At 56.9% G+C, this 56,383-nt stretch carries 57 protein-coding genes and 1 tRNA gene (1 of these 58 cut by a window edge); 25 read left to right on the forward strand and 33 right to left on the reverse strand.

Going from position 1 to position 56,383, the window contains the following annotated elements; translation table 11 throughout:
• Positions 1-47: 47 nt before the first annotated feature.
• The gene (locus AZE99_RS01675) at positions 48-1,616 is read right to left on the reverse strand and encodes a M23 family metallopeptidase (RefSeq protein ID WP_231862668.1); all 1,569 of its coding nucleotides are present in this window, start codon (positions 1,614-1,616) and stop codon (positions 48-50) included.
• Positions 1,617-1,823: 207 nt separating this feature from the next.
• Here AZE99_RS01675 and AZE99_RS01680 point away from each other — a divergent pair, with 207 nt between their 5' ends.
• The 7 genes from AZE99_RS01680 to AZE99_RS01710 all read left to right on the forward strand — a co-directional run bounded on the left by AZE99_RS01680 (position 1,824) and on the right by AZE99_RS01710 (position 8,467).
• Entirely contained in the window at positions 1,824-4,595 is a 2,772-nt protein-coding gene (locus AZE99_RS01680) for a helicase-related protein (RefSeq protein ID WP_067197493.1), read from the forward strand.
• A 9-nt stretch (positions 4,596-4,604) separates the two neighbouring features.
• The gene (locus AZE99_RS01685) at positions 4,605-4,907 is read left to right on the forward strand and encodes an RNA-binding S4 domain-containing protein (RefSeq protein ID WP_443027783.1); all 303 of its coding nucleotides are present in this window, start codon (positions 4,605-4,607) and stop codon (positions 4,905-4,907) included.
• 104 nt (positions 4,908-5,011) lie between these two features.
• Positions 5,012-5,350, forward strand: a complete 339-nt coding sequence (fdxA, locus tag AZE99_RS01690) for a ferredoxin FdxA (protein WP_067197496.1) — start codon at positions 5,012-5,014, stop codon at positions 5,348-5,350.
• A gap of 298 nt (positions 5,351-5,648) precedes the next feature.
• The gene (locus tag AZE99_RS01695; protein WP_067197498.1) at positions 5,649-6,179 is read left to right on the forward strand and encodes a CarD family transcriptional regulator; all 531 of its coding nucleotides are present in this window, start codon (positions 5,649-5,651) and stop codon (positions 6,177-6,179) included.
• A 150-nt stretch (positions 6,180-6,329) separates the two neighbouring features.
• A complete protein-coding gene (locus AZE99_RS01700) occupies positions 6,330-7,076 on the forward strand; it encodes a head GIN domain-containing protein (protein ID WP_067197501.1) in 747 nt (248 codons plus the stop codon).
• Between the two features lie 63 nt (positions 7,077-7,139).
• Positions 7,140-7,763, forward strand: a complete 624-nt coding sequence (locus AZE99_RS01705; RefSeq protein WP_067197504.1) for a class I SAM-dependent methyltransferase — start codon at positions 7,140-7,142, stop codon at positions 7,761-7,763.
• Positions 7,760-8,467, forward strand: a complete 708-nt coding sequence (locus tag AZE99_RS01710) for a GIN domain-containing protein (RefSeq protein ID WP_067197507.1) — start codon at positions 7,760-7,762, stop codon at positions 8,465-8,467. Before AZE99_RS01705 ends, AZE99_RS01710 begins: the two co-directional genes overlap by 4 nt.
• A 1-nt stretch (position 8,468) precedes the next feature.
• Here the strand turns inward: AZE99_RS01710 and AZE99_RS01715 are convergent, their stop codons facing one another.
• Positions 8,469-8,678 (reverse strand): hypothetical protein, encoded by a 210-nt coding sequence (locus tag AZE99_RS01715; RefSeq protein WP_067197510.1) that lies wholly within the window; start codon positions 8,676-8,678, stop codon positions 8,469-8,471.
• Between the two features lie 163 nt (positions 8,679-8,841).
• On the opposite strand from AZE99_RS01715, the gene AZE99_RS01720 reads away from it, so the two are divergent.
• Both AZE99_RS01720 and AZE99_RS01725 read left to right on the forward strand, forming a co-directional pair.
• Complete coding sequence (locus AZE99_RS01720) at positions 8,842-9,045, forward strand: hypothetical protein (RefSeq protein WP_082788188.1); 204 nt, start codon at positions 8,842-8,844, stop codon at positions 9,043-9,045.
• Between the two features lie 51 nt (positions 9,046-9,096).
• The gene (locus tag AZE99_RS01725) at positions 9,097-10,455 is read left to right on the forward strand and encodes a PQQ-dependent sugar dehydrogenase (protein ID WP_067197513.1); all 1,359 of its coding nucleotides are present in this window, start codon (positions 9,097-9,099) and stop codon (positions 10,453-10,455) included.
• Positions 10,456-10,457: 2 nt separating this feature from the next.
• On the opposite strand, the gene AZE99_RS01730 is transcribed toward AZE99_RS01725, so the two are convergent.
• Entirely contained in the window at positions 10,458-11,288 is an 831-nt protein-coding gene (locus tag AZE99_RS01730) for an ATP-binding protein (protein WP_067197515.1), read from the reverse strand.
• A gap of 2 nt (positions 11,289-11,290) precedes the next feature.
• On the reverse strand, positions 11,291-13,042 hold the full coding sequence (locus tag AZE99_RS01735; RefSeq protein ID WP_067197518.1) for an acyl-CoA dehydrogenase: 1,752 nt from the start codon (positions 13,040-13,042) through the stop codon (positions 11,291-11,293).
• Between the two features lie 52 nt (positions 13,043-13,094).
• On the opposite strand from AZE99_RS01735, the gene AZE99_RS01740 reads away from it, so the two are divergent.
• From AZE99_RS01740 to AZE99_RS01770, 7 genes are all read left to right on the forward strand, one after another.
• Positions 13,095-14,054, forward strand: coding sequence for an L-threonylcarbamoyladenylate synthase (locus AZE99_RS01740; RefSeq protein ID WP_067197521.1), 960 nt, complete (start codon positions 13,095-13,097; stop codon positions 14,052-14,054).
• 163 nt (positions 14,055-14,217) lie between these two features.
• Positions 14,218-14,451: an aquaporin gene (locus AZE99_RS01745; protein WP_335339217.1), complete on the forward strand. Its 234-nt coding sequence runs from the start codon at positions 14,218-14,220 to the stop codon at positions 14,449-14,451.
• Between the two features lie 129 nt (positions 14,452-14,580).
• A complete protein-coding gene (locus AZE99_RS01750; RefSeq protein ID WP_067197527.1) occupies positions 14,581-15,633 on the forward strand; it encodes an efflux RND transporter periplasmic adaptor subunit in 1,053 nt (350 codons plus the stop codon).
• Positions 15,634-15,669: 36 nt separating this feature from the next.
• Complete coding sequence (locus tag AZE99_RS01755) at positions 15,670-18,747, forward strand: efflux RND transporter permease subunit (protein WP_067197529.1); 3,078 nt, start codon at positions 15,670-15,672, stop codon at positions 18,745-18,747.
• Positions 18,748-18,758: 11 nt separating this feature from the next.
• Positions 18,759-19,292: a peptide-methionine (S)-S-oxide reductase MsrA gene (gene msrA, locus AZE99_RS01760; RefSeq protein WP_067197531.1), complete on the forward strand. Its 534-nt coding sequence runs from the start codon at positions 18,759-18,761 to the stop codon at positions 19,290-19,292.
• A gap of 9 nt (positions 19,293-19,301) precedes the next feature.
• Positions 19,302-20,168 (forward strand): UTP--glucose-1-phosphate uridylyltransferase, encoded by an 867-nt coding sequence (locus tag AZE99_RS01765; protein WP_067197534.1) that lies wholly within the window; start codon positions 19,302-19,304, stop codon positions 20,166-20,168.
• 66 nt (positions 20,169-20,234) lie between these two features.
• On the forward strand, positions 20,235-20,507 hold the full coding sequence (locus AZE99_RS01770) for a DUF6726 family protein (RefSeq protein ID WP_156472053.1): 273 nt from the start codon (positions 20,235-20,237) through the stop codon (positions 20,505-20,507).
• 1 nt (position 20,508) lies between these two features.
• On the opposite strand, the gene AZE99_RS01775 is transcribed toward AZE99_RS01770, so the two are convergent.
• The 3 genes from AZE99_RS01775 to AZE99_RS01785 form a co-directional block, all read right to left on the reverse strand.
• On the reverse strand, positions 20,509-21,525 hold the full coding sequence (locus AZE99_RS01775) for a M48 family metallopeptidase (protein ID WP_197460224.1): 1,017 nt from the start codon (positions 21,523-21,525) through the stop codon (positions 20,509-20,511).
• 45 nt (positions 21,526-21,570) lie between these two features.
• On the reverse strand, positions 21,571-22,215 hold the full coding sequence (locus tag AZE99_RS01780) for a LysE family translocator (protein ID WP_067197541.1): 645 nt from the start codon (positions 22,213-22,215) through the stop codon (positions 21,571-21,573).
• A gap of 238 nt (positions 22,216-22,453) precedes the next feature.
• Positions 22,454-23,344 (reverse strand): LysR family transcriptional regulator, encoded by an 891-nt coding sequence (locus tag AZE99_RS01785; protein WP_067197544.1) that lies wholly within the window; start codon positions 23,342-23,344, stop codon positions 22,454-22,456.
• A 126-nt stretch (positions 23,345-23,470) separates the two neighbouring features.
• Between AZE99_RS01785 and AZE99_RS01790 the strand changes: the two genes are divergently transcribed.
• From AZE99_RS01790 to AZE99_RS16220, 3 genes are all read left to right on the forward strand, one after another.
• Positions 23,471-24,187, forward strand: coding sequence for a pirin family protein (locus tag AZE99_RS01790; protein WP_067197546.1), 717 nt, complete (start codon positions 23,471-23,473; stop codon positions 24,185-24,187).
• Between the two features lie 92 nt (positions 24,188-24,279).
• A complete protein-coding gene (locus AZE99_RS01795; RefSeq protein ID WP_067197548.1) occupies positions 24,280-24,861 on the forward strand; it encodes an FMN-dependent NADH-azoreductase in 582 nt (193 codons plus the stop codon).
• Between the two features lie 141 nt (positions 24,862-25,002).
• Positions 25,003-25,881 carry a mannan-binding lectin gene (locus AZE99_RS16220; protein ID WP_197460226.1) on the forward strand — a complete coding sequence of 293 codons (879 nt, stop codon included), beginning with the start codon at positions 25,003-25,005 and terminating at the stop codon, positions 25,879-25,881.
• A gap of 98 nt (positions 25,882-25,979) precedes the next feature.
• On the opposite strand, the gene rpoC is transcribed toward AZE99_RS16220, so the two are convergent.
• The 4 genes from rpoC to AZE99_RS16480 all read right to left on the reverse strand — a co-directional run bounded on the left by rpoC (position 25,980) and on the right by AZE99_RS16480 (position 37,801).
• Entirely contained in the window at positions 25,980-30,383 is a 4,404-nt protein-coding gene (gene rpoC, locus AZE99_RS01805) for a DNA-directed RNA polymerase subunit beta' (protein WP_067197553.1), read from the reverse strand.
• A 62-nt stretch (positions 30,384-30,445) separates the two neighbouring features.
• Complete coding sequence (gene rpoB / locus AZE99_RS01810; RefSeq protein ID WP_067197556.1) at positions 30,446-34,843, reverse strand: DNA-directed RNA polymerase subunit beta; 4,398 nt, start codon at positions 34,841-34,843, stop codon at positions 30,446-30,448.
• Between the two features lie 279 nt (positions 34,844-35,122).
• Positions 35,123-37,102, reverse strand: coding sequence for an LTA synthase family protein (locus AZE99_RS01815; RefSeq protein ID WP_067197558.1), 1,980 nt, complete (start codon positions 37,100-37,102; stop codon positions 35,123-35,125).
• Positions 37,103-37,189: 87 nt separating this feature from the next.
• On the reverse strand, positions 37,190-37,801 hold the full coding sequence (locus AZE99_RS16480; protein WP_335339219.1) for a TetR/AcrR family transcriptional regulator: 612 nt from the start codon (positions 37,799-37,801) through the stop codon (positions 37,190-37,192).
• Positions 37,802-37,906: 105 nt separating this feature from the next.
• On the opposite strand from AZE99_RS16480, the gene AZE99_RS01825 reads away from it, so the two are divergent.
• The gene (locus AZE99_RS01825; protein ID WP_067197564.1) at positions 37,907-38,275 is read left to right on the forward strand and encodes a hypothetical protein; all 369 of its coding nucleotides are present in this window, start codon (positions 37,907-37,909) and stop codon (positions 38,273-38,275) included.
• An 11-nt stretch (positions 38,276-38,286) separates the two neighbouring features.
• Positions 38,287-39,729 carry an 8'-apo-carotenoid 13,14-cleaving dioxygenase gene (locus AZE99_RS01830; protein ID WP_067197566.1) on the forward strand — a complete coding sequence of 481 codons (1,443 nt, stop codon included), beginning with the start codon at positions 38,287-38,289 and terminating at the stop codon, positions 39,727-39,729.
• Positions 39,730-39,734: 5 nt separating this feature from the next.
• Here AZE99_RS01830 and AZE99_RS01835 read toward each other — a convergent pair whose 3' ends face one another.
• From AZE99_RS01835 to AZE99_RS01910, 16 genes are all read right to left on the reverse strand, one after another.
• Positions 39,735-40,589: a fatty acid desaturase gene (locus tag AZE99_RS01835; RefSeq protein WP_067197569.1), complete on the reverse strand. Its 855-nt coding sequence runs from the start codon at positions 40,587-40,589 to the stop codon at positions 39,735-39,737.
• Positions 40,586-40,864 carry a hypothetical protein gene (locus tag AZE99_RS01840; protein ID WP_067197572.1) on the reverse strand — a complete coding sequence of 93 codons (279 nt, stop codon included), beginning with the start codon at positions 40,862-40,864 and terminating at the stop codon, positions 40,586-40,588. Before AZE99_RS01840 ends, AZE99_RS01835 begins: the two co-directional genes overlap by 4 nt.
• 6 nt (positions 40,865-40,870) lie before the next feature.
• The gene (locus AZE99_RS01845) at positions 40,871-41,557 is read right to left on the reverse strand and encodes a 5'-methylthioadenosine/S-adenosylhomocysteine nucleosidase family protein (protein ID WP_197460227.1); all 687 of its coding nucleotides are present in this window, start codon (positions 41,555-41,557) and stop codon (positions 40,871-40,873) included.
• Positions 41,550-42,089, reverse strand: a complete 540-nt coding sequence (locus tag AZE99_RS01850; RefSeq protein WP_067197577.1) for an adenine phosphoribosyltransferase — start codon at positions 42,087-42,089, stop codon at positions 41,550-41,552. The genes AZE99_RS01845 and AZE99_RS01850 overlap by 8 nt, the downstream gene beginning before the upstream one ends.
• A gap of 51 nt (positions 42,090-42,140) precedes the next feature.
• Entirely contained in the window at positions 42,141-42,671 is a 531-nt protein-coding gene (locus AZE99_RS01855) for a hypothetical protein (RefSeq protein ID WP_067197579.1), read from the reverse strand.
• A gap of 246 nt (positions 42,672-42,917) precedes the next feature.
• On the reverse strand, positions 42,918-43,289 hold the full coding sequence (rplL, locus tag AZE99_RS01860) for a 50S ribosomal protein L7/L12 (RefSeq protein ID WP_067197581.1): 372 nt from the start codon (positions 43,287-43,289) through the stop codon (positions 42,918-42,920).
• Between the two features lie 42 nt (positions 43,290-43,331).
• Positions 43,332-43,844, reverse strand: coding sequence for a 50S ribosomal protein L10 (gene rplJ, locus AZE99_RS01865; protein ID WP_067197584.1), 513 nt, complete (start codon positions 43,842-43,844; stop codon positions 43,332-43,334).
• 472 nt (positions 43,845-44,316) lie between these two features.
• Positions 44,317-45,096 (reverse strand): transglutaminase-like domain-containing protein, encoded by a 780-nt coding sequence (locus AZE99_RS01870; RefSeq protein ID WP_067197587.1) that lies wholly within the window; start codon positions 45,094-45,096, stop codon positions 44,317-44,319.
• A gap of 112 nt (positions 45,097-45,208) precedes the next feature.
• A complete protein-coding gene (gene rplA, locus AZE99_RS01875; protein ID WP_067197590.1) occupies positions 45,209-45,910 on the reverse strand; it encodes a 50S ribosomal protein L1 in 702 nt (233 codons plus the stop codon).
• 4 nt (positions 45,911-45,914) lie between these two features.
• A complete protein-coding gene (gene rplK / locus AZE99_RS01880) occupies positions 45,915-46,346 on the reverse strand; it encodes a 50S ribosomal protein L11 (protein ID WP_067197592.1) in 432 nt (143 codons plus the stop codon).
• Between the two features lie 181 nt (positions 46,347-46,527).
• Complete coding sequence (locus AZE99_RS01885; RefSeq protein ID WP_067197595.1) at positions 46,528-47,055, reverse strand: GNAT family N-acetyltransferase; 528 nt, start codon at positions 47,053-47,055, stop codon at positions 46,528-46,530.
• A gap of 15 nt (positions 47,056-47,070) precedes the next feature.
• Positions 47,071-47,607 carry a transcription termination/antitermination protein NusG gene (gene nusG / locus AZE99_RS01890; protein ID WP_067197598.1) on the reverse strand — a complete coding sequence of 179 codons (537 nt, stop codon included), beginning with the start codon at positions 47,605-47,607 and terminating at the stop codon, positions 47,071-47,073.
• Positions 47,608-47,638: 31 nt separating this feature from the next.
• Entirely contained in the window at positions 47,639-47,833 is a 195-nt protein-coding gene (gene secE / locus AZE99_RS01895; protein WP_067197601.1) for a preprotein translocase subunit SecE, read from the reverse strand.
• A 144-nt stretch (positions 47,834-47,977) separates the two neighbouring features.
• A complete protein-coding gene (locus AZE99_RS01900; RefSeq protein WP_067197604.1) occupies positions 47,978-48,553 on the reverse strand; it encodes a DsbA family protein in 576 nt (191 codons plus the stop codon).
• Positions 48,547-49,239 (reverse strand): DsbA family protein, encoded by a 693-nt coding sequence (locus AZE99_RS01905; RefSeq protein WP_067197606.1) that lies wholly within the window; start codon positions 49,237-49,239, stop codon positions 48,547-48,549. The genes AZE99_RS01900 and AZE99_RS01905 overlap by 7 nt, the downstream gene beginning before the upstream one ends.
• A gap of 23 nt (positions 49,240-49,262) precedes the next feature.
• Entirely contained in the window at positions 49,263-50,144 is an 882-nt protein-coding gene (locus AZE99_RS01910; protein ID WP_067197609.1) for a phytanoyl-CoA dioxygenase family protein, read from the reverse strand.
• Positions 50,145-50,300: 156 nt separating this feature from the next.
• On the opposite strand from AZE99_RS01910, the gene AZE99_RS01915 reads away from it, so the two are divergent.
• Positions 50,301-50,864, forward strand: a complete 564-nt coding sequence (locus tag AZE99_RS01915) for a TetR/AcrR family transcriptional regulator (RefSeq protein WP_067197612.1) — start codon at positions 50,301-50,303, stop codon at positions 50,862-50,864.
• Between the two features lie 3 nt (positions 50,865-50,867).
• Here AZE99_RS01915 and AZE99_RS01920 read toward each other — a convergent pair whose 3' ends face one another.
• Together AZE99_RS01920 and AZE99_RS01925 are read right to left on the reverse strand one after the other, a co-directional pair.
• Positions 50,868-51,257, reverse strand: coding sequence for a VOC family protein (locus tag AZE99_RS01920; protein ID WP_067197615.1), 390 nt, complete (start codon positions 51,255-51,257; stop codon positions 50,868-50,870).
• Positions 51,258-51,284: 27 nt separating this feature from the next.
• Positions 51,285-51,360 (reverse strand) — tRNA-Trp (locus tag AZE99_RS01925).
• Positions 51,361-51,603: 243 nt separating this feature from the next.
• Here AZE99_RS01925 and AZE99_RS01930 point away from each other — a divergent pair.
• Together AZE99_RS01930 and AZE99_RS01935 are read left to right on the forward strand one after the other, a co-directional pair.
• Complete coding sequence (locus tag AZE99_RS01930; RefSeq protein ID WP_067197618.1) at positions 51,604-51,972, forward strand: PilZ domain-containing protein; 369 nt, start codon at positions 51,604-51,606, stop codon at positions 51,970-51,972.
• Positions 51,973-52,054: 82 nt separating this feature from the next.
• Positions 52,055-52,603, forward strand: coding sequence for a cupin domain-containing protein (locus AZE99_RS01935; protein ID WP_067197621.1), 549 nt, complete (start codon positions 52,055-52,057; stop codon positions 52,601-52,603).
• A 30-nt stretch (positions 52,604-52,633) separates the two neighbouring features.
• Here the strand turns inward: AZE99_RS01935 and AZE99_RS01940 are convergent, their stop codons facing one another.
• The 4 genes from AZE99_RS01940 to AZE99_RS16040 all read right to left on the reverse strand — a co-directional run bounded on the left by AZE99_RS01940 (position 52,634) and on the right by AZE99_RS16040 (position 55,832).
• Positions 52,634-53,854, reverse strand: a complete 1,221-nt coding sequence (locus tag AZE99_RS01940; RefSeq protein ID WP_067197624.1) for an aromatic ring-hydroxylating oxygenase subunit alpha — start codon at positions 53,852-53,854, stop codon at positions 52,634-52,636.
• Positions 53,855-53,906: 52 nt separating this feature from the next.
• Entirely contained in the window at positions 53,907-54,302 is a 396-nt protein-coding gene (locus tag AZE99_RS01945) for a YbaN family protein (protein ID WP_067197626.1), read from the reverse strand.
• Positions 54,303-54,373: 71 nt separating this feature from the next.
• Positions 54,374-55,567, reverse strand: a complete 1,194-nt coding sequence (gene nhaA, locus AZE99_RS01950; RefSeq protein WP_067197629.1) for a Na+/H+ antiporter NhaA — start codon at positions 55,565-55,567, stop codon at positions 54,374-54,376.
• A gap of 85 nt (positions 55,568-55,652) precedes the next feature.
• Positions 55,653-55,832, reverse strand: coding sequence for a hypothetical protein (locus AZE99_RS16040; RefSeq protein WP_156472056.1), 180 nt, complete (start codon positions 55,830-55,832; stop codon positions 55,653-55,655).
• A 124-nt stretch (positions 55,833-55,956) separates the two neighbouring features.
• On the opposite strand from AZE99_RS16040, the gene AZE99_RS01960 reads away from it, so the two are divergent.
• Positions 55,957-56,383, forward strand: the start of a protein-coding gene (locus tag AZE99_RS01960; protein ID WP_067197633.1) for a hydrogen peroxide-inducible genes activator. The gene runs 479 nt beyond the window's last position; 427 of the gene's 906 nt are visible here — the first part of the coding sequence; the start codon lies at positions 55,957-55,959; its stop codon lies beyond the right edge, outside the window.

Here is a 56,383-nt window from a genome sequence, read left to right on the forward strand (position 1 = left end):
GAGCCGACAGCGGCGCTCAACTCTTTGTGTGAAACTGTTTGAAGTCGCTAACTTGCGAGCGGCTTGTTGAGCCGGTTGATCTCGCGTTCAGGCTCGGCCTGGGCCGATGCGCTTTTCAGCGTGGTCAGGGCTGCGCCCGGTTCTACGCGCTGCAATTTTTGCAGTTGGCCCTTGAAGTTGCGCAATTCCCGTCCGCCCAACTGGGCGCGCTCGACAAATTTGACCGACCGGGGGTTGATCGTGCGTCCTCCGCGATAGAGTTCATAGTGGAGATGCGGGCCGGTCGAGAGGCCGGTCGAGCCGATATAGCCGATGATCTGACCCTTGCGCACGCGTCGTCCGTTGCTCACCGCGATCCGGCTCATATGGCCGTAGCCGGAAGCGAGTCCACCGCCATGTTGCAGCCGGACATAATTGCCAAAGCCGCCCTTGCGACCGGCATGCACCACAGTGCCATCGGTGACGGCATAAATCGGCGCGCCATAACCGCCGCCGAAGTCCATGCCGCTGTGCATGCGCTTGTAGCGCAGGATCGGATGGCGGCGCATGCCATAGCTGGATGTGATCCGTCCGTTGGTTGGCCGGGCCAGTTCTCCGTTCGACTGACCGACACCCGATGCTTCGAACCAGTTGGTCCGGCCGCCACTCTGCCATTTCAGCATTTGTGCAGCCGGTTTGCCACCACGGTCGAGACCGGCATAGATCAGATCGCCGACTTCTACCTCGCCGGTTTCGGCGCGGCGATAGGACAGGATGATATCAAATTCGTCGGTGCTGCGAATGTCACGCGAGACCGACATTTTCGAACCGATAACCTGAAGATATTTTTGTACGGCATCCGATGGCGCGCCTGCAGCACGTGCAGAACGGTAAAGGCTGGAGCCAACCGTGCCCTTGATCCGCAGCGGCGTATCGTCGACCCGGATCGGCTTGCGGTTGAGCTTCAGCCGGTCGCCGTCGCGTAAAATTTCGAGATTGAGGTCAAAGCGCGCACGAAAGGCCAACTGGTCGAGCGGCCGTGCCTGATTTTTTGCCGGGCGGCGCCCGAGGATGACGTCGATCTTGGTGCCGGGCTTGATATCGCCGAGCGAAACGGCACCGCTGATCAGATCATTGGCTTGTGCAGCCTCATTGCTGGCGACCCCGGCGCGTTGCAGCACGCGGCGCAGGCTGTCGCCGCGACCAAGCGTAGCGACCAGTTCGATCGATGGTCGTTCGGGGCTTTCGGCCAGCGGACGCACCGCGTCGGTTGCCGCCATCCGGATGCCGGTGTCGGATCCATAAGCCAGCGGCGCGATCATTTGCGAACGGGCCTGGTCGGCGCGATATCCGCTCAGCGCGTCAGCGCGATGGCCGGCAATCGGACCAAAATCGGGAAGGCAACTAATCGCGAACCCGCTCAGCGCTACCAGGGTAACAAGGCCGCGGAACCATGCCGGGCTGCCGATATCCATACCAAGATCGGGAACCCAGTCGATTTCGGCCAGATATTCACGCCATTCGGCGATCTTTTCCTTGGTGACCATGGTTTCGGGAAGTGACGACGGAAGGGAGGGGGCTGCGACGGCGGCAGTCCCCTGAACTTGCATGTCGATATTGTCGATACTCTTGAACAAACCAACCCCTTGGCGATGCAAGTCTATAGCCTTGCATCCTATATATGGGCAACCTCTGTGCAGGAACTTGGTTAAAGTCAAATTAAGCCGCAACTCAGGGCGTTTCCGTGCGGCGAAACGTGTAAAATCACAGTTATCCGGTCTGCATCTGCGGTTTTTACTCCAAGCCCCTTGCAACTGTGCGCCTGATCGGCTGTTGTATAGCCAATGTCCCGGTTCTCCCAGTCGTCTCTTGTCGCCGTTCTCGGCCCGACCAACACCGGCAAAACCCATCTTGCCATCGACCGCATGTGTGCCCATTCGAGCGGCATGATCGGGTTCCCGCTGCGTCTGCTGGCGCGGGAGGTCTATGACCGCGTGGTTGCACTGAAAGGCGCGAACCGGGTGGCGCTGGTCACCGGTGAAGAAAAGATCATCCCGAAAGAAGCACAGTGGTTCCTGTGCACCGCCGAAGCCATGCCGATGGATCGCGAATTTGCTTTTGTCGCAATTGATGAAGCGCAAATCGGTATCGATCCCGAGCGCGGCCATATTTTTACCGATCGCATGCTCTACGCGCGCGGCCGGGAAGAAACCATGATTCTCGGGTCGGAAAGCCTGCGGCCGCTGATTGAAGCGCTGCTCCCCGAAGCAGAGATCGTCACCAGACCGCGATTTTCCACGCTGAGCTATGCCGGGCCGCGCAAGCTCTCCCGGCTGCCTCGGCGATCGGCCATCGTCGCCTTTTCGATCGAGGATGTCTACGCGATCGCCGAGATGCTTCGGCGCCAGCATGGTGGCGCGGCCATCGTCATGGGGTCTTTGTCGCCGCAGACCCGCAATGCCCAAGTCAAAATGTATCAGGATGGCGAGGTTGATTATCTGGTCGCTACAGATGCGATCGGCATGGGGCTCAATCTGGACGTTACCCATGTTGCCTTTGCCGCCCTGAAGAAATTTGACGGGCGGCGCAGACGCCGGCTGACCTTGGCCGAGATCGGCCAGATTGCCGGGCGAGCCGGTCGCCATCAGAAAGATGGCAGCTTTGGTGTGCTGACCGGGCTGGCTTCTTCGGACGCGCTGCAGCCCGAGGACATCGAAAATCTTGAATCGCATCATTTCCCGAAGCTGGAATGGCTCTACTGGCGCAATGCCGAACCGGATTTCGGTTCCGTCGACAAGCTGATCCGTTCGCTCGAGGAAAAGCCGCAAGTCCCGCGATTGCACGCTGCACCGGAAGCGGTCGATCTGGCAGTATTGAAAAGGCTGGCGCAGGATCCGGCATTATCCGGACTCGCCAACTCACCCGGAAAGGTGCGCTTGCTGTGGGAGGCGGCCTGTATTCCCGATTTTCGCAAGGTCGGAGCAGATCATCAGGCGCGCTTCGTTGCCTCGCTCTGGCCACATCTCGCTGGTGCTTCGGGCAGAATACCGCATGCCCGGATGGCGCAGGAAATATCCCGACTGGAAAATTTCCAGGGCGATATTGCCACATTGGCAGCCCGCATCGCCGCAGCGCGCAGCTGGAGCTATATCGCGCAAAAATCCCACTGGGTGGAGCAGCCCGAGGCGATGATTGATCGTACTCGCGCACTGGAATCACGGCTGAGCGACGCGATGCACAGCCAACTGACCCAGCGTTTCGTTGACAAGCGGACACGGGTGTTGATGCGCGGTTTGCTGAAAGATACATTGCCGCAGGATGTCGTTGTCGATGATGATGACGGCAAGGTCCTGGTCGAGGGACAGGAAATAGGAACACTCAAGGGCTTCCAATTTCTCGTACCTTCCGATAGCCGGAGAGAGGATCGCAAGATGCTGCTTGCCGCAGCAGAAAGATATTTGGGACGGATTATGACAGAAAATGCAGACGCTCTTGCCAAGGCACCGGACTCTGTTCTGGCGCTGGTCCCCGACACGGCTGGCCAGCCGACGATATTATGGGGCGATAGCCGGCTGGCGGTCCTGACCAAGGGCAAGAGTCTGTTGCAGCCCGAGATCAAGTTCGACCGCTCGATCAAGGATATGGCCCCTGAAGCCAGTCAGAAAGTCATGGACCGGGTGAAGCTCTGGGTGGATGCGATGAAAGCCAAGCATCTGCAAGGACTGGTGAAAATCGACACTCTGGCCAATGAACCAGAAACGCCGGCGGCGGTCCGAGCGCTATTTGCACAAATTGTCGATGCTGGCGGGATATTGTCGCGGCGCGAGATAGATCAGGCAATCCGGGCGCTCGACAATGACATGCGCGGCCATGCGCGCCGGGCAGGTCTGGTATTCGGAGCGCTTGATATTTTTCACCATGCATTGATGAAACCGGGCGCCGTCCTCTGGCGCACCGCTCTATTCGCTGCCTTTGATGCAGAGCCGATGATAGATCAGGCGCCGGACAATGCCGTGCATCTCAAACAAGGGACATTCGCGACCGCCGATCACGCTTCGCGACTAGGTTTTCGCAAGATTGCTGACGAATATGTCCGGGTTGACATGGTCGAGCGACTGATCAAGCAAGCCCATGAAGCGCGGCAGCAAGGGGCGATCTTTGCTATCGATCCTGCACTGGCCACATCGCTGGGCTTGACCAAGAACTGTCACGAAGCGCTGCTCGATCTTGCCGGTTTCGTCAAAACAAACGACAAGCCAGCGGCTCTTGTTTCGCCTGTTGCCGATAGCACTGAGCCTGCAGAGACGACTGCTGATGAGACAAAAGCGGTTGCCGAAGCGGTCGCCGCGCCAGATGCCGCGCCGGCGGTGGTAGGGGAGCCCGGTGACACGCCGAAAGAAAATATTCCACTATCGGAAGAGCCTGCGGCAGCTGAACAATATTGGCGCTGGAAGGGCATGGCGCGCAAAAAGAACCAGAGCCCGTTCAAATCCCGTGAAAAACATCAGAAAAAGGCCAAGGGTGCGCCCGTCAAGCGCAAGGCGGAACCTGTTCTCGCGACCGCAAGTGGAGCCTTTGCCGAGTTGGCAGCGCTCCGGGACAGCATGAAAAAATAGGATGCAGGCTTGAACGGCAGAGCAGCGGATCGCAACGTCGCAGCACAGCCCGTGCTGCGGATCGACAAGCTGCTCTGGTATCTGCGCTTTGCCCATAACCGGGTGATGGCGCGCAAGTTGGCGGAAAAGGGACATGTCCGGCTGAATGGCCGTCGGATCGAGCGGGGCCATGTCAGGGTTCGGCAAGGTGACATTCTCACCGTCCCGCAGGGCAATGAAGTGCATGTGGTGCGTATTATCATGCTGCCGGAACGCCGCAGCAGCGCTTTGCAGGCGCAATCCTGTTATGAGATATTACAGACTGGTAATTGAAATAGCCGCCAAACCAACTGTTGACGTGTCAGAAATTGCGCAATAGCTAGGACAAATTCTGCCGTCCTGAAATCGTGGGCCGGTATTGGGGAGTTTAAGACCAGATGACCTACGTTGTTACCGAAGACTGTATCAAATGCAAATATATGGACTGCGTAGAAGTTTGTCCGGTGGACTGCTTTTACGAAGGCGACAATATGCTGGTCATCAACCCCAGCGAATGTATCGATTGCGGCGTATGTGAACCCGAATGCCCGGCCGAAGCTATTTTGCCCGACACCGAAGACGGTCTCGAAAAATGGCTCGAGATAAACACCAAATATTCCGAAGAATGGCCGAATATCACGGTCAGCCGCGATCCACCGGCCGATGCCGAGGAGTTCAAGGGCATGGAAGGCAAGTTCGAAGCCTTCTTCTCCCCAAAGCCCGGCGCGGGGGACTAGCTGCCCGCCCAGGCTCACGGTAGAGTCGGCATTGCCGATATTACCAATGTGAAGCTGTGATTTCCTGTTCGACGAAAGCCAGCCTCCGGCATGTCCGGGTGCGATACGTTGTGCATTGCAACGAAAAATTGCTTTTTTGTTACGAATCTGTTAAACAAGCCCTGTAATCGGCTGGACACCCGAGGGAGCGGGAGGTGTTCGGTCGTTAAATACATGTACGAAAGGGTTTATTCGTCAACGTGTGACGAAGTTTGAACGTTACCAGCGTTCTTTTCCATTGATTCAAGAAAGGCTTTTTATGGCTGCGAATGTGCTGTCCTTTGATGTGGGCGATTATGTTGTTTACCCGAAACATGGCGTTGGCCGGGTTGTTGAGCTGCAAAATGAAGAAATTGCCGGCATGCAACTCGAACTATATGTTTTGCGTTTTGAAAAAGAGCGGATGACCTTGCGGGTTCCGACCAACAAGGCAGAAGGCGTTGGAATGCGCAAATTGTCCTCGGACAAGACGCTCCGCGAAGCGATGGAAACGCTGAAAGCCAAACCCAAGGTCAAGCGCTCCATGTGGTCCCGCCGGGCCCAGGAATATGAAGCGAAGATCAATTCGGGTGATCTGGTATCGATTGCCGAGGTGACCCGCGATCTGTTTCGCGCCGATGACCAGCCGGAACAAAGCTATTCCGAACGGCAGATTTTTGAAGCGGCGTCCAGCCGTCTCGCTCGCGAACTGGCGGCAATGGAAGAAACCGACGAGCCGACGGCTCTGACGAAAATTCTCGATATTCTCAATATTGCTGCACCGCAATATTATGAAGTGAAAGAAGATTAATCGATAGCCTTCGGGCGTTCATCGAAATTCCAGGGGGGCTGCTGCAGAGATGTGGCAGCCCCTTTTTCATGTCCGGAAGAGCTGCATTTTTCAGTTGATCTCTACCCGGCGGAGGCGTATTACTAGATTAATACAGCAACGGAGGCATGGATGAAGAAGATATTGTTTTTGGCACCACTATTGGCGCTCGCGGCCTGTGAAGGGTCGATTGTCGATGCCGTGGGTAATGCCGCATCCAGCGCTGGCAGCAGCTTTTCCGACGGTACGGCCATCGGGACCGGCGCCAGCAACCCGGGTGCGTTCGAAGGGGTAACCCTGGCCGGACCCGATGATGTCGTCTTCACCACCGCGGATGATTTCTCGATCCGGGCGGAAGGCGATTCCGATGCGGTCAAACAGCTGCGCTACCGAATATCTGGAGACGAGATCAAAATCGGCCGGGATGGCGATGACAAGTTCTGGGGTGATAGCGGCAAGGCCACGATCTATATCAGTGCCCCATCCCTGAAGAGCGCCAAGCTGGCTGGTTCGGGGGATATGGAAATCGATGCGATGACCACGGACTCGACCAAATTGAGCATTGCCGGCTCGGGCAATATCCGGGTGGCGCAAATCAAAACGGCGTCGCTGAGTTCCAAGATTGCCGGCTCGGGTAACCTGACGCTGGCGGGTACCGCCGAAGAGATCGACATATCAATTGCCGGTTCGGGCGATATCAGCGGCAAGGACCTGAAAGCCGCCACCGCCAGCATATCGGTTGCCGGCAGCGGTGATGTTGAACTTTCCTCGGATGGTTCGGTCGATGCCAAGGTCATGGGGTCCGGTGATATCCGGATCCACGGTGACGCGAAGTGCAAGTCACGGGCAATGGGTTCTGGCGACATTAGCTGCGGCTGATCGCGCGCCCAACATGCTGAAATCGCTTGGCGATCTGTCGCGCATGTGGCAGATTCGCCCGCGATGCCAAATCTATGGGAAAAATATGCGGTTCCGAAGCTGATCCGCGTCGCCTGTTCACAGCCGGCGGTGATGAAGGACCGCAGCGAGATCGTGCCGAAAGCCGATGGCGATGTGCTGGAACTCGGCTGCGGCGGCGGCATCAATCTGCAATTTTACGACCGGTCAAAGGTCAATAAACTGACTGGCCTCGATCCCTCCGCTGAATTGCTCGACTATACTCGCCGGGAAGCCAGCGAGCGCGGCTTCGACATGGAGATATGCGACGGCATTGGCGAATCCATGCCTTTTGCCGATGCCAGCTTCGATACGGTGCTGACCACGTTCACGCTCTGCTCGGTGCAGGACGGCAAACAGGTGCTTTCGGAAATGCGGCGGGTCTTGAAGCCCGGCGGCAAGATCCTGTTCCTCGAACATGGCCGGGCGCCGGACAAGGGCCCCGAGAAATGGCAGCGGCGAATCGAACCGGTGTGGAAACATATCGCCGGCGGCTGCCACCTGCATCGACCGGTTGCAAAATTATTTGAAGCCAATGGCTATGCACTAGTGGAGAATGACGGTCATTATGCACCCAGGACGCCACGCTGGCTTGGCTGGATGGAATTCGGGGAAGCGAGACCGGTATGAGATTTTTCTCGCTAATGCTGCTGACTGTAGTGCTGCTGCTGCCATCGATGGCCCAGGCCGCGGAACGCAAATTCTCGATTTTCGGATTTGAAGACATTCGGATCGGCAATGGGGTCGATGTGATGCTGACGTCCGGCAAAGGTGCGTCAGCCCGAGCGGAAGGGGAAACCCGCGAGCTCCTGGATCGGGTTTCCCTGCAGAAGAACGGCAAGCAGCTGATTGTCTCGGTCAGGCGCAAATCGCTTAATGGCGAAGATTATGACGCCGACGCGCCGGTAACCCTTTATCTGAGCAGCTATGCGATCAGCAATATCTCGCATCTCGGATCAGGTCAGGTGACACTTGATAAATTGTCAGGCCGGACACCGCGCGTGCGCCTTGGCGGCTTTGGTACGTTGCGGATCGATGCGGTCGATGCGGACCGGCTGGATGTGGCGATGACTGGCGGCGGGCAGTTGATCATGGTTGGCGAGGCACGCGCCGCCAGAGTGGAACTCCAGGGAGCCAGTATGTTTGAAAGCCCGAACCTTACGGTCGACAAGCTGACGCTGGTTCAGCGCGGCCCGGCAAGCAGTCTGGTGAAGGTGAAGCGGGAAGCTCTCATAACCAATAATGGCACCGGGCGAATCAATATCGTCGGCAAGCCCAATTGTATCGTGCGAACCGATGGTGCGGCCGAAATCATCTGCAATCCCGACCGCTAGATCAGTGGACCGTACCGATTGTCTCGTCGAGGGATAGCAAAACGCACAGCCGTTCCACTTGTTTCCATTTGCAATAATGGAGGTGATTGCCCAGCGACCGGCTCTTGTCAGCGCGATTGGCCGCTTCTAGTCCGGCTTCTTCACCAAAGTTGCTGATCAGCAGTTCGGCATCGTTATAATGGGTGGAGTCTATAAATATCGGTAATTGCATCAAAGGCTCCATTGTCGGGAAGCGACCCTGCCTCCAATCTCTGACCCAAGCCCTATAGTCGACCGGTGGAAATATCTTCAAAAGTCAAGGTTACCAATATGTTAAACATATGTTGGATGGGAAGTTCTGGTCATCTATTCCTTCCTCGTTTAGGGCTGCGAGCATGACTATTGAAAACCAGAAACATGCTTCCAATCCTTCCAGTGATGGCTCGAAAAATCGCAATGGTGGTGGCGTGTTCATCGCAATTGGCGCGATTGCCGGCGCTTTTGTTGGCGGCTATATGGGACAGCCTTCTGCCGGTTTGCTGGCCGGGCTGGCGCTTGGCACATTGGCGGCGCTGCTCATCTGGTGGAAAGGCCGGTAAGCATCTGAGAGCGCGCTTGTCAGGACGATTGCCGCCACCTATTATCGGTTCATGCTGAAACATATTAGAAATATCGCGATTCTGCTCATCGTCCTGGGGATCGGTGCAGGATATTATTTCACTCGTGGCGATACCGCTCGCTTGCCGCTCGAAGCGACTACCGGTGTGGAACCGGATCTGACCAATGTCCGCTCGGAAAAATTCCCGACCATCAATATCGCAAAAGCCAAGCCTTGGGGTGAAGGCGAGGGCCCGGTTGCAGCCGAAGGCCTTGTAGTCGAGCGCTTCGCCGAGGGACTGGACCACCCGCGCAGCATGTTCCGCCTGCCCAATGGTGACCTTCTGGTGGCGGAAACCAACAGCCCGCCGCGGACCAACAAGGGGATCGAAGGTTGGATCATGCGCAATCTGATGAGCAAGGCCGGGGCGGGAACCGAATCGGCTAACCGGATCAGCCTGCTGCGCGACAGCGACAAGGACGGCAAGGTGGACGAGACATTCGCTTTTCTGGAAAACCTCAACTCGCCGTTCGGCATGGCTTTGATTGATGGCACGCTCTACGTCGCCAACACCGATGCGGTCTATGCCTATCCCTATTCGGAAGGCGACACTAAAATCACTGCCGAGGGCCGCAAGGTCGCCAATCTGAATGCGAAGGCGCCGAATAACCACTGGACTCGCGATCTGCTGGCCAGCGATGACGGCAAATATCTCTACATTTCGGTCGGTTCGAACAGCAATATCGGCGAAAATGGCATGGATATTGAAAAACAGCGCGCTGCCATTTTGCAGGTTGAACTCGCGACCAACAAGAAGAGCATCTATGCTGATGGCATGCGCAATCCGGTTGGCATGGCCTATTTGCCGGGCACCGACAAATTTTATACCGTGGTCAACGAGCGCGACATGCTGGGCAGTGACATGGTGCCGGACTATCTTACCGAAGTGCGCTGGGGCGCGCATTACGGCTGGCCCTGGCATTTCTGGGGCGGCCATGTAGATCCGCGAGTCGATCCGAAAAATCTCGACCACCGCCAATATGAACGGCGGCCGGATTATGCTCTGGGCGCGCATGTCGCGCCGCTGGGTCTCGCCTTTTCTCATGGCCAGGCGCTGGGCAAACCCTTTGCCACGGGTGCGGTAGTCGCGCGCCACGGTTCGTGGAATCGTCAGCCCCTTTCCGGCTATGATGTGGTCTATGTTAATTTCAGCCAGCGCGGCGAACCCGAGGGCAAGCCGGTCACGATCCTGAGCGGATTCGTCGATGACGAGGATTCCGCACGCGGTCGTCCGACGATGGTCGCCTTTGACCAAACTGGTGCATTGCTGGTCAGCGACGATGTCGGCGGAATTATCTGGCGGGTCTCACGCAAGGATGCAGCCAAGCCGGCCGCGGCAACAGCGAAATAGGTCTAGGCCAGAAACTTGCCGGCGCGTCCGGCCATTTCGACGATATATTGCCACGCCACCCGGCCCGACCGGCTGCCACGCTGCTTCGCCCATAAAAGGGCACCCTCGCGTTTGAAATCCAGGTCATGGGCCTCGGCATAGCGGGCGATGATCGCCAGATAGTCGTCCTGTGATGCGGCGTGAAAGCCCAACCGCAAGCCGAAACGATCGGATAGTGCCAGCTGGTCATCGACCGCGTCGCGCGGGTTTACCGGATCATCCTGCTCGCTCATCTGACGCGGCACGATGTGGCGGCGGTTCGAGGTAACGTAAAGGCGGACATTTGCAGGCCGCTGGCTCGCGCCGCCTTCCAGCATCGAGCGCAGCGTACGCGGTTCGCTGCTGCCCTCGGCGAAGCCGATATCGTCGATGAAGATTATAAAGCGTCGCTTTGACCTAGCCAGTAGCTCGAACAGCGACGGTAGCGTTTCCAGATGGTCCGACGGTGCCTCGACCAGCGCGATATCTTCGCCCTCTACCTGCAACGCTCGGACCACCGTTTTGGCGAGCGCCGACTTGCCCATGCCGCGAGAACCCCAGAGCAGCACATCATGCGCGGCATGGCCCTGCGCGTGGCGGCTGCTGTTGTCGAGCAAGCGGGCCTTTTGCTGATCAATGCCAGTAAGCAGGCCGATATCGGTCGGCTGGAACGGCGTGATCATCTTGGGCGCGCGTCCGTCCCAGAGAAACGCGTCGCCCGATTTCAGATCAACCGGGCTGGCAGCTGGCGGGGCCAGACGTTCGAGCGCATCGGCAATGCGATCCAGAACATCCTTATGGCCCTCGTCAGCCACAATCAGCCTGCCAGCTCGGCGCTGCTCAGACTGTACAATATCTCGGCTCCGCCCATTGCAGCTGCCTTGAGGCCGAGCGCTTCCGGGACGATATGATCGAGATAATAGCGGGTGGTTACCAGCTTGGCCTTGAGGAACATATCATCGCCTCCGGCCAGTTCAGCGGATGCAGTCCGGTGCTGTTTCTTCATCAGCATGCCGCAGGTTGCAGTCGCCAGCATGGTCATGAACGCATAGCTTCCCGCCAGCCGGTCATCAATCGATGCCTCGCCGCTGGCCATCCACTGTCTGATATGCTCGCAGCTGTCGGCAAGAGCCAGCAGGCTCTCTTCTTCCTTCGCCTCAGTGCGGATTTCGGCAATAAGCGCAGTCATCGCATCGCCGCCATCCAGACCCAGTTTCCGGCCGACCAGATCGGCGGCCTGAATGCCATTGGTGCCTTCATAGATCGGCGCGATCCGGGCGTCGCGGAAATGCTGGCCGGCGCCGGTTTCCTCAATGAAGCCCATGCCGCCGTGGACCTGTACGCCAAGCGAGGCGACTTCATTGCCGATGTCGGTGCCATAGCCCTTGATCAGCGGGGTCAGGATTTCGGCGCGGGACTTGGCCCCTTCGATACCGACGGTAGCGCGGTCGACGCTCGACGTTGCATAATAGAGCAAGGCGCGGGCGGCCTGGGTGAGCGCCTTGGACCGCAAAAGCATCCGCCGTACATCGGGATGTTCGATGATTGCGACAGGTGTCTTGTCGCCGCTGCTGGCGCGGGCCGACTGGACCCGTTCCGTGGCATAGTGGCTGGCCTGCTGGGTTGCCCGCTCGGCGATCTGCACGCCCTGTGAACCGACATTGATGCGGGCATTGTTCATCATCGTGAACATCGCCTTCATGCCGCCAAATTCGCCGCCGATCATTTCGCCGATACATTCGCCCTGCTCGCCATAAGCCATGACGCATGTGGGTGAAGCGTGGATGCCGATCTTGTGCTCGATCGACACGCAGGTCACGTCATTGGGGGCATCGGGATTGCCGTCGGCGTCGAGGTGAAATTTGGGGACGATGAACAGGGAAATGCCGCGCGTTCCCTCGGGCGCTCCCGGGGTACGGGCGAGCACCAGATGGATGATATTGTCGGTCAGATCATGTTCGCCGAAGGTGATGTAGATTTTCTGGCCCTTGATCCGGTATTTGCCGGCATGTCCGCCCTCGGTGATCGGTTCGGCGGTGGAGCGCAGCGCGCCGACGTCGGAGCCAGCCTGCGGCTCGGTCAGGTTCATAGTGCCGGTCCAGGCGCCGGAAATAAGATTGGGCAGATATTGGGCTTTCTGCTCGTCGGATCCATGGACGTGGATGGCCTCGATCGCGCCGAAGCTGAGCATCGGGCACAGGGTGAAAGCGAAATTGGCAGCGCCGCAGGTTTCGAGGATCAGCGCCGAGAGCGAATAGGGCAGGCCCTGGCCGCCGAAATCTTCCGGGCCGTCAATCGATGCCCAGCCGCCTTCGACGAATTGTGCATAAGCGTCCTTGTAACCTTCTGGCATGGTCACGCTGCCATCCTTCCAGCGCGCACCGACCGTGTCGCCAATCCGATTGAGCGGTGCAAATTCTCCGGCCGCAAATTGTCCGATGCCTTCGACAATCGCTTCGACCATATCCTCGCTCGCACCGGCAAAACGGTCATGGCTCGCCAGTTCGCCGATATCGGCGATATGTTTGAGGACGAAATTCTGTTCGCGACCGGGGGCTGTAAAACTCATCTATTTGCTATCCGTTGTTGCCTGATTTTCCGCTGGGCTATAGCGCAGGGTCATGTCCGGCTCAAATGATCATATTGGCGGTGAAGCGCGCCGCTACGGCAATGCGACCATCGGCGAGGCCGCGGCCCGCTTGCGCGCGGGCGGACTGGTCGCGGTGCCGACTGAAACCGTCTATGGTCTGGCTGCCGATTCGACCAACGCAGCTGCGGTAGCGGAGATTTACCGGACAAAGGGGCGGCCGGATTTCAATCCGCTGATTGTCCATGTTCCGGATCTGGAAGCGGCCAAGCAACTCGGGCAATTTGACGAACTCGCAATTTGTTTCGCAGAGGCATTCTGGCCGGGGCCTTTGACGCTCGTGGTGCCAAAGAGCGGAAACTGTCCGGTCGCTGCCGCCGTTACCGCTGGTCTGGACACAATTGCACTGCGTTGTCCTGCGCATCCGGTGATGCGCGAATTGCTCCGGGAGTCAGGCCTGTTTCTAGCTGCACCATCGGCCAACCGCAGCGGCGGGATCAGCCCGACCACTGCCGATCATGTTGCGCGCAGTCTCGGCAGGGCGGCACCGATGATATTGGATGGTGGACCGTGTGAGCAGGGGATTGAGTCGACCATCGTAGCTATTGCTGACGATAACTACCGGATCTTGCGGCCTGGCCCGATAACGGCAGTGCAACTAGAAGCCATTGTTGGCAAACCACCGATATTGACAGTCACGGATCAAATCGAGGCTCCCGGACAGATGCTGTCCCACTATGCCCCGACGAAACCGCTTCGCCTCAATGCGAAAACTGCCGCTCCGGATGAATATCATATCGGCTTTGGACTGATATCGGGGGACCGAAACCTGTCGCCCCGGTCAGATCTTGCCGAAGCTGCGAGCTTTTTGTTCGCCGCGCTGCACGATGCGGACGCGAGCGAGATGCCGCGAATTGCCGTGGCACCGATTCCCGAGGACGGTATCGGTATTGCGCTGAATGATCGTCTGGGCCGGGCGGCAACCCCGGAATAACCCGCCTTTTACATAGTATTACAGGCCGCCTTACTTGAAGAGCATTCGCCCGGTGGCTTCGCCATGGGAGCCCGGAACGCGATCAAGGTCTTGCTCATCCTTGCTCTTTTTGCTGATCATTCGCGGCGCGGCCGATGGTCGGGCGCCAGCTGGCTTCGCATCTTTGGCGATCGGCCTGGGACTGACGCTGATCCACCTTATCAGCATCCCGGTAACCGACACTTCGGCTAATCCAGCCAGAAGTACCGGTCCCGCCCTGATCGGAGGCGGTATCGCATTTTCTCAGGTCTGGATTTTCCGGGTGGCACCAATCACTGGCGCAATTTTGGCGGAAATCGTCTATAAGATCATGGGTGGATCTGGCCAGGAGATCGTCGGCGCAAAAAATCAATACTGACTCTTTAATAACACATTTGGAGGGCCGGGATTAATAATCCGGCCCTTTTTTGTGTGATTTCGCAATTTTCTATTGGTCAGGGCCCGTTAGCGACTTAAGACAAATCCATTAGGGGTGGTAGTGCGCAATATGACGCTTGGCAGAACGATATTCTCGATTTTGATCGGTCTGGTTTGTTTGACCGGATGCAGCGTTAGCGAACCGGAAGCAAAACCCAAATCCACTGATCCGATTCCGGCGGCAGTGACCATTGTCCAGCCAGCCAGCGAGAGTGAAACCCTTAATGCCGCCGGGACGGTTCGCTTGCGCAGAGAAACATCACTGGGTTTTACCACCAGCGGCAAAGTTGCTTCGGTCCGTTACGAAGAAGGTGATAGAGTGAAGCGTGGTGCCGTTCTTGCGGCTCTGGACAACAGTACGGTTGCAGCGGACCTTAGCGCAGCACGCGCAGAACGAGATCGGGCTGAGTCCGAATATGCCAGAATCCAGAAATTGTTCAAAGATGGCTGGGTCACCAAATCGCGTCTCGAGCAGTCCGAGGCGGCGGCACGCGCTGCCCGGGCGCGAATCGAGTCTTCAGAATTTGCCAGCCGGACTTCTTATATCCGCGCACCCAGCAGTGGCATTATTCTGACACGCAATATCGATGCCGGGCAAATTGTAACGGCAGGCATGACCGGGTTGGTATTGGGAGAAATTGACAAAGGGTTTGTTCTGCGCGTGCCTATGACCGATTCCGATGCCGCCCGTTTGAGCGTCGGCATGCCCGCCAAGGTTCTGGTATCGGCTATTTCGGATGTGCCGTTCGATGCCGTCGTTAGCGAAAAAGACGGGCGGGCGGATGAGCGAACGGGAACATTCGAAGTGAGCTTCTCGCTTCCGGGCAGCGAACGGCTGCGTTCCGGTCAATTGGGCATGGTCTCAGTCCAGGTCGCTCGCGAGACATCGGCAACCTTTGCAATACCCGCCAACGCGATATTCGGTGTCCGTACCGGTGAAGGTCTGGTGTTCGTGGTCGATGACAAAAACCGGGTGAGGCAGCGCAATGTCGAGATTGGCAAATTGACCGACAAGAATCTTGAAATCCTGAGCGGGTTGGCGGCAGGCGAGATTATCGTGATTCGCGGTGTCGAGAAGCTGAGGAACGGCGATCTGATAAAGCCGATCCGGCCATCACGATGAGTGGTGTTTTGAATAACAAGGATTGTCGGGTCTGATATGCTTGCCCGCTTCGTCATTTCCCGCTGGCAGCTCAGTTCGGTCCTGTTCATCCTGCTCGCTTTGCTGGGAATAACCGCGCTCAGCGATATTCCCAAGGCAGTCGACCCCCATTTTCCTATCCCTGCGGTCAATATCATCGCAATTCAGCCTGGCGCTGATGCGCAGGAAATGGAAGAGACAGTCGCCAAGCCGATAGAAGATGTCGTCCAGAGTCTGGATGACATCGCGGAGGTGCGATCGACGAGTACGGATGGCGGAACGGTTATCCGGGTTGAATTCAGCCAGTGGTCGGGGGATGTCGACGGCTATTTCGATGACGTGGTGCGGGAAGTATCCGCGATCCGTGATCAAATGCCGGCAGAATTGCAGAAACTGGAATTCCGCAAGATCCGCACCACGGAGGCTGCCGTCATGCAAGTGGCTCTGGTCAGCGAAACGGCTTCGTGGCGGCGGATGGAAAAATATGCAGAAGATATGGTCGATGTATTCATGCGCAATCCTGGCGTCCGGGAATCCCGGATTTTTGGCCTGCCGCAGCCGGAAGTCAGCGTCGAGGTCATGCCGGACCGGTTGTCCGAACTCAGGGTTCCTGCCAGTGCGATTGCCGATGCCGTCCGCCAAGGAGGTGCAGACTTGCCAGGAGGCGCGGTGCAGAGCGGGGAGCGAAGGCTGAACGTCGAAGCTGGCGGGGCATTTCGGGATCTCGATGCCATTCGCGGATTGCCGCTCAGGGCGTCGAGTGGGTCACTTTTGACAGTGGGCGATGTCGCGGACGTTGGATGGGGTGCTGTGGAACAGCTCTACCGTACCCGCCACAATGGTCAGCGCGCGGTGTTTCTCAATGTTACGCAAAAAGATGCTGTTGATGTCACTCGCCTGAAAAAGGAACTGGATATCGTAATGGATCAGCAGCGACTGGTCTTGCCTCCGGATATAAAACTGGTCATGCAGTTCGACCAGAGTCGCGATGTGAAGCGGCGACTGAACGAACTGACTCGCGACTTCTCGATTGCCATCGCCTTGGTGATCTTCACGCTTTTGCCTCTGGGACTGCGGTCCTCGGGGATCGTCATGATATCGATCCCGCTCTCGCTCGCCTCGGGCTTGCTGGTCCTATATGCGATGGGATATAATCTCAGCCAGCTTTCCATCGCCGGATTTATTGTTTCCCTTGGTTTGCTGGTGGACGACAGCATTGTGGTCACAGAGAATATCGCCCGTCATCTACGAATGGGCAAGACAAGAGCCCAAGCCGCGATCGAGGCGAGCTTGGAAATTCGCGCAGCGGTGATTGGTTCGACGGCCGTTCTGGTGCTTGCTTTCGTGCCGTTGCTGTTTCTGCCCAGCGGTGCCGGATCCTATACCAGATCGTTCTTCATCGCCATTATCGCGACGGTGATTTCATCGCTGGTGATCTCCCTGTCTCTTATTCCGTTCCTCGCCAGTCGCATGCTTCGGCGGGATGAGAATCCCGAGGGGAATCGGGCGTTGCGCTGGGTAAATGACAAAATCCAGAGGTTCTATCGCCCTTTCCTGCACATCGCTTTGGGGGCACCGGTCAAGACCGTGGCACTGGCCATGGTTTTGTGCCTGTCCGCTTTTGCACTGATCCCGTCTTTGGGCTTTTCACTATTTCCCTTTGCTGACGCTCCCTATTTCCGGGTTTCGGTCGAAGCAGAGCAGGGCAGCAGCCTGGATCGTACTGACCGGATCGTGGCCGAAGTCACAAAAATTCTGGAAACCGAACCCAGTATAAAAGTGCGAGCGGAAAATATCGGAAACGGCAATCCACAAGTGTTTTACAATGTCGGACCGAAGGCCGAGCGCATCAACTATGGTGAAGTATTGGCGGTGCTGGACGAATGGGACACACGCGAAGGTCCGGAGATGATCGATAGATTGCGCAAGCAACTCGACCAGATTGCCGGCGCCCGGGTGAAGATCGAACTTTTTCAAAATGGTACGCCGGTGGAAGCGCCGATTGTTATCCGGGTCGCCGGCCCGGAATTGGACAAGCTCAAACAATTGTCCGGAACGATTGCCGATGTTTTGCGAAAAACGCCGGGCGCGCGCGATATTGTCAATCCGGTGGAAACCGACAAGATTGATCTGGACATCGGATTGAATGAAAAGAAAGCAGCGCTACTCAATATTCCATCCGGTGAACCGCGCCGTGCCATCCGGTTGGCAATCAGCGGCGAGCGCGCAGCATCTTTTCGCGACCAGGAGGGCGATAATTATCCCGTGACTGTTCGCTTCCCATTCGAGGACAATCTTCCAATATCGGTGCTAGAAAAAATCTATGTCGCCACGCGCACCGGCGATCCGGTGCCGCTAGCCCAGATAACAGATCCGAAGCTCACCAATGTGACCCCGCAAATCCAGCGTTACCAGTTGCAGCGAACGGTTCTGGTTACCGCTCAGGTCGACTTTGGTGAAATCCCTTCGACAGTCAACGACCGCGCTGTGGAGCAGCTGCAAGGGATTAAATTTCCAGAAGGCTATGAATGGTCGGTCGGCGGTGAAGCGGAGAAAATTGGTGAAACTTTTGGCAATTTCGGCCCCTTGATCCTTACCGCATTCATGCTCATGTTTGCGGTTCTGGTGGCTGAGTTCAGGCGGTTCCGTGAAACAATCGTGGTCGCCGGCGTCGTCCCTCTGGGCACTTTTGGCGGTATTCTCGCTCTTTTCTTTACCGGCAACTCGCTGAGCGTGATGGCCCTTATCGGGTTTATCGCGTTGATCGGAATTGAAATCAAGAACTCGATATTGCTGGTCGATTTTACCGCCCAGCTGCGGGATCAGGGCATGGAGTTGCGGGATGCGATTGAAAGGGCTGGCGAGGTCCGTTTCCTGCCGGTCCTGCTCACTTCGATCACCGCAATTGGCGGCTTGACCCCCCTCGCGCTCTGGGGTGGCGCGCTTTATGCACCGCTGGCTTCCATCATCATCGGGGGGTTGATCAGCTCGACCCTCTTGTCTCGCGTGGTAACACCCGCCATGTATCTTCTTGTCGCCAGGCGCGATGAAGAGAAGAAGAACGCAAATAGCGGGGGCGATGCAGTCACCGTGTAAGAGGAGTGTTTATGGCAAAGCAGGAAGCCATTGTTGCCGGTGGCTGTTTTTGGTGCACCGAAGCGGTGTTCAATGACATTGCCGGGGTGCAGTCGGTCGAAAGCGGCTACATCGGCGGCGAAAAGCTAGATCCTACTTATCGGGAGGTTTGTTCGGGTGCGACCGGCCATGCCGAAGCGATCAAGATCGGGTTTGATGACACGGTGGTGAGCTATTCCGACCTGCTCGACATTTTCTTCGCAACTCATGACCCGACCCAGCTCAATCGTCAGGGCAACGACATCGGCACTCAGTATCGTTCGGCGATTTTTCCGCTTGATGATGACCAGCGTGCCGAAGCGGAAGCGGCAATTGTCCGTGCTGGGGAGAGCCGGTCCGAACCGATTGTGACTACGATCGAAGGGCCTGCGCCCTGGTATGTTGCGGAAGATTATCATCAGCAATATTGGGCTGACGAGGGCCGCAGCAATCCTTATTGTGTCGCCACCATCCCGCCTAAGCTGCAAAAACTGCGCACCAGTTTTGCCGACAAGTTGAAGGATTAGGAGCAAGCCATGAAACCGATCAGAAAAGCCGTTTTCCCGGTCGCGGGCATGGGAACCCGGTTTCTGCCGGCGACCAAGGTGATGCCGAAGGAATTGTTCCCGATCGTCGACCGCCCGCTTCTGCAATATGCCGTGGATGAAGCACTGGAAGCCGGAATCGACCAGATGATTTTCATCAATGGTCGCGGCAAGGGGATGATCGAGGATCATTTCGATATGGCCTATGAACTGGAACGGACCATGGCCGACCGATCGAAAGATGGATCGGTGCTTGAGGGAACCCGTTTGCGGGCCGGCGACTGTGTCTTTGTCCGGCAGCAGGAGCCGCTCGGTCTCGGCCATGCCATCTGGTGCGCGCGGGACATTATCGGCGACGAGCCTTTTGCAATTTTTCTGCCCGACGAATTCATGGTCGGCTCTCCCGGCTGCATGAAGCAGATGGTAAGCGCCTATGAAAAGCTGGGCGGCAATATTGTTTGCGCGCTGGAAATCCCGATCGAGGATACCCCGTCTTACGGTGTCATTGACCCGGGTTACCGCGATGGTCCGATCACCGAGGTCAAAGGGCTCGTTGAAAAGCCGGCGGCGGGCACTGCGCCATCCAATCTGATCCTTCCGGGTCGCTATATCCTGCAACCCGAAGTGATGCGGATATTGGAAACGCAGGAAGCCGGTGCGGGGGGCGAAATCCAGCTGACCGATGCAATGGCGCAGATGATTGGCAAGCAGCCGTTCCACGGCATGACCTTTGACGGCAAACGCTATGATTGCGGATCGAAACAGGGCTATGTCGAAGCCAATCTGGCGATGGCACTGGCTCATCCGGAGATTGGCAGCGATATTCGGACCATGGCTGAGAAACTGCTGGCGCAATGACGGCCGGCTTCGCTATTCATGCGGAGCCGATCCCATTGGCCGCTCAAAGAATCTGAGGAATATTTCATGCGCATATCACCTATCTTATCGGCGGCTCTCATTCCTCTGCTATTGTCCGGCTGCGTCGCGAGCAAGATCATCACAGCGCCGTTCAAGGCTGCCGGAACGGTAGTTGAGACGGCCGTGGATGCGACCACACAGAGCCAGTCGGAGAAGGAAGAAGATCTGGGCCGTAAAGTGCTCGCTGACCGGAAGAACCAGCGGGATCTTTGTCTGGATGAAGCGCAGAACAAGGAAGAGCGCCGCAATTGCAAGGACGCTTACAACCGGTATGATTGAGTCAGTCTGTCTTGGCCAATAGTGGTGGCGGATATTTGCCCTCCACCGCCTTGGTAGCTGCCATTTTCGCCATTTCCTCTTCGAACAACTTCACCCGTTTTTTCCAGCGATAATGGGTTGAAGCGGAGAAAATGCCCTTACCATGCTCCTCTCCATAGCGGGTCCAGAAGCGCACTGCCGCTTGCGGGTCATAGCCGGCATTGGCCATCAACCATATCGATAAGCGATCCGCCTCGATTTCGGCGGCCTTGATCTCACCTGCACTTTTGCCAAATTGTCCGAAAAATCCCCGATTGACGTTTTTCGCATCAAGCTGTTCGCGGTGTTTCAGCAGATTATGAGCCAGTTCGTGGGCAACCACGGCAGCGAATTCATCGTCGTTCAGAAAATATTCCGCCAGACCTGATGAGACGCTGACCATTTTGCCATCGGCGCTAGCACTCCTGTCGGCACTGACCCGGATCTGGAACCGTCCCGGACATGTCATGACGCGCCCGACCGGAACAATCCGGCTGATGCCGCCGTGAGAGATCGTCAACTGGATATTATCCTCCGCAAGTGTATCTTCCAGTAGCTGATTGATAGCCGCGACCCTGCGATAGACCGGCTGTTCATTGGACAGTTCGGGATCGTCAATTGCAATGTCATCGACGGGTAGAGCGTTGATGGCAAACAGAGTGTCACCTGGTGACAATTTTGCGGTTTCGGCCGGACTGTGCGGAGCCACTGCAGTGATTCCTATCGAACCTTCAAAACCAAGGGCGAAGCGGGCGGTTGCCTGATCTGCATATTGTGCGACATCATTGAGCAACAGACCGGTTCTGGCGATTTTCTGATCGCAATAGGGTGCATTGGCATCGACCAGTCGATAACCGATGGCGTTCAACCGCTGGTCAAGCAGTTGCAGGCCCTTGATCGCCAAAATCATGTCGGCGCTGACCCCGTCATCAGCGGCTTCCTGTGCCGATAGTGGTCCGGCGAAGCTCAACGCCAGCAGAGAAATCCAGATTCTGATCATAAAGCCCATCTAGCCCGTTGCTCCTGTCGGCAGGTTGAACGCATTTTATATCGCATGATCGGTGAGGTTCCACCATCCCAATATCAACGCTGCACCGATCAGAACGATCGCGGCGATTTTCTGAAACAGCGGCTGTGCCTGATCGGCATTGCCCAGATTGCGAGCCTTGGAAGCGAGAGCGGAGTAGAAGGTCAGGCCGGTGGTTTCCGTTATGACGGTCAATCCAGCCAATATCGCAAATTGCAGCATCACATTGCCATCGGGATCGATGAATGGCGGGATGAACGCGGTGTAGAACAGGAGTGCCTTGGGATTGGACATATGCACCGCCAGACCATTGAGAAATCCTTTGCGGAAACCGGCGCTCTTCGCTGATTGTCTGGCAAGAGCGCTGGTGCTGCCCCTCAGCATCTGAAACGCCATCCAGGCCAGATAGGCGACACCGATCCAGCGAAGAATGGCATAAGCAGTCGGAACGGCATTGATCAGTGCAATCAGACCAAAAGCGGTCAGGCCATACCAGATGAAATTTCCGATATTCACGCCCACGATCGGTCCAAGCGCGCCGCGCATTCCCCCTGCCGGACCATGGGGCAGGGCATGGCTGACGGCGACCATTGTTGCCGGCCCCGGGGTGAGACAAAACATCAGGTCGGTGATCAAAAAAAGGAATATGGTTTCGAGCGGCATTAATTTTCGGACCTGTTTTCCTGATGAACTTTACAAACTTTACAGTGTAAGAGAAAAATATTCCTGACCTGCAAAATTTAGCTAAAAACGCGCCGGTCGGACCATCCAGATTGCCCATCGGGAAGAAGCTTGTTGCAATTGGGCCATATCTGCATTTCTTTGGTCATCAGGGAAAGATACAAAATCCCGATGATGTAGGACAGCGAAATGACGTGGTCTCAGTGCCGTTTGCTCTTGGCTAGCGCAAATTGTCCTTCAGAAAGTCCACCAGTGCATCGACCCGGGCCGGTCGCAAGGGGGAAGGGGGCATGACGATATTGAGGGCGATATCCCCGATGTGACAACCCGGAAGAATATCGACCAGCTCTCCTGCATCCAGTGCCTTTTGACACAGAAAATCGGGCAGATAGCCGATTCCGCGTCCGGCTATCAGCGCCGGGAGCATGACATCCCCATTATTGCTGCGGAACCGGCATTTGGGGCGTACGTTCGTCATCTGCTCATCCGGGCCCGTGATTTGCCATATCTCCGGGATCGGCGTGTTCGAATAGATGAAGCAATCATGGTCGTTCAGGTCAGCCGGAGTTGATGGCTGGCCCTTGCGCTCGACATAGCTCGGGGCGGCAATGAAATAGCCGTCCATCTTGCGCAACCGGATAGCCCGCAGGCTGCTGTCGGGGAGCGCGCCGATCCGGATGGCGCAATCAAAGCCTTCCTCGACCAGATCAACCCGCGCATCATTGAGCTGCAGGTCAACGGTGATCTCGGGATAGGCGCACATGAAGTCGGCGATCACCGGTGCGAGATGCGAGAGGCCGTAGCTGAGCGGCGCGGCCAGACGCACCTGTCCCTGCAACAAATGGGTGGTATCGCGCGCGGCCTCCATCGCCGCCTCGCCGTCACGGGCGATCTGCTGGGCATGATGGAGAAGCGACTTGCCTGCAGTGGACAGGGAAATCTTGCGCGATGTGCGGTGGAACAGGACGGTGCCGAGCGACTGTTCCAGCCGAGAGATCGCTTTCGAGATTGTCGGTTTGGAAAGCGCGAGTTCTTGTGCGGCGGCGGTGAAGCTGCCCAGCCGCGCAACCGCTGCAAATATCGCCCATGCTTCATAATCGGGTAGTGCCATGGCGACATATTAGATAACTATTGGAAACAATCAAATTCAATATTGGCTATTTTGGAAACATAGTCGGCGGCCTATCTCCATCTCAAGCAGAGTGGGAACACGAACCACTCGAACAGGAGAAACACAATGATCGAGAAACGAGAGTTCAAGGATCTTGCCCATGTTGATCATGAATGGCTGCAGGCCCGCCATCATTTTTCCTTTGGCAATTATTGGGACCCGGCCCGCATGGGTTTTGGACCGATCCGGGTGTGGAATGATGACGAAATCAAGCCGAAGACCGGATTTCCGATGCACGGCCACAAGGATATGGAAATCATCACCTATGTCCGCGAAGGGGCGATTACCCACCGCGACAATATGGGCAATGAAGGCCGTACCGAGGCCGGTGATGTCCAGGTGATGAGCGCCGGCACCGGCGTGATGCACAGCGAATATAATCTGGAGGACGAACAGACCCGCCTGTTCCAGATCTGGATCGAACCGCGCGCCGCGGGCGGTGCTCCCCGCTGGGATGCGAAAGCCTTCCCCAAGGGCGATCGCTCCGGTCAGCTGGAAATTCTGGCTAGCGGCTTCGAGGAGGACATCAAGCATGGTGCGCTGATGATAGGGGCGGATGCACGCCTCTATGGCGCCACGCTCAGCGCAGGCACGACGATCGCGCATCAGATTGCCGATGGCGCCCATGTCTATCTGGTCGGCTCCACCGGTCAGATCCGGGTCAATGGCGAGCTTGTTGGTCCGCGCGATTCTCTGGCGATCCGGGATGTCTCGTCACTACAGATTGAAGCGATTGACGAGGCCGAATTTGTCTTTGTCGAAGCGTGGGAGCCCTCAAACTAACTCCCCGCTCGCGGAGGGGCGCTCCCTATCCCCTGATCCCAGAGCGTCCCTCCATTTTTTTCGTCTTATTACACAGCAAAAGGAACAATTTCATGACCCAGTCCACAAACATCCTCCGTATCGACGCCAGTGCCCGCAAAGTCGGCTCATCGTCCCGCGCCCTGACCGATGCCCTTATGGAAAGGCTCGCTCCAGACAATATCGTCACCCGCGATCTTACCGAGGTCCTGCCCTTCGTGACGGAGGATTGGGTGCGCGCGAACTTCACCGACGAAAACGAAAGAACCGAAGCCCAAAAGGCGGAGCTGGCCTTGTCGGACTCCCTGGTCGATGAACTGATCGCAGCCGACACGCTGGTGATTGGAACGCCGATTTATAATTTCGCTGTACCGGCGGCGCTCAAGGCATGGATCGACCTGATCGCCCGTGCCCGCAAGACCTTCCACTATACTGCCAATGGCCCAGAAGGCTTGCTCAGCGGCAAGAAAGCTTATGTGCTGATCGCATCGGGCGGCACCGAAGTCGGCAGCGAGATTGACTTCGCATCCGGCTATTTGCGGCATGTGCTGAGCTTTGTAGGTATCACTGATGTAACGATCATCGCGGCGGACCAGCAGATGATGAAGGGTGAAGCAGCACTCGACCAGGCGCTGGAGAAAGTGGCAGCAGCCTGATCCGTATTGCGGTCGATAAGATCAGGGAGTCCGTCAGCGATCCACTGACGGACTTTTTTCCAATAACACAAAGAGTCTTGGAAACCATGCCCGCTTTGTGCCAACCCATTTACGGGTCGCGCCAACAAAAGTGGGGAATCCATGAAATTTCTAAACAGAGCGGCGGCAATGGGTCTGACCGTTGCCGCGCTGGGATCGACATCCCTGATCTTTTCCGAAGCAGCGCTGGCCCAGCGGCAGCAGCAGGGTGTGAACGGATATAATGTCTCGGAGGCGCGGTTCAACGGCGGGCTGTTTCGGGAAACCGGCAGGGGGCACTGGACCGAATATGGTACCGATGGCAGAGTGAAGTTCACATTCAACGAAACCGGGCGCGATGACTGGTCGGTCTATCTCAACGATCCTTCGCGCAATGTGCAGTTGCAGATCGATATTCACCGCAAATGGATCCGACTTGGCGACAATGGAGGTCCCAAGCGCGACTTCTATCCGATAGCCAGCGCTTTTCGCAACGAAGGCCGGATGCGACCACCGCGTTCAGCGCCAAGCGCCCTGACAGATGGCCGCAACGTCCAGCAGGTATTTTTTTCCGGCGGCAGTTTCAGGCAGACCGGCCCGGGGCGCTGGACAGAATATAATGTCCAGGGCCGGGCAATGTTTGAATTCGCCGAAACCGGGCGGGACCAGTGGTCGGTCTATCTGAATGACAGCTCACGCAATATACAGTTGCAACTGGACCTCCATCGCAAATGGGTCGGCTATGGCCAGAATGGCGGTGCCAAGTCCGATCTTTACCAAATTACATCGACTTCGCGGCAAAAGACGGCCTCTCGCCCGACGCCGCGTCCGGCTCCCCCTCCGGCCAGCAGGACCCGTAACGTGAATGCCGGGCCAATCTGGAGCCAGCAGGATGCGCGGACAAAATGTCCGGCGGTCGCGGCCTCGCAGGGTGGTGAGTGGACTGGCCAGTGGCGGACCACTGTGCAGGGCCGGATGTCGGTGTGCGAGATCAGATTCTAGCGGACAGTACTGCTCGCGCCTGTCTCACCAACATGAAAAAGGCCCTGCTGGATTGTCTCCAGCGGGGCCTTTTTTAATTCGGTTTCAGACGAGGAAGACTATTCTTCTTTATCTTCATCGCTCTGGGCGGCTTCGGTGTCGCTTGCCTCGATGCCTTCACCCATGGTTTTTGCCATGTGTGAATCGCCCGTTGCAGCTTCATCGCCTTGCGCCAGTTCGGCAGCATGCTGTTCTTCGGAGCTATCCGCAGCAATCAAGACTTCCTCGACCGGTGTTTCGCCGAACACGTCAGCAGCGGTTGGCTCTGCTTCGGCAGCCGGTGCAGCAGCCGCGGCATTTGCCACTTCTTCCGCCTTCAGATCAGCCGCAGCCTGCATCGCGTCGAGCATTTTCTGCTGTTGCGCCCGCAATGCCGCATCGCGGCTGGTTGCCGCGATCCGCGCACGGTTCATGCCCGCACCGGTACCGGCCGGGATCAGGCGACCAACGATCACATTTTCCTTGAGACCGATCAGTTGATCCTTCTTGCCCTCGACAGCCGCCTGGGTAAGCACCCGGGTGGTTTCCTGGAAAGAAGCCGCAGAGATGAAGCTGCGGGTCTGCAAGCTCGCCTTGGTGATACCGAGAAGAACGGGCTTGCCGGCAGCAGGTTCCTGCTTCTTGGTCAGCTTGGCGTTATATTCCAGCATCTCTTCAAGATCGACCTGTTCGCCCGGAAGAAGCGTCGTATCGCCGCCATTGGTGATTTCAACTTTCTGCAGCATCTGACGAACGATCGTCTCGATATGCTTGTCGTTGATTTTCACGCCCTGCAGACGATAGACTTCCTGAATTTCCGAAACGAGATATTCGGCCAGCGCCTCTACCCCGAGAACTTCAAGAATATCATGTGGATCCGGAGAACCGGAAACGAGGTTGTCGCCCTTCTTGACGAAATCGCCTTCCTGTACGTCGATGACTTTCGTCTTCGGCACCAGATATTCGACTGGTTCGCCCTCTTCCGGAACAATCGCGATCTTGCGTTTCGCTTTATAGTCCCGAACGAATTCAATCCGTCCGTCGATTTTCGCGATGATCGAATTGTCCTTCGGAATACGCGCTTCGAACAGTTCGGCCACACGTGGCAGACCACCCGTAATGTCGCGGGTTTTCGCAGCTTCGCGAGAAACACGCGCCAGCACGTCACCGGCAGCAACCTTGGCACCGTCTTCAACCGACAGGGTTGCGCCATTGGCGAGCATGTAGCGACCGGATTCACCGCTATTCTCATCCAGCAGGGTGAGGCGGGGACGAAGGTCTTCCTTGTTGGCTCCACGACCCGAAGCACGATATTCCGTGATCACACGCTGTGCGATACCGGTGGCTTCATCGGTCTGTTCGGTCATCGTCTTGCCTTCGATGACGTCCTGGAACTTGATGACACCCGGTTTCTCGGTGATCATCGGCATGGTGAACGGATCCCATTCGGCCAGACGATCGCCCAGTTTTACCTTGGCGCCGTCCTTGATCAGCACGCTGGTACCATAAGGCACCTTGTCGGCAGAGCGTTCGCGACCGTCATTGTCGATCACGGCGATGATACCGCTACGTGCCAGCGACAGGAAGCGTCCGTTCTTGTCTTCGATGACCGGCATGTCACGATATTCGACCACACCTTCTGCCACCGATTCCAGATTGGACTGCTCGTTGAGCTGTGCCGCGCCGCCGATGTGGAAGGTCCGCATCGTCAGCTGCGTGCCTGGCTCACCGATCGACTGGGCTGCGATAACGCCAACCGCTTCACCGATATTCACCGGTGTACCGCGAGCAAGATCACGACCGTAGCAGGTGCCGCAGACGCCCATTTTGGATTCGCAGACCAGCGGTGAACGAATGCGCGCGGACTGGATGCCGAGCTCCTCGATCACGACGATAGCCGCTTCGTCCAGCAACGTGCCGGATTTGATCACAACGCTGTCGTCTTTGCTGTCGACAATATCTTCGGCCATGGTGCGGCCCAGGATACGTTCGCCAAGCGATGCGATAACCGAACCGCCCTGGACGATGGCTTTCATCTCCAGCGCGTTTTCGGTGCCGCAATCTTCTTCGACGATCGTGCAATCCTGTGAAACGTCAACCAGACGACGGGTCAGATAACCCGAGTTGGCCGTTTTCAACGCCGTATCCGCAAGGCCCTTACGCGCCCCGTGAGTGGAGTTAAAATATTCCAGAACCGTCAGGCCTTCCTTAAAGTTCGAGATAATTGGTGTTTCAATAATCTCGCCGGAAGGTTTCGCCATCAGGCCGCGCATGCCGCCCAGCTGCTTCATCTGGGCTGGCGAACCACGGGCGCCGGAGTGGCTCATCATGTAGATTGCGTTGATCTCGCGCTCGCGGCCATGTTCGTCCTCTGGCGTCGCGGCCAGCTCGTCCATCATCGCGTTCGCAACCGTGTCACCACAGCGGGACCAGGCGTCGATCACCTTGTTGTATTTTTCCTGCTGGGTAATCAGACCATCCTGATATTGCTGTTCATAATCAGCCACCAGGGTACGGGTTTCTTCAACCGTCTTGTCCTTGGAATCCGGAATGATCATGTCATCCTTGCCGAAGGAGATGCCGGCACGACAAGCGTGGCGGAAGCCAAGACCCATGATCGCATCGGCGAACAGGACCGTGTCTTTCTGACCGGTATGACGATAGACTTGGTCAATCACGTCGCCGACTTCTTTCTTGGTCAGCAAGCGGTTGACGATGTCGAACGGCACCAGGTGCGATTTCGGCAGACATTCGGCGATCAGCAGACGGCCCGGGGTGGTTTCGAAACGCTTGAGAATCGGCTTGCCGTCCTCGTCGGTTTGCGGAACCCGGGTGGTGATCTTGGAGTGCAGGGTTACTGCGCCAATTTCCAGTGCCTGATGCACTTCGGCCATATCGGCCAGCAACATGCCTTCACCCGGCTCGCCTTTGCGATCCATTGTAAGATAATAGATGCCGAGAACCATATCCTGCGAAGGAACGATGATTGGCTTGCCGTTTGCAGGTGACAGGATGTTGTTGGTCGACATCATCAGGACACGTGCTTCCAGCTGCGCCTCGAGGCTCAGCGGAACGTGGACAGCCATTTGGTCACCGTCAAAGTCGGCGTTGAAGGCGGAGCAGACCAGCGGGTGAAGCTGGATGGCCTTGCCTTCGATCAATACCGGTTCGAATGCCTGGATGCCGAGACGGTGAAGCGTTGGTGCGCGGTTCAGCATCACCGGATGCTCGCGGATCACTTCTTCCAGAATGTCCCAGACTTCCTTGCGCTCTTTTTCGACCCATTTCTTGGCCTGCTTGAGCGTCATCGAAAGGCCCTTGGCGTCAAGGCGTGCGTAGATGAACGGCTTGAACAGCTCCAGAGCCATTTTCTTCGGCAGACCGCATTGATGCAATTTCAGCTCAGGACCGGTCACGATGACCGAACGACCGGAATAGTCGACGCGCTTGCCGAGAAGGTTCTGACGGAAACGACCCTGCTTGCCCTTGAGCATGTCGGACAGCGATTTCAGCGGGCGCTTGTTGGCACCGGTGATGGTCCGGCCACGACGGCCATTGTCGAACAATGCATCGACCGATTCCTGAAGCATGCGCTTCTCGTTACGGACGATGATATCCGGCGCGCGCAGTTCCATCAGGCGTTTCAAGCGGTTGTTCCGGTTGATGACGCGGCGATAGAGGTCGTTGAGATCGGAGGTCGCGAAACGGCCGCCATCCAGAGGCACCAGCGGGCGCAGCTCGGGTGGGATCACAGGAATGATTTCGAGGATCATCCATTCCGGCTTGTTGCCGGAATCGATGAAGCTTTCGACCACTTTCAGGCGTTTGATGATCTTCTTTGGTTTCAGCGTCGACTTGGTGGTCCGCAGATCTTCCATCAGATCGTCGCGTTCCTGCTTCAGGTCGAGGTCCTGCAACATGATCTTGACCGCTTCTGCACCGATACCGGCAGAGAAAGCGTCTTCGCCATATTCATCCTGCGCTTCGAGCATTTCGTCTTCGGTCAGCAGCTGGAATTTTTCCAGAGCCGTCAAACCGGGCTCGATAACCACATAGCTTTCGAAATAGAGCACGCGTTCCAGCTGCTTGAGCTGCATGTCGAGCAACAGGCCGATGCGCGATGGCAGCGATTTCAGGAACCAGATATGTGCAACCGGAGCAGCAAGGTCGATATGGCCCATGCGTTCGCGGCGAACCTTGGTTACCGTGACTTCGACACCGCATTTTTCGCAGACGATGCCTTTATATTTCATGCGCTTGTACTTGCCGCACAGGCATTCGTAATCCTTTACCGGACCAAAGATGCGCGCGCAGAACAGGCCGTCACGTTCTGGCTTGAACGTCCGGTAGTTGATGGTTTCCGGCTTCTTGATCTCACCGAATGACCAGCTGCGGATACGCTCTGGTGAAGCCAGGCCGATCTGGATCTGGTCAAATGTTTCCGGTTTTGCGATCGGATTTGCAAAATTTGTTACTTGGTTCATGTCTTAATTCCTCTTGGGCTTTCGCCCACATTTGAAATGCTGGGTGGTTTGAAGCTAGGGCTTCATTCCGCCGCTATCGCAATACCGTCATCATCCCCTTCTTCATCTTCGTCACCGAAGCTGGAGAGCTGGATGTTGAGGCCAAGCGACCGCATTTCCTTGACCAGAACGTTAAAGCTTTCCGGAACGCCGGCCTCGAACGTATCGTCTCCCTTGACGATTGCTTCGTAAACCTTGGTCCGGCCGATTACGTCATCGGACTTGACCGTCAGCATTTCCTGCAGCGTGTAAGCCGCGCCGTAAGCCTGCAGTGCCCAGACTTCCATTTCCCCGAAACGCTGTCCGCCAAACTGGGCTTTACCGCCGAGAGGCTGCTGCGTGACAAGGCTGTAGGGGCCAATCGAACGCGCATGGATCTTGTCGTCGACCAGATGGTGCAGTTTGAGCATGTAAATATAGCCCACTGTCACCTTGCGATCGAACTTGTCACCGGTCCGGCCATCATAAAGATTGACCTGACCGCTGCGATCCAGACCTGCTAGTTCCAGCATGTCGGAAATATCGCCTTCATGCGCACCGTCAAATACCGGGGTTCCCATCGGGACACCGTGACGCAAATGGCCAACCATTTCGACGATCTCGGCGGTATCGCGGCTATCGATATCTTCATGATATTGTTCGCCGTAGATAACCTTGAGCCGTTCCTTGACTGCGTCTGGTGGCGGTGCTGCCTGTGGATCGGGGTTAGCCAATTTCCACTCTTCGAGAGCTTCGGTAACCTGTTGGCCAAGACCACGTGCGGCCCAGCCCAAGTGGGTTTCGAAAATCTGTCCGACGTTCATTCGCGAAGGCACACCGAGAGGGTTGAGCACGATGTCAACCGGAGTACCATCTTCGAGGAACGGCATGTCTTCCTGCGGCAGAATCCGGGAGATAACCCCCTTGTTGCCGTGACGGCCAGCCATTTTGTCGCCTGGTTGCAGCTTGCGCTTCACCGCAACAAAGACCTTGACCATCTTCAGCACGCCCGGTGCGAGCTCGTCGCCACGTTCCAGCTTCTCACGACGGTCTTCGAACCGTTCGTTGATCAGCTTGATCGCTTCGTCATATTGTTGACGCGTGGCTTCGAAATCGGACTGAACCTGATCGTCCTTGACCGCAATCTTCCACCAGTCGACCTGTTCCAGTTCGGACAGGCTTTCTTCGGTGATCGATGCGCCCTTTTTCATAGGCTTCGGCGCGGAAGTCGCGGTCTGGCCGATCAGCATGTCTTTCAGCGTATTGAAAGTTGCGCGGTTCAGAATGGCGCGTTCGTCGTCGCGATCCTTCGTAAAACGTGCAATTTCTTCGCGTTCGATCGCCAGTGCGCGTTCGTCTTTGTCGATGCCGTGACGGTTGAACACACGAACCTCGACAACCGTACCGGCAACGCCGGGAGGCAGACGCAAGGAGGTATCGCGAACGTCAGATGCTTTTTCACCGAAGATGGCGCGGAGAAGTTTTTCTTCCGGCGTCATTGGCGATTCACCCTTGGGCGTGATCTTGCCGACGAGAATATCGCCCGGCTCGATTTCCGCACCAATATAGACAATGCCGGCTTCGTCGAGGTTGCGCAGGGCTTCCTCGCCGACGTTTGGAATGTCGCGGGTGATATCTTCAGGTCCGAGCTTGGTGTCGCGGGCCATGACTTCAAATTCTTCGATATGGATCGATGTGAAGACGTCGTCTTTCACGATCCGTTCGGAGATGAGAATACTATCCTCGTAGTTGTAGCCATTCCAGGGCATGAAGGCGACGAGGCTGTTCTTGCCCAGCGCCAATTCGCCCATATCGGTGGATGGACCGTCAGCAATCGTATCGCCCTGCTGAACAATTTCACCAACCTTCACCAGCGGACGCTGGTTGATGCAGGTATTCTGGTTGGACCGCTGGAATTTCTGCAGCGTGTAAATGTCCACACCGGACCGTCCGGCTTCGACAGCACCCGAAGCGCGGATGACGATGCGGGTGGCATCCACCTGATCGACGATACCGGCGCGTCGCGCAGCAATCGCAGCACCAGAGTCGCGGGCCACGGTTTCTTCCATGCCGGTGCCGACAAACGGTGCTTCGGCTTTCACCAGCGGCACAGCCTGACGTTGCATGTTCGATCCCATGAGCGCGCGGTTGGCGTCATCATTTTCCAGGAATGGAATGAGCGAGGCAGCAACCGACACCAGCTGTTTCGGGCTGACGTCCATCAGGGTAATGATGTCGCGTGGCGCCATCAGGAATTCGCCAGCCTGACGAGAGGAAACGATTTCCTCGACAAAGCTGCCGTCTTCGGTGAGGTCGGCGTTCGCCTGAGCGACAGTATGCTTCTGCTCTTCCATGGCGGAGAGATAGACCACATCGTCAGTCACTTTATTGTCCACGACTTTCCGATATGGCGTTTCGATGAAGCCATATTGATTGACGCGGCTGAAGGATGCCAGCGAGTTGATCAGACCGATGTTCGGGCCTTCAGGCGTTTCAATCGGGCAGATACGGCCATAATGGGTCGGGTGAACGTCGCGGACTTCAAAGCCGGCACGTTCACGGGTCAGACCACCGGGGCCCAATGCTGATACGCGACGTTTATGGGTGACTTCCGAAAGCGGGTTGGTCTGATCCATGAACTGCGACAGCTGCGAGGAGCCGAAGAATTCACGAACGGTCGCAACCGCAGGCTTCGCATTGATCAGGTCGTTCGGCATCACGGTGGATACGTCGACGCTGCTCATGCGCTCCTTGACGGCGCGCTCCATGCGGAGAAGGCCGACGCGATACTGGTTTTCCAGCAGCTCGCCAACAGAACGGACACGGCGGTTGCCGAGGTTGTCGATATCATCGACTTCGCCCTTGCCATCTTTCAGATCGACGAGGGTTTTGACAACAGCGAGAATGTCTTCCTTGCGCAGGATTGTGTAATCAGCCGGCGCATCCAGTTCGAGGCGCATGTTGAGTTTTACGCGGCCCACGGCGCTAAGGTCATAGCGTTCTGGGTCGAAGAACAGGCCTTCGAACAAGGCTTCTGCGGTTTCGCGCGTTGGTGGTTCACCAGGGCGCATGACACGGTAGATGTCGGAAAGCGCGCCATCACGGTCTTCGGCCTTGTCGACCTTCAGCGTGTTGCGGATCCAGGGACCGGTTGTGACATGGTCGATGTCGAGCAGTTCGAGCGCATCGATGCCCGCATTGTCAATCTTCTCGAGATTTTCTGCGGTCACTTCGTCACCGGCTTCGATGTAAATCTCGCCGGTTTTCTCGTTGATCAGGTCAAAGGCGCTGTAGCGACCAAAAATTTCCTCGGTCGGGATGACGATGTTTTGCATGCCATCGGATTCAGCCTTTTTCGCGGCGCGAGGCGTGATCTTGGTGGCTGCTTCAAAAACGACTTCGCCGCTCTGTGCGTCAACGATATCAAAAGTTGGCTTAATTCCGCGCCATTGCTCGGCTACGAAAGGAATGGTCCAGCCGTCTTTGGCGCGCTTGTAAACGATGCGTTCGTAGAACAGGTTGAGGATATCTTCTTCCGAATAGCCCTGCTTGACGATCTTGACGATTTCGGCGCTCTTGGTGCGCCCTTCGTCTTCGATCTTGCCGCCGTTAAACTCGATCGCGCCCATCGGTTCGCGGATGGTGATCAGATTGCCGTCGATTTCGAGAATTTCGGCAGGCTGCTTCATGCCGCCGACACGAACCATTTCACCGGCCTTGAAATCAGGCTTCTTTTCTTTGACTTCAAGAATGGCATCGCCGAGCGAACGCAGCAATGCGGTCACTGGCAGCTTGCGCTTGCGGTCAATACGGACGTTGACGATGTCTTTTGCGTCAAATTCAAAGTCGAGCCAGCTGCCGCGGTAAGGAATGACGCGGGCGGCGAAGAGGAATTTACCGGACGAGTGGGTCTTGCCGCGGTCATGGTCAAACAGGACACCGGGCGAACGGTGCATCTGGCTGACAATAACGCGCTCTGTGCCGTTGATGACGAACGTGCCGTTCTTGGTCATCAAGGGCATGTCGCCCATGTAAACGTCTTGCTCTTTAATATCGAGAACCGAGCGCGCTTCCGTTTCGGGGTCGACCTCGAACACGATCAGGCGAAGGGTAACCTTCATCGGCGCGGCATAGGTGATGCCCCGCTGACGGCATTCTTCAACATTATATTTGGGATCTTCGAGCTGATAGTTGACGAAGTCCATTTCGGCGGTGCCGGCAAAATCGCGGATCGGGAAAACGCTGCGCAGCGTTTTTTCGAGGCCGGAGACATATCCGATCGAGGGATCCGAGCGCAGAAACTGTTCATATGATTCGCGCTGAACCTCGATGAGATTCGGCATCTCGATGACTTCGTGAATATCGCCGAAGATCTTGCGAATGCGTTTCTTGCGGGTGGGGGTCGGAGCCGTCGTTTTGACCGAAGCTGCTTGGGTAGCCATATAATTTTGCCTTCTCGCCATCGCCGGAAAACCGGCGGAAAATCAATTTATGGAGGCGCTTCAAGACAACAAAAGCCGCATGTCTCCCAAAGTGGGAAACTGCAGCTTTTTAGCGTCCTGAAAACCGTGCAAATTTCATTTCTTCTGGCGCGCCGCGCGACTGCACGCCCTGTCTCGAAATCTGTGGTGAGAGCGGGATATAGGGATATGTTGGATTTCGGTCAAGAGCGCGTGTCGGAGATTGTCTCCGCCAATGGCGCCCTGATGCCTTGACGGCTTTCAATTCTGTTTCGAGTCTGCTCTGTTTTGCCATCTAGCTGATCCCCAAATGCGGATCAGGCGGTCTACACGTTCCCTGAAATCTCCAGTCAGACTGCGAGCATTGGCGCATTGCTTCTTCTCGACCATGCAGGCCTCGCCGGTGTCGAGCCGCAAAGACGTAATGTTCGATGCGCCTTCAGCAATGCCGATCTGCGTGGGGCGTTCGAGATCGCCGACCGTCATCAGCACCGGTTTTGCCGCGATATGCGGTTTTTCAGCTTTGAGCAGCGACAATATGATGGCGCGATAATCGCTCATGCCAATGGCGCCGTCGGTTGTTAAGCCTGGGCGGTTGGTAACCAGAAAAGTACCGTTCTGGCGGACATTGATATGATGGCCATGGCCCAGGAAGCCGTCTTCAAACAGGTCTTCGCCATGATCGCCGGTTATGACAACCACGCTATTGTCCCATATGCCATCCCGCTTCAGCCGGGAAACCAGTTCGCCCAGCTGCTGGTCCGAATAATGGACCGCGTTCCAGTAGGTCTGCTGCAGCCGGTCCCGATTGCCGGCGTTGATTTCGGACCGGGGCAAAGGCCGGTCGGTCAGGTTGAGCGGCATTCCCATGTGATAATAAGGGAAATGCGGTGACTGGAAATTGAAATAGAGAAATTGCGGCTGGGCCCATTTTGAGGGCCGCTGATAGTGGTCCGCAAAGGCGTTCAGAATATGCTTCTCGTCGACAAGGATCGAGCCTTGCGCGCCATTGCTGAAAGCGCGCTGATCTTTCAGCTTTTCTCCATCGATGAAAATATCGGCATTGTCGCGCATGCCAACGGTTTCTGAAATATCACCAAAATCTTCCGGCTGGCCGGAGAAAACGGCAATTTCATAGCCGCTGGATTTGAGCTCGCGGAACAGCGAGGGAGAGCCTTTTTCCGGTTGCAGGGCACCGCCAAACAGGGATTTGAGCGATGCGGTGGTAAAGCCGACATGGCTGAAGGTTGGCGAGATAATGCTGCCGGTTTTTGCAATGGCTTCGAGATTGGGCGCCACCGGCGTGCCGTTGATTCGCTTGCCGATCGCGTCATATCGGGCGCTTTCCATCACAATCAGGATGAGGTGAGGGCGTTTGCCCGATATCAGGGTGATGGGCGGTTGTGGGACCATCGGCACCAGTTGCAGATCGCCGCCATAGCCATCCTCGTCGATCCCGTTTCCCGGTATGTCCAGTGCCAGCGGATAGCGCGAGCTGTTGAACGGGTGCCGGTCCGGCATGCTGGAGATCCAGCCATAGCCGTCATTGTCGAAATCGGTAATCTTGTCGGCAGCCTCTGTGAACAGGCCCCAGGCGAGCGTGCGGTTCAGGCCATTTTGCGCGTCCGTCGAAGCTGCGGGAACCGCAATGGCAAGTGCCAGGGTCGAGACAGTTAGTCCGATGGCCAAGCGGCCATAAGCTGGCCATGTGACATGACTGGCGCGGACCGGGAATGTGCGGGCTAGCTTCCGGAAGACATGAATATAGGCGATCAGACCGAGAGCCAGTCCGGCAATACCGATGAAAATTTCGTTGGAGACAAATAATATGGCGTCGGTCAGGCTGCCGCCGCCTAGATTGGCCATCAGGGCAAAGCTCATCGTGTCACTGAAATATTGGTGCAGCTGAAATGTCACGGTGAGCAGCAACACATAGGTTGCGGCGACGATGGTCGCCAGAAAATACAGGGGCGGCCAGGACTTGGTGTTTCTGAAAAGCCGGACAATGACCCACCAGATAGCCAGGATCAGCAGCGCCATCGAACTAATATAGCCGAGCAGGAAAATGAACCGCTCGGTAAGCGTGTCAACCGCCTGCGACTGGCCAAAACCGCCGGTAAATAATCCATATTTACGGTCTGTAAGGGCGAGTTCCAGCACGCCAAGAACGCCCATAAGAGCGAGGATCACGCCGCAGGGCAATTTCCGCAGCATGGCGCTTTTGGTGAAAAAGTCTTTCATCCGCTTGTGTCTTGAATCCCGCCTGTCATCCGAGCTGGAGAGCTAGCAGAAGCGGGTAAAAGGCAGGTTAAGCACAATTCATCCTGTTTATGCTGACTGTGCCGAAGCCTGGCCCTCGCCGAAATCCGTCATCAAGATTACGTTTCTGACCTTATCGAGCTCATATTCGATCTGGCCGTCCAGGATCAGCATCGCCAGCCCGTGGACCAGCGACCAGGCGTGGAGTGCGGCGGTGGCTCGTTTCTCTAATGACATGTCCTCGGGCATCATCGCTGTGATCCCGGCACGGAGCTGGAAGAAGGCTTCGCCCATCGCGCTAGGGTCGTCGGCGGCGAGATCGACCTTGCCGACACGATTGTAGATCAACCGCAGCAAGGCGGGGTTTTCTACCGCCCATTTGACATAGGTAACGCCGACCTCGCCGAAGCCGTCGCGGCCGCCGCCCGCCGCTTTGGCGGCTTCCGCCTGGTTCCGGCCCAGCCGGTTGAGGCCTTCCAGCGCCAGAGCGTCGAGCAGGGCATCCTTGTTCGGGAAATGGCGGTAAAGTGCGGTTGCCGAGACTCCGAGATCGCGGGCAAGCGCACGCAATCCTAGATCCGGCTGTTCCTGACTCGCCAGCCGTTCCATCCCCATTTGCAGCGCCGCCGCGCGCAAGTCACCATGGTGATAAGGTGCGTTCATTGGAAGAATTGGAAGCATGTTCCACCTTCCGGAAGACTCATGTTGACACTGTTAGCATTGTTTGACATGTTAACAGCATAAACATCGCGAGTCGATTTGCCAAGCCGGAAGGGACCGCCACCAATGTTAATTTACGCGATCATCGTTGCCGTGTTGGGAGTGATTGTTGCAATCGCCCACTCGGTGCTCGGCGAGCGGGTGATACTCGGCCCGCTTTATCGCGAGCCGACAAATGGTCTGCTGGCCGCGCGAGCGATGCGAGACATTATTCGGGCGGTCTTTCATATTCCGTCGGTCGCGTGGGCGCTGCTCGGCATTGCGGTGCTACTCAACCGCATGCAGGCCGGCAGCGATCTGCTGCCGATCAGCGCGGCGATTATTTTCGCGCTGTCCGGCATCGGCAATCTCGCTGCGCTGCGTCGGCCCCATCCCGGCGGTCTCATATTGATGGCAATGGCAACTGCCACAATCGCCGATATCCGTTTCAACTAGAGGAAAATGCCATGGCTTCTGTAATCGAAAAAACCATCCGCGCCGCCGTTACGCCCGTCATGGGCGCGGTATCGAATTTCAACCGCAAGCGGCTGGAGGCTCCCGAGGGCGGCCATCCCTATCTGACCGGTGTCCACAAACCGATGACCGAGGAACTGACGCTGGCCGATCTGCAGGTCGACGGAGAAATTCCGGTGCAGCTTGACGGGCGCTATCTTCGTATCGGTCCCAATCCGGTCGATAGCCCGGACGAGGCCAGCTATCACTGGTTCTCCGGCGACGGCATGGCCCATGGGGTGCGGATTGCCGAGGGCAAGGCCGAATGGTATCGCAACCGCTGGGTCCGCTCGAACAAGGTCAGCGATGCACTGGGAGAAGAGCGCAAGCCCGGCACCCGCAAGCCGCGTTCGGACAATGCCAATACCAATATTGTCGGCATCAACGGCCGGACGTTCGCGATTGTCGAAGCCGGTGCTTTTCCGGTCGAAATGTCTGCAGAACTGGACACTATTGCGCATAATCCGTTCGATAATACGCTAAATCATTCCTTTTCCGCCCATCCCCATCTCGATCCGGCGACCGGAGAGATCCATGCGATCTGCTATGATGCGCCGGTGATGGACACGGTCTGGCACGTGGTGCTCGACAAGGATGGCAAGGTCCGGCGCGAGGAACGGATACCGGTGCGGCAGGGCCCGTCGATCCACGACTGCCAGATCACCGAAAATCATGTGCTGGTCTTTGACCTGCCAGCGACTTTCTCGATGAAGCGCCTGCTGGCCGGCTATGCCTTTCCCTATGACTGGAATCCTGAACATGGTGCCCGCGTCGGCCTTTGCCCGCGCGAGGGTTCGGGCAAGGAGACGATCTGGTGCGATCTCGATGAGCCTTGCTATGTCTATCACCCCGCCAATGCGTTCGAGACCGAAGATGGCAAGGTCATTGTCGATGTTGTGGTCCACGAAAGCACTTATGCACGCTCCACTTTCGGCCCCGGCGGCAAATGGTCGCGGCTGGAACGCTGGACCGTCGATCCGGTAGCCAAGAAAGTCGACCGCAAGATTCTCGATGACCGGGCGCAGGAGTTCCCGCGCTATGACGAGCGGCTGACGAGCAAGCCCTATCGCTATATTTATGACATCGCGACGGCAGACCGTCCCGATGCGCTCGATATGGCGGGAACCGAATTGTTCAAGCATGATCTGCAAGGCGGCGACAAGCTGGTGCGCGATTTTGGTGCAGACCGTCACCCGGGAGAATTTGTCTTCGTACCCCGGTCGCCGGATTCGGCTGAAGATGGAGGCTGGTTGATCGGTCTGGTGATCGACATGAACAAGGAAACCACCGAGTTGCACATCCTCAACGCCGATGATTTTCTCGGGGCGCCACAGGCGGTCATTCATCTGCCCCATCGCATTCCGCCGGGATTCCACGGCAACTGGGTGGCGGGTTAAGCCGCCTAGCGCAAATCCCCTTCAAACCGGCAACCGCGCGCCTCCAATATCGGTCGCAATTCGCGAAAGGCCTTGGGCGTGTCGGTTAGCGGGATGAACGGGTGGAGGTGGTGGATCAGGTGATATTGCATGCCCATGGATGCGATATTACCGACCCGGCTTTTGAAAAACTTGGCATTGTCATAGCGCCCCTGTTTGACCGCTGGGTGATGCGGGGCCCAGCTAAAGAAAAACTGGATATAGGCAATGCCGATATGGCGCGGTGCCCACCACAGCAGCGCAGCCTCTATCGCATAGCCGTTCCATGCGAGCGCGAATAAGGCAGCGAAGAAGCTGAGCTGATAGAGCGCGCCGTCGACCAGCACATCGGATCGACCGATTTTCTCCAATATATAGCCATAGCCGCGCAGCACGCCGCCCTTGCCGCGCTGCCTCTGGACAAAGCTTTGCCAGATCGCGTCCCACGGGCCTTTCGACTGGGTAGTGATGTCGGGGTCATGCTGCGGATGATTGACATGTTTGTGATGTTCGAAATGGGTGAGTTTCTGGATGCGATAGGGCATGGCCATGGGCAACAGGCTCAGATGGCCAACCAGTTCATTCAGCCAGCGCAGCCTCTGACCGGGTCTGGCAATCATGCCGTGGACCGCTTCATGCGCGGGCAGGAAACAGGCCATCACGTTGACGCAGGCAATCGGGAAAGCAATCCACAGCGGCAATATGTCGAGAAAAACCAGCGGCCAGAGCGACAGCCAGATGAGCAAATTGCCCAAGCCCCAGACCACCACTTCCCACGGAAAGCGATCGGCATATTTGCGGGCGATCAGACGTTCCTGTTTGCGCAGTTCCGCTTCCGTCATGGTCTGGCCCAAATCCAGCTACCCCTGAAAAACGCGATCAGGCCCCAGGTGCCGCCAACGATCAAGCCTAAAGTCAGGGTTGAGAGGCCGAGCGGTTCTCGCCAACCCATTTTGTCCATGATCTGCGCAAAAAGCGGCCCAAAGAACAAAAAACCGAACAAAATCGGCATAAAATGCAGGATTTTCTTTACGACAAATTCAAGTGCTGGCACGCGGATGGCCCCCGAATATTGAGCGACCGGCTGTTTGTGGAGAAGTTCGCGACGGCTTGTCAATTATAATCATAGCAATTCGATAAACCGCGCAGCTTCAGTGGCGGCTCGATTTGCCGCCCGTTCCAGATTGGCATGGAAGTCTCCCGAACTGTCGCTGTTGGCGCCGTCGGTCACTGCCTTGATCCCGGCCCAGGGGATGTCGAGCAGCGCTGCAATCTGGGCTACCGCCGCAGTCTCCATATCCACCAGATCGGCTTTGAGCGTGTCGCGCAGATAGCCGGATCGCTCGGGGCATTTCACAAAACAGTCGGCGGTCGCGATCCGCGCCTGCGGCAGAGCAAGGGCTTCCGGCATCGGATGGGACAGGAAAGGTTGCCAGTCAGACGGGCCGATGGGCCAGGCGCCGGCGTTATAATGGGTGAATCCGTCATGCTCTCCGAATTTCTCCAGCGTGCCATAGTCGGCCTGCAAGGACTCGTTGAGATAGAAACAGTCCGCCTGATTGCTGCTGACATGGCCGGCGGTGCCGATCACCAGCAGCAGGTCCGGGCGGAAATGGCTGTGCATATAGAGGGCCGCTGCTCCGGCGTGGACCTTGCCGATGCCGGAGCAGAGGATTGAAACCTGCTTTCCGCCATGTTCGAGCTGGCGAATTTCGCCCAGCGGGCTGGCGACCCGCGTTACCGGATGGTCGCGCCGGAAGGCATCGGCCTCGTCCTGCACACCGGTGATGATGGTGACATGTTCAATCACCGGCAAAGGCCATCAATGCCATCGGTTTCACCCCGGCTGCGGCGAGCTTCTGCGCGCCGCCGAGATCGGGCAGATCGACGATGAACAGCGCCCGGTCCACGACCGCGCCCTGTCCCCGTAACAGCTTGATTGCCGCCATCGCGGTGCCGCCGGTGGCGAGCAGGTCATCGACCAGCAACACCCGCTGCCCCGGCCGGATCGCGTCGACATGCATTTCGATCCGGTCGGTGCCATATTCCAGCGCATAGTCGATATATACTGATTTCCCGGGCAACTTCCCCGGCTTGCGCAGCATGACCTTGCCCTTTTCCAGCGCATAGGACATCGCCGCCGACACGATGAAACCGCGTGCCTCGATGCCCGCGATCAGGTCGAAACTGTCCGGATCGACCAGTGCAATCATCCGGTCGATGGTCCGGCGAAAGGCCGGTCCATCGAGCAGCAGAGTCGATACGTCGCGAAACTGGATGCCCGGTTTTGGATAGTCGGGGATGGTGCGCACGTGCGCGGCTAGATCATCATTGTCGGTCATGCGCGGGGTTCTATAGCGGCGTGGAGCCGCTGCAAGGAAAAAGGCTCTTGATCACATTTTCATGGCGTAGCGACGACGGGGATCGCCTTTGGCCAAATAGCGCGACACGAAAAACATCGCGACCGCCAGGATCGCCAGATTGGTGCCGATGAAGCTCAGCCAGAATTGCGATGGTGTCAGCGCGCTCACGAGCCCGAAGCGGGGATTGGTCGAAAGCTGGCTGAAGCCGGCCATCAGCAGCCCTGCATAAGAGAAAGCGAAGCGGATCTGGTGATTGCGCAGCCATGCCGGATCGCGCGTCTTGCGCCATTTGAACAGGGCGAATATCCCCACAAAAGCACTGACTCCGCCGACCAGGATGAACAGGTGGAAAAAGCCCCAGCCGCTTTCGCCAAATTCCAGGACGGTCGCCGGCACGAATATGACTATGCTGGTGGTGATCATCATCGCTGCGACATAAATGCAGGCCCAGAGCCGGTGGCGGATGTCACCCTTGGGCAGCGAGAAGACGACCATCCCGGTGACAATCGCGACGACAGCAGCGATCACATGAATTTGAATGAGTAGCGGAAATATGAACATCCGGTGCCTCCGATACAGGTCGCGATCAATAGGACGCAGAATATACCGGAAAATAATTTAGTCAAAGTGGGCAGATGAAAGATCCCGGAAATGCGGAGGGTTGCCGGCAAAAGCGCGGGCTGGGTGGCTAAGGGTCAACCCTGAATCAAATATGTGCGCTGAACATCAGGCAATCTCGAAAACCATAAAAAAGGGGCGGCTTCCGAACCGGAAACCACCCCAAATTTTTGCAATAAACCGTCAGGCTTATTTGAGTTCGACGGTACCGCCGGCTGCTTCGATCTTCGCTTTGATGTCTTCAGCTTCGGCTTTGTTAACGCCTTCCTTGATCGCCTTAGGCGCGCCTTCGACGAGGGCTTTGGCATCGGTGAGGCCAAGAGCCGTGATCGCACGGACTTCTTTAATCACCTGGATTTTCTTGCCGCCGTCGCCGGTCAGGATTACGTCAAATTCGGTCTGCTCTTCAGCAGCTTCGCCAGCGGCAGCCGCTGGACCAGCAACTGCAACAGCAGCAGCAGCAGAAACGCCCCACTCTTCTTCAAGTGCCTTGGACAGTTCAGCCGCTTCCATGACGGTGAGTTTCGAAAGTTCTTCGACCAGTTTTGCAATATCAGCCATTTTAAATACGCTCCAATTTTCTAAATATTTGAAAAGTTAAATTCATTCACCCGTAGCAGCATAAGCGCTGGTTACGCGTGCAACACTGGTCGCCGGCTCGACGAGAACCCGTGCGATTTTGGTTGCTGGTGCCTGAAGCAGTCCAACAATCGTTCCGCGCAGTTCGTCAAGCGAAGGCATGGATGCCAGTGATTTAATGCCAGCTTCGTCAAGAAGGGTATCGCCCATTGCGCCGCCAACGATTTCCAAACGTTCGTTGGTTTTTGCAAATTCCACTGCGATTTTTGCAGCGGCCACCGGATCATCCGATGTGGCAAGCGCGACCGGACCCGTCAGCATATCTGCTATCGGGGCATAGTCGGTTCCTTCCAGAGCCAGCTTGGCAAGGCGGTTTTTAGAGACTTTGAAGCTTGCGCCTTCGTCCCGCATTTTCGTCCGCAGCGCCGTTGATTGCGCAACAGTCAGACCCAGGTTGCGTGTTACCACGACCACCCCGGCCTGCTTGAAAATAGCGTTCAGAGCGACAACCGCTTCGGTCTTTTGACCACGATCCATATTTTGCTCCTTCACGTGGATGAGGGCCGAAACCCACATCCGATTCTAGTTATCGTCATCCTGAACTTGTTTCAGGACCCCCCGGAGGCAACGTGCTTCCGTGAGAGATGCTGAAACAAGTTCAGCATGACGAGCGAAAGGACTGATCGAAACCAATCCTGTATAATCCGAAGGGGGGTTTTGGTCGCTCTGCCGCGTTGGAAAACGCTGGCTGCGTGCCCGTGTGTCTCCACACGAAAAAACTGATCCCCGTCTAGGCTGGAAATTAAGAGGGCCAAATTACCCTCACCCGCTGTCTCGGACGGAAATTGTGATTCTTTTGACGGAAGCACAATTTGTAGGGGAGCCATTAACGGGTGGGGCGGGGATGTCAAGGGGTGAGGCCTTATCTCGCTATGATCAACTGGTCGCCAATATTGTCAGAGTCGACTGCAGCCAGCACGTCGTCAGCAATGGGGTCGAATGGACAATTTCAAACCCGCGCCACCTGCACCCGCTGCTTGACCATATTCAGGCTGCCGAAGGCGGTGAGGAAGGAGACATCGGTGGCGTCGCGGCCGATGCCGATGACCGCCATGTCCGATGCTCGCGCCATGCCGGTGGGGTCGATCAGGTGCCAGCGGCCATCGAGGAAGACTTCCGGCACGGCGTGGAAATCCTGCGGCTGGACATCGGGGGCATAGGTGCTGGCAAAGCGGGCCGGGATATTGGCGGCGCGGGTCATGCTGATCATGATATGGGCATAATCGCGGCAGACGCCCTTGCGCGCGGCAAAGCTTTGTTCGGCATTGCGGTTGGCATTGTCGACATCGGATCCATAGGTCATGGTCCGGCCGATATAGGCGGAAATCGCTGCCACAAGCGGCCCGCCGCACAGACCGGCAAATTCGCTGCTGACCACCTGGTCGAAAGCGTGGACGGAGCAATAGAGCGAGTTGAACAGATAGGGCACGGCTTCACCCGGCAGGTCAGGCAGGGCGGTTGCGGGCAGGGTGGTGAAATCCGGATCGCTGCGATTGATTGCGACCTGTGCGCTATAGGCGAGGGTCAGCTGCTCCTGCTGCGTGGTCCATAGCCTGGTGCCGATGCCATCATGGGCGGGGACGATAGTCTTGCTGCCAGACGGACCGATGTCAATATTCGTGTCGGTGAGGATCTGGTCGGACGTCGCTGCCGCCTCGACCTGGACCAATATCGTGCAGGGCGCGGCGAGGCGGTAGGTCAGGTCCGCGCTGATCTGCAAGTGGGTCATATCGGTCCTTATAGAAAATATGGCGCATGAAAAAAGGCCGGGATTGCGCCCGGCCTTTTTCTAATAGCTTTGCATGTCATCCCCAGCTTTTGCCGGGGCGACGGGAGGCGAATCAGGCGCCTTCAATCTCGCCGAGATCAACCTTGAGGCCTGGGCCCATGGTTGTGCTCAGACCGACTTTGCGGACATATTTGCCCTTGGCACCGGCTGGTTTCGCCTTGACGACAGCGTTTACGAGCGCGTCGAAATTCTTGCGCAGATCGGCTTCGGAGAAGCTGGTCTTGCCAATGCCATTGTGGATGATACCGGCTTTTTCAACGCGATATTCAACCTGGCCGCCCTTGGCGTCCTTGACCGCTTGGCCGACATTCGGGGTAACCGTGCCGAGCTTCGGGTTAGGCATCAGGCCTTTTGGACCAAGTACCTTGCCGAGACGACCGACGAGGCCCATCATGTCCGGTGTTGCAATGATGCGATCATAGTTGAGATCGCCGCCCTGCATGGCTTCCATCAGATCTTCAGCACCAACCGTATCGGCGCCCGCTGCCTTTGCTTCGTCTGCTTTCGCATCCTTGGCAAAAACCGCGACGCGGGTTTCCTTGCCCGTGCCGGCAGGAAGCGAGATCACGCCGCGGACCATCTGGTCAGCATGGCGAGGATCAACACCAAGGTTGATCACGACATCCAGAGTTTCGTCAAATTTGGAAGTGGAAGCGAGGCCTTTCAGCGTCTTGATTGCTTCATCGATGCTGTACAGTTTTTCACGATCGACTTTTTCGTTGATCGCCTGCATTTTTTTGGAGAGTTTCGCCATGTTCTTATCCCTCCACCACATCTACGCCCATCGAGCGTGCGGTGCCTGAAATGATTTTCATGGCTTGTTCAATGCTGTTGGCATTGAGGTCGGCCATTTTCGTTTCGGCGATTTCCTTGATCTGCGAAGACTTGATCGATCCGCCAGAGACTTTGCCTGGTTCGCTGGAACCTTTTTTCAGCTTGGCGACCTTCTTGATCAGGTAGCTGGCTGGTGGTGTCTTGGTTTCAAAGGTAAAGCTGCGATCGCCATAGACCGTAATCTTGGTCGGGATCGGCGTGCCTTTTTCAAGCTTGTCCGTAGCCGCGTTAAACGCCTTACAGAATTCCATGATGTTAACGCCGCGCTGACCCAATGCTGGGCCGATTGGCGGGGATGGATTTGCAATACCGGCAGGTACTTGCAAATTGATGTAGCCATCAATTTTCTTAGCCATTTGGCTGTCCTTTTCTTTCTGTTTCCGTCGTTGCCAAAAGCTTGGACGGATCAAATTAAGTGGTCAGACAGAGACGGATGTCTCTTCCCACGATGGAATTATCGCTTTTTTCGCGATAACGCGGGCCGCATAAGCGAAGTGCGGCGGATTGGCAAGCGATTCGAAAAACGGACCGAAACTCTCAATCGCGGAGAATCAGCCGATACAGAAGTTCCGGATCACAATGATCACCGACCATGAAAATTGTATCGGCAATATGCTCAAAGCCATAGCGGTGATAAAAGGACTGTGCGCGGAAATTTTCGGCATAGACGCTAAGGATGATCTCCCCGCAGTGGCGCTCGCGGGCCTGCGAGATGACCCAGTCCATAAACTGCCCGGCCAGACCTGTTCCAAACTGGCTGTTATCGAGATAGAGTTGCGACAATTCGATCGCGCTGGCCTTGCCCGGATCATAGTCCAGGCCGATTTTGGTGGAAATCTTGCAATAGCCGACCAAGGCGCCGCTGGCCTCATCTTCAGCCAGACGATAAATGGTGTCGGCGTCGGCTATGTTGGCAGTGATGCGGGCTTCCGAGTGCGTCTGCTCCAGAAAACTGGCCAGATCGTTGCTCGAATAAAGATTTCCGAAAGCACTGGTGAACGTGGCTTTACCCAGCTTCGCAAGCGCCTCAACATCTTGAGGACAAGCAGGGCGGAGCCGGATCAACTGTGAGAGCCAGTGCTAGCTGATCAGGTCGACTTCGCCAAAGTCCAGTTCGACCGGGGTTGCGCGGCCGAAGATGGAGACGGAAACCTTGACCTTGTTCTTGTCGAAATCCAGTTCCTCGACAATGCCGTTGAAGCTGTTGAACGGGCCGGATTTGACCTTGACCTCGTCGCCAATTTCATAAGCAACCGTGATCCGTTCCTTCGGAGCGTTGGCCGCTTCTTCCTTGGTGTTGAGAATGCGGGCCGCTTCGGCTTCGCTGATTGCCTGGGGCTTGCCGCTGCTGCCGAGGAAGCCGGTTACCTTGGGCTGGTTCTTGACCAGGTGATAAACATCATCGGTCATTTCCAGCTTGGCCAGAACATAGCCGGGGAAGAATTTCCGCTCCGACTGGATCTTCTTGCCGCGCTTGACTTCGGTGATGGTTTCGGTCGGGACTTCGATATCCTCGACCAGTTCGGTCAGGCCGAGACGCTTGGCGTCCGCCTCAATGGCTTCCTTGACCTTGTGTTCAAAGCCCGAATAAGCGTGAATGATGTACCAGCGTGCCATGCGAATAACCTAAAAAATCTGAGTGGGGCGTTTATGCAAGGCTGAGAAGCCAGGCTACAATCCCGTTAAAAACCGAATCAACGCCGAGAAAAAACAGGCCGAGTATCGTGGTCATGATCAGCACGAGGATCGCCGTACGGACGGTCTCCGGCCATGTAGGCCAGACGACCTTATTGGTCTCGGCCTTGACCTGATTCATGAATTCGCCTGGATTGACTTTCGCCATGCTTGATTCCCTAAACTTTCTCGCCGGTTTCCACATAAACTCCGGGTGTCAGTCATTTGACTGTGTTCGGATATATGCATGGTTTCGGAAAGAACCAGCCCTTTATACCCAGATTCCCGGATTCGCAAGAAAAAGAACGGGATTTTACCGGACAGTCGCCGCTTCGATCAGCGAGCCTATCCACGGGAGATGCTCGCGGCCGACAAAAAGCTGGTCTGCAATGACATAAGAAGGCGATTCGAAAATTCCGGATTCTTCTGCTTTGGCGCGGATGGATAGCAGCTTTTCACGGGCCGATACCATGTCGGGCGGAGCCAAGCCGAGAGAGGAAAGCAGCGACGCGACCACCGCTTCGTCATCCAGATCTGCCTGCTCGGTCCAGTAAGCGTCAAAAGCAGCGCGGAGGAACGGGACCGGGTCGCCGTCCATGTCAGCCAAGGCGGCGAGGGCGGTTTCGCTACCTGCCGCTGTTACGGCAAATCGCATCGTCCGTCCCTGAACCGCCGCATAATGCAAATGCATGTCTCTCTGGGCGATCGCACGGACGCGGCGGTGTCGTTCGCCGACCGTCTCGTCTGCTTGTTCTTCGGGAATGGAAAAGGGGCGGACCGAGAAGGGTAGCCATTCTATCTGCACGCCGGTTTTGCTGGCCAGAGCCAATGTCGGTTCGAGCGCAAGGAAGGATCCGGGTGACTTGAAATCGATGAAGATGCTCAGCATGGCTGTGCCTCCATGGCGTCAAATTCGTACGCGATATCGGGTGCCGGACCTTTCCGCCCTTCCAGATGCCAGCGGACATAAGGCAGAAGCTCGCGGCCGAACAGGATCGTGCCGTCAAGAACATAGGTCGGTACGCCGTAGATGCCGCTCGGGTGGAGCTGCGACTGCAGGGCGTCATGCGCGGCGCGGCCTTCGCCTTGCTGGAAGGCGGCAAAGCCGGTCGAGTCGATGCCTGCCTGCTCCAGACAGGTTTCGACTATGGCGACATCTTCTATATCCAGCTCCCGCCGCCAGAAAGGCGGATAGACCGCTTCGAGATAATCCCCGAGCCGGTCGCGGGCGGTCTGCATGGCCCAGGATATCCCGATATTGGCGATCGAGGAATCCCAGATCTTCTCGGTGCCCTTGAGCATCAGTCCCTGACGCTCGGCATAGCGGCGCGCATCGCGATAGGCATATTTGATCCCGACCCACTGGCTGGCACTGCGGTTGCTTTCAACGACCTTGCCCTTGCTCTTGCGTGCTGAACCGAGATAGCTCGGGATATCGAGCGTCAGGGGCCGCCAGTCAAAACGCATAGCCAGAGATTTTTCCAGCGCCAGCGTCGGCCGGATGGCGGCAAAGGCATAAGGGCTCTTGATGTCGACATAGACGATCAACGGTGCGTCACTCTCCAAGGCTTTCATAATGGTCTCCCTTGGATGATGGCTCAATCTTTCGACAAAATTCTGCTCGGGTGCATGCCATCGACATAGCCCATGAAGGGCGGGTGGATATTGTAGCCCAGCAATTCCTGCACCCGTTTCGGGAAGCGCGCCACTTTTTCAGGCGATACCGCGAGCAATTGCTGTTCCAGCGGACGGCACCAGCCCTTGCAGAATTGCGGTGTCACGATCAGGCGGGGAACATCGGAACTGTTGCCGCCACCGCGATGCCATAAAGTCCCCTTGGCGATCATCAGTGAACCGGCCGGCATGGTCGCCTTGATCATGTCGGGATGGTCATCCTTGCTGCCGGCTTTTTTGTCTGTGACGCCCGTCTTGAAATCGGAACCGCGATTGGCGCCGACCGGCTGTTCGTTGCCCCATTTGTGGCTGCCGGGGATGATTTCGGTGGCGCCATTGGTCTCGGTCGTGTCGCTGATCGACCAGAAAGTCGACAGGCTGAGCGGGTCGCGCGGCCGGGCCAGCCCGCAATGGCTGTCATCGAAATGCCAAGGCTGAACGGTTTCGCCGGGATGCAGGTTGATCGCCAGGCAGGCATAGAGCAGGCAGCTTTCGCCCAGCTCCCGTTCGGCAAAGGCCAGTTGCAGCGGATGGGAAATCAGGTCGGCAAAGACCGGGTCCTTGTCGAGCATCCCGTAAATGCGATTGGACTGGTCGCCTTCAAAATTGTTGCGGCCGCGGATGTCGGCATCGATCCATGGCTTGAGCGCTGCGCGCTGTTGTTCCAGCTGCCCGGAGCTCAGGACATCGGTGAAGATGACATAGCCATCCTCCTGATACTGTTCCCAGGCATCATCAAAACTGCGGTCATTGAAATAGCGGCTAAGGTCAGTCGCAGGTGATTCAATCTTGCTTGCTACATTCATCGGTTCGCTCCTTGATTCGCTATCCGGATTATCTCTAACTGCCATTTGAATTGAATTCAATTCAAATGGCAGTTAGAGGGGGGTGGACAGGACGAACCAAGGAGACTGGAAATCGCCGGGGACAACAGGACAGCCCATGGCTCTGACCGCAAAGTTTTGCGTGCCGCCAAGATATTGGCCGCTGCAGAAATGTTGTTGCGCGAAGGGGGCGGGGAACTTGAAATGGGGCAGGTTGCCGAGAAGGCCGGCGTGTCGGTCGGGCTCGCCTACCATTATTTCGGCTCCAAATCCGGCATGCTGGGCGCGATAATCCACGCGTTTTACGATCGCTATAATCAGGTGGCGAACCAGTATATCGATCCGGATATCAAATGGGGTGTACGCGAGAAAAGCCGCTTAATGGCCGTGGTCGAATTTCTCTACAATGACCCGATGGCTCCGGTCATTCTCGGCAAGATGGCCCGGACCAACCAGGTCGCGGCGGTTGAATCCGCTCGTCATGAAGAAATGATCGAAATGGCAATCCGCAACATCCGATCGGGCATCAAGCGGGGTGATATCGGTTCCCATATTGATCCGACCATCGCTGGCGCAGCCATTACCGGTGCGATACGCAGCGGAATCATGCACGCCATGGGCATGCATCCGCGGCCGGATCCGGCCAAGCTGACGCACCAGATATGGGGGATGATTGCCGGGGCGCTCGATATCGAGCGATAGTCGTCAATAGCGTTCGATCAGATCCCACTTGTTGCCGAATGGATCGCGCCACTTCACAACCATGCCATACGGCTCCTCGCGCGGTTCCTCGAGGAAAGCGATGCCGGAGCGCTGCATGATCGCAAAATCCGTTTCGAAATCATAGGTTTCCAGAAACAGGAACACCCGGTCCCCGGCCTGTTCGCCGATCACTTCTTCCTGGGCCTCGTTGGAGGCGCGGGCGAGCAGCAGTCGGGTTTCGGTGCTGCCCGGAGGCGCCACCAGAACCCAGCGCTTGTCTTCGGACAGCTCGGTATCTTCGATCAGTTCGAATCCCATCAGCCCGACATAAAATTCGATAGCCTGATCATAGTCAGGAACGATCAGGCTGATGGCGGCAATGAACTGGGGCATGAAGATTTCAATTATTGATGGGAAAAATGGCAGGAGTGCACGGACTCGAACCGTGGGCCCTCGGTTTTGGAGACCGATGCTCTACCAACTGAGCTACACTCCTGCACGGGCCGTATCACCCTTGCGAAACAGCCGGTTCGCGCGCCTTAGCGTCCCGTGACGCTTTCGGCAAGCGTGATTGTTCCCCGGGAAGTCAAATCGCACCATAGTTAAATTTCACCGACCCGTTGTTTACCTTAGGAGGAAAGTGGGGATTTACCCGTCGGGTCGAAACAGGTTCTGTCGCGGTTTCTTCATCGGCCAGGGAAGCGATCGCCATAGCGAAGCGCACGCTAAGGAGACAGAAATGACAGATTCACTGGTTCACAGCTCACCGATTTCCGCCGGCCATAACCCGGCTGCAATGCCATATGGTATCGCACAGGGAGCAGACCGATGTGCCCTTCGGCACCAGATCTCGATCCCGGCCAAAATGCGATTTTCCTGTTCCAGCAGCTTCCCGGTGCAAGTGACCGATATGTCGGTCGCCGGATATACGTGCGATGCCCTGCAGACCGCCCATCCCGGTACCTTGTGCTGGCTGACATTGCCGGGGCTCGGCGCGCTCGAAGCCGAGGTTGTCCGCCGCGACAATCAAGGAATCGGCTGCTCGTTCAAAAACCTGCTCAATCCGGCGGTATTGGATCATTATATCGCAAAATATCGGATGGCCTAGATAGCGCCTAGCATTTTATCGCCTTTTCCGGAGGGGGTGACTGCTGCTAATGTCATGATCCAATTCCGGTCCGGAGGACGATATGACAGATGCTGGCGCTCCCATAACCGACAAACCCGAACCGCTTAAAGTCTTGCGCATTTTCCGGGGCAAGGACGCGCCCAGTCTCGATGAGGCCGGGCATATGTCTTATGCTGACGACGATCCGGTGATCCTGAACGGTGCGGCCAAGCTTGGCGAAGCCGGCATAGGTGAAGGGGCTGTGCTCAAATGCCTGTTCAGCGGCTTTGGTTTTTCGCTCCACTATGTCTGGTTCAAGCCCGGCTATCCGCTGCCGCTGCACAGCCATGACAGCGACTGTCTCTATTATCTGATCAGCGGGGATATCCGTATGGGCACGGAAGAAATGGCCGCGGGTGACGGTTTTTTCCTGCCCGCCGGCACGCCCTATACCTATACAATCGGCGACGAGGGCGTCGAACTGCTCGAATTCAGAACGCAGGAAGATTTCGACATCCGGTTCAAGGGCAAGACCGACGCCTATTGGGAGAAGATGCTCGAAAAGCTGCGCGCCGAGCAGCCGAAATGGAAAGAGGCGCTGCCCCCGGTCAGGGACTATCGCAACGCCTGATCAAGGGCCTGATCCAGCGCCTGATCCGGGTCACTCGGCTGCCTGCAATTGCGGTGCGAAGATACGGTCCAGTTCGGCATCATCCGCCTTGGTCAAACGGTCGACCCATTGGTGGAAGGCCTGTCCGCCGCCTTCGTTACGGCCAAACCAGACCTTGTCGATCAGGCCGGATTGCAGCGATTCATGCTGGCGTTTTCCGGTCTTGTAATCTTCTTCGGCGACAACGACTTCCAGAAAGTCAAACTGCTCCCTTGCGCCCTGACGGACAGCATCATCGGTTGGCGCATGTTCCATCACGTAAAATTGCGTGGTGAAACTTTCGCCGACGGTTTTGCCGGGGAAGAGCTGCGATATCATCGCCCCGCGCCCGCCGCCGCCATAGAAGCTGGCGATCGAGATATGCGGAAAGATCGTCCAGACGCCCTGTAACAGCGCGTCGATCGGCCAGTCCTTTTCATCCATTTCGGTGAGATCGAGCTGTTCGTCGCTGCCGGTTTTCTGGATGAATTTCGATGGCGAGGACAGGCGCTGATGCGGTCCCCAGGAGAAATAATTGGCGCGGTTGAAAAAATCCGCGCCGAACGTGTCCTTGTGCAGCACCGGCAGATGGTAAAAGTCGAGATAGCCGTCATAGGCGGTTTTCCAGTTCGGCCCCGGAATCGTCCGCTGGTCGAACAGGTGCCAGCTGTCGAAGCCGAAATGTTCGAGCAGGCTGTCATAACCGCAGAGATAGGATTCGATATCCAGCGTGCTGTCCGGGTCGAGCGTTGCCCAGATCAGGCCGGCGCGTTCCAGCGTCGGGAATTTCTGCAGGCAGAAGGCGGCCTTGTCGACCGTGCCGAAATCTTTCGGAGAGGCAATCGCCAGCAGGTCACCATCATTCTTGAAGGTCCAGCCATGATAGCCGCAGGTGAAGCGCGACGCCTTGCCGCTGCCCTGGGCCACCGGATTGCCGCGATGGGTGCAGCTGTTCAGGAACGCCTGCGCGGTGCCGTCTTTCTGGCGCGTCATCAATACCGGGATGCCGGCCATTTCCATCGCCTTGTAACAGCCCGGTTCCGGCAGTTCGCAGGATGGCGCCATCATCAGCGGCAAGCGTTTGAAGATCAGATTTTTCTCGCGCTCGAACCGTGCTTCATCAGTATAGTCGGATGCGGGCACGGCGACCACGTCACCGACCAGCTCCATTGTATCCGCCTTGCCATGCTCAACCAGTGAGCGGGTCATTTCCAACAATTGCTGCCGCGACATTTTTCTCTCCTCAGATTCCGGCAGAGATTATCAGATTCGAAAAATGCGGGAACTATTCTTTCTGCGAAGGGGTACGCGTTGAGGATATTCCGGACACGGGCTCGTTTCGGGTCCAGATCCAGCTGCCACTGATCAGCGCCGCGGCAATCGGTACGAGATTCCAGGGCAGTTCGACAAACAGCAGGGCGATCACACAGCTGACGGCAAAAGCGATCGTCGCCGACCATTTGCCACGCCGGCTAATCGCCCGCCGCTCGCGCCAGTTTTTGATATGATGGCCAAAGACATGATGATCGACCAGCCAGGCCTCCAGCCGCGGCGAACTATTGGCGAAACAGAAGGCGGCGAGGATCATGAACGGCACTGTGGGCAGCAGCGGCAACAAGACGCCAATGCCGCCGAGCGCCAGTGAAGCAAGGCCTGCTACGAGATAGAATTGCCGTTTCATGCCTGCGCTCTATCATGGTTTTTATGGAATGCCGACAGATTCGATATGGCGGTGTTGACACGAGGGAAAGATCAAGCCGGCTTTGCCATAAGGGCCGGATCGGGTGACGAGGCAAAGCGCAGCAGGCAATATCCGAGCAGGCCTGAAATTACCGAACCGCTGATCACGCCGAGCTTGACCGTTTCGATCTGCTCCGGATCGACAAAGGCGAGATTGCCGATGAACAGGCTCATAGTGAAGCCGATGCCGGTCAGGCAGGCGAGGCCGTAGAGCTGCAGCCAGCTGACACCGGCGGGGCGCTTCACCAGACCGACTCTGGTCGCCAGAAATATGAAGCCGAACACGCCAAGCTGTTTGCCGACCACCAGTCCGGCAGCGATGCCGAGCGCAAGGGGTGCCATCAGATCCGTAATTTTCAGTCCGGCGAGGGAAACACCGGCATTGGCAAAGGCGAATATCGGCAGCACCAGAAAGGCGGTCCAGGGGTGCAGGAAATGTTCGAGATGTTTTAGCGGAGAGCTGCCATCCTTTGCGTTCAGCGGAATTGCCAGCGCAGCAATCACTCCGGCCAGCGTAGCATGGACACCGGATTTCAGGACGCATATCCACAGGAATATTCCGACCAATATATAGGGTGCGGTCCGGATCACCCCCAGCCGGTTCATCGCGAACAATAATATGGTTCCGCCACCGGCCAGCAACAGCGAGAAGCTCGATACTTCGGCGGTATAAAACAGGGCGATGATGATGATTGCGCCAATATCGTCGATAATCGCGATCGCGAGCAGCAATATTTTCAGTGAGACCGGTGCTCTTTTGCCAAGCAAGGCGAGTACGCCCAGAGCAAAGGCGATATCGGTCGCCGCCGGGATCGCCCAGCCGTTGACATTCTCCGGCACGGTCCAGTTGAAATAGAGGAACACCAAGGCGGGGAGAGCCATGCCGCCAACCGCTGCAATGGCTGGGAGCGAGGCTTGCTCGATCGTCGACAGCTGCCCCTCGAGCAGCTCGCGCTTCACTTCCAATCCGACCAGAAAGAAGAAGATCGCCATCAGCCCGTCGTTGATCCACAGCGACAGCGGCTTGGCAATTTCCAGGGCGCCGAATTGCACGGCAACCGGTATGTTCAGGAAAGCCAGATAATAGGGATTGAGGGCGCTATTGATGGCGACCATGGCTGCCATGGCCGCGCAGAATAATATGATGCCTGCGCTGGTTTCTTGCGCAATAAATTCCTGCAGGGCAGCGCCGGCCTTTTTTACCATAAGACAGTCATCCTCGTCTGAAAAATCGGGGCGGTAGCAATTGAGGATATGCTGCCGCCCCAGTTGTGGGGGAAGGAAAGGTGATTCAGACGGCTTGGCTCGCCTGACCGCGTCGAATACCGCGCTGATGGTTGCGGATGCGTTCGGCCAGGCTGCGCTGCAATATCTTAAGGGCGCGCATCTGCTCGCTATCGTCGTGACCAGACGCGATCTGGTCACTCAATTTGCGATGTTTACGGATCAGGCTGTTGGTATATTGTTCCACGGCTTATCCTCTTTCTATCGTGCATCTGCATCGACAGAGTTGATATGAGGCGAAGTGCGTGATAAGTACAATCGAATGAAATCGTGACAATCGATAGACTATTTCTATAGGATGCTATTGCGCTATGCCCACTTTACGCCAGTTTGAATATCTCGTCGCGGTTGCCGACCAGGGCCATTTCGGCAAGGCTGCGCAAGCCGCCGGCGCGTCGCAGCCCACCTTGAGCCATCAGTTGCGGACCCTGGAACAAAGACTGGGGGTGACACTGGTCGAACGGCGAACCCATGGCGCCGAACTGACTCCGGTGGGCCGGGAAATTGCTGCTCGCGCGCGTCAGGTTCTGGTCCAGGTGAAGGATATCCGTGATCTGGCGGAACGGGCGAGCGACAGTCTGGCGGGGATATTGCGCTTTGGCGTTTCGCCGACCCTGGGTCCCTATCTGATGCCGCCGGTGATTGCGGCTCTGCACCGCAGCCGTCCGGACCTGCGCTTTTACATGCGCGAAGGCATACCCGATCTGCAGGCGATGGAATTGACCAAGGGCTCGATCG

It is taken from the genome of Sphingorhabdus sp. M41, from assembly GCF_001586275.1.
Classification (GTDB): Bacteria; Pseudomonadota; Alphaproteobacteria; order Sphingomonadales; family Sphingomonadaceae; genus Parasphingorhabdus.

What these genes read in the sequence shown, in the direction of transcription:
- AZE99_RS01680 (WP_067197493.1), top strand. Translation starts at nt 1,824, where the DNA reads ATGTCCCGGTTCTCCCAGTCGTCTCTTGTCGCCGTTCTCGGCCCGACC.
- fdxA (WP_067197496.1), top strand. Translation starts at nt 5,012, where the DNA reads ATGACCTACGTTGTTACCGAAGACTGTATCAAATGCAAATATATGGAC.
- AZE99_RS01695 (WP_067197498.1), top strand. Translation starts at nt 5,649, where the DNA reads ATGGCTGCGAATGTGCTGTCCTTTGATGTGGGCGATTATGTTGTTTAC.
- AZE99_RS01700 (WP_067197501.1), top strand. Translation starts at nt 6,330, where the DNA reads ATGAAGAAGATATTGTTTTTGGCACCACTATTGGCGCTCGCGGCCTGT.
- AZE99_RS01705 (WP_067197504.1), top strand. Translation starts at nt 7,140, where the DNA reads ATGCCAAATCTATGGGAAAAATATGCGGTTCCGAAGCTGATCCGCGTC.
- AZE99_RS01710 (WP_067197507.1), top strand. Translation starts at nt 7,760, where the DNA reads ATGAGATTTTTCTCGCTAATGCTGCTGACTGTAGTGCTGCTGCTGCCA.
- AZE99_RS01715 (WP_067197510.1), bottom strand. Translation starts at nt 8,678, where the DNA reads ATGCAATTACCGATATTTATAGACTCCACCCATTATAACGATGCCGAA.
- AZE99_RS01720 (WP_082788188.1), top strand. Translation starts at nt 8,842, where the DNA reads ATGACTATTGAAAACCAGAAACATGCTTCCAATCCTTCCAGTGATGGC.
- AZE99_RS01725 (WP_067197513.1), top strand. Translation starts at nt 9,097, where the DNA reads ATGCTGAAACATATTAGAAATATCGCGATTCTGCTCATCGTCCTGGGG.
- AZE99_RS01735 (WP_067197518.1), bottom strand. Translation starts at nt 13,042, where the DNA reads ATGAGTTTTACAGCCCCCGGTCGCGAACAGAATTTCGTCCTCAAACAT.
- AZE99_RS01740 (WP_067197521.1), top strand. Translation starts at nt 13,095, where the DNA reads ATGTCCGGCTCAAATGATCATATTGGCGGTGAAGCGCGCCGCTACGGC.
- AZE99_RS01750 (WP_067197527.1), top strand. Translation starts at nt 14,581, where the DNA reads ATGACGCTTGGCAGAACGATATTCTCGATTTTGATCGGTCTGGTTTGT.
- AZE99_RS01755 (WP_067197529.1), top strand. Translation starts at nt 15,670, where the DNA reads ATGCTTGCCCGCTTCGTCATTTCCCGCTGGCAGCTCAGTTCGGTCCTG.
- msrA (WP_067197531.1), top strand. Translation starts at nt 18,759, where the DNA reads ATGGCAAAGCAGGAAGCCATTGTTGCCGGTGGCTGTTTTTGGTGCACC.
- AZE99_RS01765 (WP_067197534.1), top strand. Translation starts at nt 19,302, where the DNA reads ATGAAACCGATCAGAAAAGCCGTTTTCCCGGTCGCGGGCATGGGAACC.
- AZE99_RS01770 (WP_156472053.1), top strand. Translation starts at nt 20,235, where the DNA reads ATGCGCATATCACCTATCTTATCGGCGGCTCTCATTCCTCTGCTATTG.
- AZE99_RS01775 (WP_197460224.1), bottom strand. Translation starts at nt 21,525, where the DNA reads ATGATCAGAATCTGGATTTCTCTGCTGGCGTTGAGCTTCGCCGGACCA.
- AZE99_RS01780 (WP_067197541.1), bottom strand. Translation starts at nt 22,215, where the DNA reads ATGCCGCTCGAAACCATATTCCTTTTTTTGATCACCGACCTGATGTTT.
- AZE99_RS01785 (WP_067197544.1), bottom strand. Translation starts at nt 23,344, where the DNA reads ATGGCACTACCCGATTATGAAGCATGGGCGATATTTGCAGCGGTTGCG.
- AZE99_RS01790 (WP_067197546.1), top strand. Translation starts at nt 23,471, where the DNA reads ATGATCGAGAAACGAGAGTTCAAGGATCTTGCCCATGTTGATCATGAA.
- AZE99_RS01795 (WP_067197548.1), top strand. Translation starts at nt 24,280, where the DNA reads ATGACCCAGTCCACAAACATCCTCCGTATCGACGCCAGTGCCCGCAAA.
- AZE99_RS16220 (WP_197460226.1), top strand. Translation starts at nt 25,003, where the DNA reads ATGAAATTTCTAAACAGAGCGGCGGCAATGGGTCTGACCGTTGCCGCG.
- rpoC (WP_067197553.1), bottom strand. Translation starts at nt 30,383, where the DNA reads ATGAACCAAGTAACAAATTTTGCAAATCCGATCGCAAAACCGGAAACA.
- rpoB (WP_067197556.1), bottom strand. Translation starts at nt 34,843, where the DNA reads ATGGCTACCCAAGCAGCTTCGGTCAAAACGACGGCTCCGACCCCCACC.
- AZE99_RS01815 (WP_067197558.1), bottom strand. Translation starts at nt 37,102, where the DNA reads ATGAAAGACTTTTTCACCAAAAGCGCCATGCTGCGGAAATTGCCCTGC.
- AZE99_RS16480 (WP_335339219.1), bottom strand. Translation starts at nt 37,801, where the DNA reads ATGCTTCCAATTCTTCCAATGAACGCACCTTATCACCATGGTGACTTG.
- AZE99_RS01825 (WP_067197564.1), top strand. Translation starts at nt 37,907, where the DNA reads ATGTTAATTTACGCGATCATCGTTGCCGTGTTGGGAGTGATTGTTGCA.
- AZE99_RS01830 (WP_067197566.1), top strand. Translation starts at nt 38,287, where the DNA reads ATGGCTTCTGTAATCGAAAAAACCATCCGCGCCGCCGTTACGCCCGTC.
- AZE99_RS01835 (WP_067197569.1), bottom strand. Translation starts at nt 40,589, where the DNA reads ATGACGGAAGCGGAACTGCGCAAACAGGAACGTCTGATCGCCCGCAAA.
- AZE99_RS01850 (WP_067197577.1), bottom strand. Translation starts at nt 42,089, where the DNA reads ATGACCGACAATGATGATCTAGCCGCGCACGTGCGCACCATCCCCGAC.
- AZE99_RS01855 (WP_067197579.1), bottom strand. Translation starts at nt 42,671, where the DNA reads ATGTTCATATTTCCGCTACTCATTCAAATTCATGTGATCGCTGCTGTC.
- rplL (WP_067197581.1), bottom strand. Translation starts at nt 43,289, where the DNA reads ATGGCTGATATTGCAAAACTGGTCGAAGAACTTTCGAAACTCACCGTC.
- rplJ (WP_067197584.1), bottom strand. Translation starts at nt 43,844, where the DNA reads ATGGATCGTGGTCAAAAGACCGAAGCGGTTGTCGCTCTGAACGCTATT.
- AZE99_RS01870 (WP_067197587.1), bottom strand. Translation starts at nt 45,096, where the DNA reads ATGACCCACTTGCAGATCAGCGCGGACCTGACCTACCGCCTCGCCGCG.
- rplA (WP_067197590.1), bottom strand. Translation starts at nt 45,910, where the DNA reads ATGGCGAAACTCTCCAAAAAAATGCAGGCGATCAACGAAAAAGTCGAT.
- rplK (WP_067197592.1), bottom strand. Translation starts at nt 46,346, where the DNA reads ATGGCTAAGAAAATTGATGGCTACATCAATTTGCAAGTACCTGCCGGT.
- nusG (WP_067197598.1), bottom strand. Translation starts at nt 47,607, where the DNA reads ATGGCACGCTGGTACATCATTCACGCTTATTCGGGCTTTGAACACAAG.
- secE (WP_067197601.1), bottom strand. Translation starts at nt 47,833, where the DNA reads ATGGCGAAAGTCAATCCAGGCGAATTCATGAATCAGGTCAAGGCCGAG.
- AZE99_RS01900 (WP_067197604.1), bottom strand. Translation starts at nt 48,553, where the DNA reads ATGCTGAGCATCTTCATCGATTTCAAGTCACCCGGATCCTTCCTTGCG.
- AZE99_RS01905 (WP_067197606.1), bottom strand. Translation starts at nt 49,239, where the DNA reads ATGAAAGCCTTGGAGAGTGACGCACCGTTGATCGTCTATGTCGACATC.
- AZE99_RS01910 (WP_067197609.1), bottom strand. Translation starts at nt 50,144, where the DNA reads ATGAATGTAGCAAGCAAGATTGAATCACCTGCGACTGACCTTAGCCGC.
- AZE99_RS01920 (WP_067197615.1), bottom strand. Translation starts at nt 51,257, where the DNA reads ATGCCCCAGTTCATTGCCGCCATCAGCCTGATCGTTCCTGACTATGAT.
- AZE99_RS01930 (WP_067197618.1), top strand. Translation starts at nt 51,604, where the DNA reads ATGACAGATTCACTGGTTCACAGCTCACCGATTTCCGCCGGCCATAAC.
- AZE99_RS01935 (WP_067197621.1), top strand. Translation starts at nt 52,055, where the DNA reads ATGACAGATGCTGGCGCTCCCATAACCGACAAACCCGAACCGCTTAAA.
- AZE99_RS01940 (WP_067197624.1), bottom strand. Translation starts at nt 53,854, where the DNA reads ATGTCGCGGCAGCAATTGTTGGAAATGACCCGCTCACTGGTTGAGCAT.
- AZE99_RS01945 (WP_067197626.1), bottom strand. Translation starts at nt 54,302, where the DNA reads ATGAAACGGCAATTCTATCTCGTAGCAGGCCTTGCTTCACTGGCGCTC.
- nhaA (WP_067197629.1), bottom strand. Translation starts at nt 55,567, where the DNA reads ATGGTAAAAAAGGCCGGCGCTGCCCTGCAGGAATTTATTGCGCAAGAA.